The organism is Flavobacterium dankookense, assembly GCF_004362665.1.
Classification (GTDB): Bacteria; Bacteroidota; Bacteroidia; order Flavobacteriales; family Flavobacteriaceae; genus Flavobacterium; species Flavobacterium dankookense.
The window spans coordinates 346,029-403,431 of record NZ_SNXR01000013.1; the positions used below are offsets into that span (position 1 = coordinate 346,029).

A 57,403-nucleotide genomic window follows, 5' to 3' on the forward strand; every position below is an offset into this window, starting at 1 on the left:
TGAGCGTTTGAGGCAATTGAAACCAACAAAATAAATAGTAGTACTTTCTTTTTCATGATATTTTTTTTGATGAGTAAACAAAATAGGTTTATGATTGAATGATAAACTTTCCTTTGGTTTCATCAAAGGTAATCGATTTATCATTGAAAAGCGAATTAAAAATTCCTTTCGAAATCAAGTTACAAGGTTGGTCTTGGATGATATTTTTTTCAGTCATAACAATCATTTCATCCGAAAGTTGGATGGCTAAATCAATATCATGAGTTGAAAAAAGAATGCATTTATTGGTTTCTTTCGATAATTTTTTCAAAAGTTTGAAAACGGCAACTTTATGAAATAAATCCAAATGCGTTGTTGGTTCATCTAAGATAACGATAGAAGTTTCTTGCGCTAATGCTCTTGATATCATTACTTTTTGAAGTTGTCCATCGCTTATTTCAAAATGCTTTTTATTAGCTAAATGTTCTGTTTGTGTAAGTTGCATGATGGCATTTACTTTTTCTAAATCTTCTTCAGAAAGATTGCCTAGCCAATTGGTGTAAGGTTGTCTTCCTAGTGCAACAAGTTCAAAAACAGTCAAATTGCTTGGTGGTAAATTTTCAGTCAAAACCAAGCTTAATTCTTTTGCAAGGCTTAATTTATCAAACGAATTGATATTTTTTTCATTCAAAATAACAGTTCCCGAAAGTGGTTTTTGAATTCCAGTTAAAGTTCGTATTAGGGTTGATTTACCAATTCCGTTGGCGCCAACCAAAGTGATTAACTTTCCAGTTTCTAAATTTAGGTTCAGATTGTCAGCAATAACAATAGTATCCTTTTTGGTTTTGTAGCCAATGGATAAATTATCTGTTGATATGATGGTTTTTTCGTTCAATGTTATTGAATGGTAATTGTGTAATTTTTTGAAACGGTATCATCTCCAAAACAAATTCGGTTGTCATCTTCCCAAAAACCTTGATCTGTATCATAATATTCAGGATAATCGATGGTTACAGTAACTTTAAATGTATAAGTTCCTCCTTGATTTGCAGCACCACTGAAATATAATCTTCTGTTTTGTTCAAAATAAGTCATTCCTGGTGGAAAATTTCCAGAGATTGAAAAATGATAATCATAGTCATCGTCATTCGAGTCGTTTTTTACCGATGCTTCAATAAAATTACTATACGGTTGACCAGTAAAACCAAGAGATAATGATTTTGATTTTAATTCTGGTTTTGTACTAGCTATACAATCAATTAGTTCACTACAGCTGTAAGTTGTAAACAGTATAAATACTATTGAAAATCTAAAAATGGCTTTCATGTTTTATCTAAAATTTTTCTTTTTAACAATTAACCAAATCACAATTGGTGCGCCAACCAATGATGTTATAGCATTGATTGGTAATGTAAAATCGCTCATCGGCATTTGAGAAATAACATCACAAAGTAACATAATTATTGCTCCAATTAATATAGTTGCTCCAAATAATAACTTGTGATTGCTGGTTTGAAAAAGCAGTTTTGCCAAATGTGGTACAGCCAATCCAATGAATGCAATTGGTCCAACAAAAGCGGTGATACTACCCGTCAAAATACTAGTTGAAAAAATGATGAAATATTGTGTTCTTTTGTAATTCAGTCCCATGCTTTTTGCATAATTTTCACCGAGCAGTAGCGTATCCAATGACTTAAGTGTAGCAATGCTCAAAATCACTCCAATAGCAACAGCCATAGTCAAGAAAACAATGTTTTGCCAACTTACATTGCCAATATTTCCCATGGACCAAAACATAAATTTTTGTAGTTGTTCTGCTGTGCTGAAATTGGTTAAAATAGTAACAATAGCACTCGTAAAACTACTAAACATTAAGCCTACAATTAAAATTGACATCACATCTCGTAGATATTTGGAAACTAAAATAATAAGTAGTAAAACCAATAAGCTTCCTAAGCAAGATGCTGTAATTATACCATAGGAAGAAAGAAAAAATTGTGCTGCAATTGATGGTAAAAAACTTGATCCTAATACCACAAAAGCCACACCAAGACTTGAACCCGAACTCAAGCCCAAAACGTAAGGTCCAGCAAGTGGATTTCTGAAAAAAGTTTGCATTAACAATCCGCTAATAGAGAGTGAAACACCAACTAATATTGCTGTGATAGCTTTTGGTAAACGATAATTAATGATGATATATTCCCAAGTTTCTTTGCTTGCCGATGATCCAAAAAGGCTTTTGAAAACTTCTTTCATTGGAATGGCAACTTGTCCAAACGAAATATTAAGTAATAATGCCAATAGCAATAATACCAGCAAGAATCCAAAAAGCGATATGTAGTTTTTATTAGGTTTCAAATCACAAACAATGCGTTCAATAGATTAGTTTTATTTTATTTTTTCAAAAAAGAATGGTTCATATCCAACTAACAATTCAGGATGTAGAATTTTTACCAAATCTTTTAATACAATATCGGGACGATTAGGTGCCAATTCATAATATAATATTCCGCCTTTTTTCCCTTTTTTTCTGGTAAAGGAATAGACATTTTTATTTTTAAATGCATCAAATTGCGCGTAATGTGAATTGGCATCTGTCATTTCTTTCAACGTTGAAAACTGTCCTGAGGTTATCCAAATATCCGCATTTTTAGCTTTTTCAAATACCGTTTCAAACGATAAGGATAAGCTACCTGTACCTGTCGTTTCTTGCCAAAGATAGTTCGCATTGGCTTGTTTGAGCATCAAACTTCCCCAACTTGTTCCTTTGGGTAAATACCATTTGTCTTCAAACATGTCACCAGCAAGAATAGTTGGTTGTTTTGTGGCTAGTTTAGCAATTTCTATTGTCTTTAAATAATCTTTTTCAATTTTTGAAAATAGTTCTTCTGCTTTCTTTTGTTTGCCAAATAAAACACCAAAAAACTTAATCCATTCTGCTTTGCCAAGTGGTGTTTCTTCGTTCCAATCGCCGTTTAGCATCACTTTTAAACCGCTTTTCTGCAAATTATCAAGTGTTGGATTGTTGCCGTCAATTCCATAACCAATGATGACATCAGGTTGTAAATCAATTAGAATTTCGGTATTTAATGACTGATTATTGCCTAATTCTTTAACTTTATTTGCATCAATTAACTCACGAACTTTTTCGGACGAAATATAATCTAAGTTAGGGAAGCCAATCAATTTGTCTTCTACATCCAGCATTTCTAATGATGGAATATGAGTAGTAGAAGTAACCACAATTGTGTTGATAGGAACGTTTATGATTGGATTTTGCTTCAAACTATCTGGGATTATTCCGTTTTTTTCTTTCAGAATATAAGTGTAGGTTTTAGTTGCTTTTGGCCATGGATTTTTTACTGTAACAATACTGTAACCATTGTGATTAACAATCGAAAAACCTTTGGCATATTTTACAGTTTCAACCGAAACTTCGTTGACTTTTGAAATTTCTTCTTTTTTGCATTGAACAAATAGCAAAGAAAAAAGGAGTAAAGACAAAAAAATAGAAACGCTTTTCATTTAATTTTATTTTTTAGCAAAAGTAAACTATTGTTTCTAATAATTTAATTTACCTTTACACCCGAATTAAGGTTGTGATTTTAGTTTATTTCAAAATCACATTAAAAGGGAATTTGGTTAAAATCCAAAACTGTTCCCGCAACTGTAAGCTACAAAGCTTGTTGTTACTACAAAACCATTGTTCGCTATGGCGGATGAGAAGGTAAACAACAAGACGCAAGTCAGGAGACCTGCCTTTTTTCATAACGAATAACGAATCTTCGGGAAAAAAGATTCAGTAAGTATGACTTTAAAAAATAGGTTTCTTTTGTTTTTATTGCTTTTGTGCCAATGTATTATGGCGCAAAACGATACTATTGTTCTAAATGAAGTAATTGTATCAGATACACAACTAAAGAAATTTTCTAACACTAAATATGTTTCAAAACTCAATGATTCGATTATTTCGAGAAGCAATACCTCATTAACATCTTTATTGAATTATAATTCAACTATTTACTTTAAAGAAAATGGGTTAGGAATGGTTTCTTCACCTTCGTTTAGAGGTACAACCGCACAGCAAACAGCTGTAATTTGGAACGGAATCAACATCAACTCACAACTCAACGGATTAACCGACTTTAATACGATTAATAATGGTAATTATAATGAGGTAACTATCAGAGCTGGTGGCGGAAGTGCTATTTATGGCTCGAGTGCTATCGGAGGAAGTATCCATCTTTCTAATGCATTAAAGTTTGAAAAAGAATTTTCTAATGCGCTTCAAATTCGATATGGGAGTTTTAACACGTTGAGTGTAAATTATGCTCTTAATGCCTCTACTGAGCGATTAAGTTCACAGTTTTCGATAGTTAGAAATAACTCTGATAATGATTATAAATACCTCAATACCAATCAGAAAAATCAAAACGGACAGTTTGAAAATACCAGTGCAAATCTTTCATTAGGATATAAAATTAACCCTAAGAATTATTTAAAGTTTTACAGTCAAGTATTTGATGGTTTGCGTCACTTTTCGGGAACGCTGGCTGCAGCTTCTAAAAGCAAATATGAAGATTGGAATACTAGAAGCTTACTTGAATATGCTAACTTTACTAGTAAAACGACCTCTAATATCCGTTTGGCTTTTTTAACAGAAAGTTACAAGTATTTTGAGGATAAAAATGAAGTTTTTTTTAATTATGGAAAATCGGAAACTACTATAGCCAAATATGATTTTTCATATCAAATTACAGATAAAATAACACTTAATTCACTATTTGATTATACCCATACAAAAGGCTTTGGTTCTGATTTAAAAACTACTTCGCGCGATATTTTTTCGGGCATTTTATTGATGAAACACCAACTGACTAGTGATTTTCTGTATGAAATTAATTTACGAAAAGAAATTACTAGCAATTATCAAAGTCCTTATCTATTTTCCTTTGGAACGAATTATTCCCTTGCTAAATACTATAAAATTAAAATGAATGTATCTAAAAACTTTAGAATACCAACTTTTAATGATCTTTATTGGCAACAAGGAGGAAATCCAGATTTAAATCCAGAAAGTGCGCTTCAATTCGATGTAATAAACGAAATAACTACAAAAAATCTGGTTTTTACTCTAACAGGTTTTTATAATAAAATAAAAGACATGATTAGTTGGAAGCCCAATAGTAACGGACTTTGGCAACCAATCAATACCAATAGAGTGAATACATATGGAATAGAAACAAGTTTGGGTTACAATAAACGATTGTTTCATCACCATGTAGTTAAATTAAATCTCAATTACGGATATACTATTTCAGAAAATCAAGACACTGGAAAACAGTTAATTTATGTTCCCCAGCATAAATTAACTTCCAGTGTTGCTTATAACTATAGAAAATTAACTGTCTTTGGTTCCCATTTATTTAATGGAGCCGTGTTTACATCGCTCGATAATTATTATCGTTTAAAAGAATACAATGTGGTTAATTTAGGTATTGAATACCAAATTTTAAAGTACTGTAGAATGGGTTTTCAGGTGCAAAATCTTGCTAATGAAAACTACCAAGCGGTTATTCAAAGACCTCTTCCAGGAAGAAATTATATACTAAATTTTAATTTTAATCTATAAATACAATGAATTTCAAAAAACTATTTTTCGCTGCCATTATTGGTTCATCTTTGTTTACCTCGTGTACTGATGATGATGCTAATGAAACACCTCTTGGTAATTATGATAACGGTGTTCTAATTCTAAACCAAGGAGGTTTTGGATATGGCAATGCTTCGTTGTCTTATTTTTCAAATGATTTAAGTACTTTTCAAAATACTATTTTTTCTTTAGTTAACCCAACTATCACACTTGGCGATACCGCACAAGATATTGGATTTTATACTAATTTAGCCTATATCGTTTTGAATGGCTCGAGCAAAATCGAGATTGTAAACCGTTTTACTTTAGCACATGTTGGTACTATTTCTGAAGGTTTATCTAATCCAAGATACATTCAATTTGCTAGAGGTAAAGCGTATGTAACCAATTGGGGAAATGGAGGAAGTACAACAGATGATTTTGTCGCAGTTATAAATCTTGCCACTAATACTGTTTCATCTACGATTGCTGTAGCAGAAGGTCCAGAGCGTATTATTGAAGAAAATGATAAGTTGTATGTTGCTCACTCTGGAGGATTTGGTTATGGCAACACTATTTCAGTAATCAATGCTGCTACAGATGCGTTGCAAACAACCATTGCTGTTGGTGATGTTCCTAATTCGATAGAAGAAGAAGACGGTTATTTATATGTTATTTGTGGAGGAAAACCATTTTGGACACAAGATGAAACATTGGGGAAATTAGTAAAAATAAGATTGTCAAACAATACAGTCACGAGCACCATTAGTTTTCCAGAAGGACAGCATCCATCCAATTTAGTGATAGAAAATAACAGTCTTTACTATACGGTTGACTCTGGTATTTATAAAAAAACACTATCAGCTAATACTTTGCCAGCTACTGAGTTATTTTCAATTTCGGAACAAAGTGAGTATGACGTATATAGCTTTGCGGTCAAAAACAATAAAATCTTTGTAGGCGATGCTGTAGACTATAGCTCTAACGGAAAAGTATATGTTTACTCACTTGATGGGGATTTACTTGCCAATAAAACAGTTGGTGTCATTCCGGCAGGATTTTATTTTAATTAGCCAGCTAAGCCATAGGATAAAATTATTTTATACTTAAAAAAAAAAACCACGACTATAAAAGAATAGTCGTGGTTTCACAATATAAATCAATTCAACTATTTCATTTTCCCATTTACTAGCGCAACTACTGCACCAACAGCACCACCAATAATGATAGAAATAACCAGGTCAATCATAAAGTTTTGAACATTTATAGGCCTGTTAGAATACATAAAGAAGTTGGTTGAAAGTCCATAAAGAATACCTATTACAACTCCAGCTGTTAAACCTGTCATTGCGTTTGTAATTCCTGCCCATTTTGTAAAGATGTAGGACATTAATAATCCAAAAGTTAAACATCCAAGAAAGATGAATTCTAATTTCATGTCAGGTGTTTCGGGATAGATGTCTTTAAATAACATTCCATAAAATACCCAACCTAGAAGAAAATCTACAATTCCTCCAACAATTCCTGCTACTAAAAAGTTTTTTACATTCATAGTTTATTGTTTTATTGATTAGTTCAATAAAAGTATTAAAATATTGAGAATATAATAATTTAACAACTGTTTAATTGTTAACTTTTTAAAGAATAGAATTGTTAATAAACAAAACAGCACTGAGTAGTGCTCAGGTCAATGTTAGCCGTAGATCTTGTGAAACAAGTTGATGTATTTTTCCATCACAACTTTTCGTTTCAGCTTCATAGTAGGAGTTAAATGTCCGGAAGGAATTGTCCATAAATCTGGCGTTAATTCAAACTTCTTAATTTTTTCCCAATTACCAAACTTCTCGTTTAGTGTGTCAACTTCTTGTTGAATTCGGTCGATAACTTGTTGGTTTGAAATGATTTCTTCATTTGTAGTTCCAATATTGATGTTATGGATTTTCGCCCATTCTTTGATGAAATCAAAACTCGGTTGAATAAAAGCAGCTGGCATTTTTTGTCCATCACCAATTACCATAATTTGCTCAATGAAACGCGATTGTTTCATAGTGTTTTCTAACAACTGAGGCGCAATATATTTGCCTCCAGAGGTTTTGAACATTTCTTTCTTACGGTCAGTTATTCTTAAAAATCCATCAGAATCCACTTCACCAATATCACCTGTGTGAAAATAACCATCAACAATAGCTTCGCTCGTTAGTTTTTCATCTTTATAATAACCCATCATGACATTTGGACCTTTGCAAAGTATTTCGCCATCGGCAGCAATTTTCACTTCTACGTTATCAATTATTCGTCCAGCAGTTCCAATTCTAAACCCACCATTTCGTTGGTCATTAACCGATATTACTGGCGATGTTTCTGATAATCCATATCCTTCCATAACTGGAATTTCGGCAGCAGCAAATATGCGAGCTAAACGTGGTTGCAAAGCTGCACTTCCGTTAACGATTAAATCTAATTTCCCACCAAGACCAGCTTTCCATTTACTGAAGATAAGTTTTCTAGCAATTTTTAGCTTAAAATCATACCACCAGCCATTGGCATGCTCTGGTTCATATTGTAACCCAACTTCCACAGCCCAAAAGAATAGTTTCTTTTTAATTCCTGTGAGTTCAGAACCTTTTGCAATGATTTTTTCATAGACTTTCTCAATAAGTCGAGGCACACCTGTCATTACGTTGGGTTGTACTTCTTTTATATTGTCTGATATTTTTTCTATTGATTCACCAAAATAGATAGCAACGCCATAATATTGATAGATATAAGTCACCATTCGTTCGTAGATATGACAAATAGGCAAGAAGCTCAACGCACGACTTTTCCCTGCGTCAAAAGGAATTCTATTGGCTGAATCTAAAACATTTGAAACAATATTATTGTGCGAAAGCATTACGCCTTTTGGCTTGCCTGTCGTTCCCGAAGTATAGATTATTGTGGCAAGTTCCAATGCTTTTACATTGTTTTTTCTATCTTCAACTACATCTTGATTGCTGGTGTCTTTACCTAATTCTAGTAGTTCTGTCCAATTCTTGCATCCTTCAATTTGATTGAACGAATAGATGTCTTTCAATTTAGGAACATTGTTTTTTATAGCATTCAGTTTGTGAAGTACTTCATCATCGGAAACAAAACAAAAGATAGCTTCCGAGTGGTTTAAAATATACTCATAATCCGCTTCTGAAATGGTTGGATAAATTGGCACTGTTTGCGCTCCAGTTTGCAGCGTTCCTATATCCATAATGTGCCATTCGGTTCTGTTATTAGAAGAAATGATGGCAATTTTATCATTTTTTTGAACTCCTAAACGCAACAATGCTCTTGATATAGTGTTTGCATTATCAATGTATTCTTGCGTTGAGGTTTTAACCCATGTACCATTGTGCTTTGTAACTAAAGCATCTGGGATATTATATTTTTCTAATTGATGATAAGGAAAATCAAAAAGACGTGTTATTGAAGCCATGTAGGATAAATTTTTGATGCAAATTAATGATTATTGTAATTAAACACAATAATAATTTAGAATATGACAAAAATAATGTCGAAATATGTAGTTTTGTATTCCAATAATTAAAAAAGTTCATGCATAAATTTCCACGATTTATAGAATACAAAGCGTTGTTTTTTAGAATATTATTAGCGTATGTGTTTTACTTTTTAGCCCGAGTTTTATTTTTTATTTACAATAGTGATTTGATAAAAGTTGATGGAGTTGTTGACTTTTTTAGATTGTGTTATCACGGTATTGCATTCGATACGACTTCCATACTTTATATCAACAGTTTGTTTATTATTCTTTCTGTTTTTCCCGTTTTGGTGAATGCTAAAAAAGGATACCAAAAGTTTTTGTTTTACTTGTATTTCGTTACTAATTTATTGGCTTACGTTTTCAATTTTGCCGATTTCATCTACTACAGATTTATTTTTGGAAGAAGCACAAAAGCGTCCTTGGAATCGCTGGAAAACGAGAGTAATAAAGGTCTATTGTTTTTGAGTTTCGTAATTGATTATTGGCATGTGTTTTTATTGTTTTTCCTAACGGCTTATGTTTGGATACGACTGTACAAATTAGTTAAAGTCAAAGAACACAGCCAAAAGCCGACACTGAAATACTTTGCAACATCAATAGTCAGTTTCTTATTGATTTTAACGCTTTGTGTTGGTGGAATTCGTGGCGATTTCAGAAAAAGTACACGACCTATAAATCTGTTAGATGCTAGCCGATATGTGACTAATTCTTCCCAAGCTGATTTGGTTTTAAACACGCCTTTTGCCATCATCAGAACTTGGAGTGCCAATATGTTTAAAAAAGAAAACTACCTTCCAAAAGCAACAGTAGATTCATTATTAGTTCCAATAAAACAGTACAAAAACAATCCTTCAACCAAGCCAAACATTGTTGTTTTTATCTTAGAAAGTTTTGGAAGAGAATACAGTGGTGCTTTCAATAAAGACGTGAAAATAGCTGATTATGAAAGTTATACACCTTTTATCGATTCGTTATCGCAAAGTAGTTTGATTTATACTAACGCTTATGCTAATGGATGGAAGTCCATACATGGTGTTTCATCTGTTATTGCAGGAATACCGTCTTTTAAAGTGGCTTTTACTTCGTCACCTTATCCAAAACAAAAAATAGAGTCCTTAGTCTCAACGTTAAAAAGTGATGGTTATGATACTTCGTTTTTTCATGGTGCGCCAAATGGTTCCATGGGATTTCTAGGTTTCGGAAATATATTGGGTTATGATCATTATTATGGTAAAAACGAATTCAATAATGATGCGGAGTTTGATGGTGTTTGGGGAATTTGGGACGAACCTTTCTTTCAATATTTTAATAAAACAATATCGAAAAAGAAACAACCTTTTATGGCAACGATGTTCTCCGTTTCATCACATGCGCCTTATCAAATTCCAGAAAAATATGAAGGTAAGTTTCCAAAAGGAAAAGTAAATATCAATCAATGTATTGGTTATACTGACTTTGCTTTACAGCGTTTCTTTGCCGAAGCCAAAAAACAACCTTGGTACAACAACACCATTTTTGTGATGGTTGCCGATCATGGCAATACAATTGCGTATGAAGAATACCGAAAAGAATTTAACAAACATACCGTTCCAATATTATTTTTTACGCCAAATAAAAAGTATGTTGGTGTCAATAATGATTGGGCACAGCAAATCGATATTTATCCAACGCTTCTTGATATGATTGGCTATCAAAAACCATTCAGAAGTTGGGGCAGAAGTTTAATCAATGATAAGCAAGTTCCACCGTTTGTAATAAAACATTCTGGCAATGTGTATCAATACATGAGTGGTAATTACATCTGTACTTTCGACGGAAAAAAAGCCGTTGGTTTCTATGATAAAAACGACAAAGCGATGGAGCGAAATTTAATCAATCGTCGAAATCCTGAAATGGATTCACTTGAAATGCGATGCAAAGCCTTTATTCAAGATTATATGGAACGAGTAATTGACAAACGATTGACTACGGTAAAGTAATTATTTTAAGTCTTTTGTCATTTCGACGAAGGAGAAATCACATCAAAATTTTAATATAATGAGATTTCTCCTTCGTCGAAATGACAAAAAGTTGAGGAATTACAATTTCCCAATATTATAAGCTTTAAGTTTCAATAAACAATTAAATAAAAAAATAACAGTTTAAAATCGTTTTATTTTATTCGCTGCATTTCAAAGTCGCCGTATATAAATTCTTCAAGAAAATTATCCTCAGAAATTTTTTCTTCATGGATTATTATTTCCCAAGTTCCTGAATATTTTTTCTCATATTCGTCATAATAACCAAGATATTCAACAATTGGATGTGGTAAATCTTTATCGATTTGAATATTTCCATCTTCATCTCTGTAGTAATAACAAGGGTAATTTAAAATAAAACTGATTTTATTATCCTCAATAAATCCTTTAACTATCGTTGGTTCTTCAAAAATGTGTTCAGATTCAGAATCTCTTGATGTGCCAGTAAACGAGTTTTCATTAAAAATTAATTCCATTTTGAAAGTAACTTCTAAATCTTGATCGCTATAATCATCGTCAGATGGATAGGTAAAAAATCCTTCCCATGTTTGTTTATGATCAACAATTTTCATTAGAAGTAAGTTGAGGAATTACAATTTCCCCATATTCTCAGCCAAAGTCTCAATAAACTTCGTGATTGGACCTTTAATCATCATCGCCATCATAGGGTTGAATTCGCCATCAAAAACCAGTTGAACGCTGGTTGTATTTTCAGCAACAGCATCTAAATTAGCCGTTAGTGTGAAAGGTAATTTATCACTAGCCGCAGCAAGATTTACTTTCGAATGTGGCACACCTTCTTTTAATCTCAATTTGATTTCAGGCATACCTTTTAATCCGAAGTTAAAAATATCATCGCCTAATACTTCAAATTTCGCAATGTTTTCAGGCATTAGCTTTTCAAAATTTTTCACATCCGATAAGGCATTGAATAAATATTCTGAAGATTTTTCTACGGTTACTTTTGGGCTTTCTAGGTTCATTTTTTTATTTTTTAGGGATAAGAGAAAAGGGATAAGTTAAAAGTCTATTATCAATTCATCTATTATCTATTCGTCTATTTATTCCAAGTCGACGGATTTTTTCTCCATTCTTGCAATGTTTCTAATTCTTTTTCAGTGATATAATTTTTGGCAACAGCCAAGTGTAACAAATGTTCATAATCGGCAAGCGTATTCAAATCTACATTGGCTTTTTTGAAGTTTTCAGTAGCAATATCAAAACCATAGGTAAAAATAGCAACCATTCCTTTCACATTAGCACCAGCTTCTTTCAGTGCTTCAACAGCTAATAAACTACTGTTTCCTGTACTGATTAAATCTTCAACAACGACCACATTTTGACCACTTTGTAGAAAACCTTCTACTTGATTTTGTCTTCCGTGTTTTTTAGGTTCCGGACGGACATATACAAAAGGCAATCCCATATATTCGGCAACTAGCATACCAATACCAATAGCGCCAGTGGCAACACCAGCAATTACGTCAGGTTTACCATATTGTTTTTCAATATGCTTAGAAAATTCTTCGCGAACAAAATTTCTTATCGCTGGAAATGAGAGGATTAAACGATTGTCACAATAAATTGGTGAGTTCCAGCCCGAAGCCCATGTAAAAGGATTTTTAGGATTCAATTTAATTGCATTTATTTGTAAAAGCAACTCGGCTGTTTTTTCGGCTGTGTCTTTATTAAAAATCATAGTACAAATGTATAAAGTTTTTGTCAACGAGAAAGCTCTTTTTTTAACAAATAAAATTGAAAAGGAAACCAATTTTCAATTGTTTTTGCTTGAGAGTATTGATATTCGAAAATTAGTTATCAATATCTATACCGATAAAGTAGAAAACGCTTACCTCTATTATCCTGACGAGAAAGCCATTCTAACCAAACTAAAAGAAAAAGTTCCTTATCAAAAAGCCGGTGGCGGTTTGGTGTATAACAAAAAAGGCGAAGTTTTGTTTATTTTCAGAAATGGTAAATGGGATTTGCCAAAAGGCGGAAAAGAAAAAGGCGAAGAAATGCATTTGACTGCCATGCGCGAAGTGGAAGAAGAAACAGGCGTTGGCAAATTGAAAATCAAAAGAAAACTGCAAAAAACCTATCATATTTTTAAGCGAAACAAAGTGTATAAACTAAAAATTACTCATTGGTTTGAAATGTACACCGAACACGAAGGCGATTTAGTTCCTCAAATGAATGAAGGAATTGAAAAAGTAGCCTGGCTCAACCCAGAGCAAGTGAAAGAAGCTTTAAAAAACTCCTATGAAAATATTAAGCTTCTGTTTGAGGAAGAGGCGAAGTAGTTGGGAGTAGGTAGTAGTTAGTAGGTAGTTGAGAGTGAAGAATTAGCATTTATTGCTCAACTGTTATTTTTTTACTTATTCTGAAACTATTTTACCACCGTTTGGTATTCTCCTAGAACGGCTTTACCTGATTTTTTTTCAAAATTTTTATCAAAAGTAAACATATCCCAGAACCAAACGCGTTGCGCTATCTTCAATTCTAATTTTCTTTCAGTTACTTTTCCATTTTCTTTTTCGTCAAAACGATAGGTATATTGATCCTTTAAGTACACCGGCAATTGCCCAATGGTCAGCATTGAAGCTGTTAAAGGTTGTCCGCAAACCAAACTTTTTTCCAACGGATACAGTTTTATTTTTAAGTCTGCTGTAGTACTATCGGATACAATTTCAAACAATTCCGAATAGGCTAAAATTTTTAGTTCTTTTTTTAAAGTGTCGTTCTCAATATAGGCGCTGCGTTTTGGTTGTTTGTTCTCTAGTTTTCGATATTGTTTCGGATAGATTTTATACGAATAGCAAGAGCTACAAAGAGTTGCCAAAAGCACTACAAGTAGTAGATGTGTTTTTTTCATGATTATTTATAACATTGTTCGACTTGGCTTCAAAAGCATATTTAAATTTTAGTTAAGTTTTCTGTGCTATAACCACAACTTGGACAATATTTGGCTTTAGGTGTTCTGAATGGTTTTGAACAGTTTGGACAATTCATTCCGAATTGACTTCTTTGATGGTGCAATATTGCGTTTGGGTTTGACTCATATTCTCCTGTTAGTAAACGATACATTTCAAGTAAATACCTAAATTGTTCAAATGTTTCGATTTGGTCTAGCCAAACATACTTCTCAATCTTTCTTTTTTGCAATTCTTCTTCAACTACTTTTTTTCCACCAAACCATGCTTCTCTGCATAAATTGAATTCATAGTCGTTTAGCATTTTAACATTACAATTGCATCGCCAACAAAATTTCTCTTCCATCTAAAAATAAACTTTACTCAATATTTTAATTACCTCCAATTTTACTTCAACACTTCATTCAAATCAAGCACTTCAAAATACGGGTGCATGCTAAACAGGTATTTTAAAAACGGAATGTGGTTGGAGCCATAAATAATCAAATAGCAGTTGTCTTCTTTATAATCAACTTGTCGCAAGATATTGTTGAAGTTTCTAAGGTTTGCACCATACCAAAACGTGCTTACATATTCCATCGAACTCATATCCGATCCGGTTCCCATACTTAAGAAATAGTTCCACTCATAGTAATCTGCTTGTTGGAGTTTTTTTTCAGAGTTGATGTGTAGCAAATACTTATCCAAACTTACTTTTTGCAAAAGCGAGTCCTGTTTCGGGAGTTTGTGTGGATATTTTAAATCATAAAACTTGGCGTTTGTTCGTGTTTCGTCATTAAAAGCACCCAATTCCAAATATAATTTCTGTATGGCTTCATCCACCTTATTTTTTGGTTTATAGGTGCTGTCTGCCAATTCTTCGGGTTGGTAGTTGATGCCGATAACTTTTTTATGGTTCAATACTTTGGCGGTTTTCATTCCCAGTTGGAATATTTCGTTTGCCTTTGTTTTTAGTCGTGCTGGTTCTTTGCCTTGCAGATAGTCATTGTAAATACTATCGTAATAGGCTTGATTTTTTTCGCTGAATTCTAAGAATATTTTGTCTGGTTTTTGATTGGCAAGTTTTGTAACCAGACCTGCTATTTCGCTTTGTCTTTTTGCAGAAAACAAGTTGGAGTGCAGTTTACTCGTACTGTCGATGCTTTGATTAAAATGAAAAGTACCCAGTAGTATTATCTTGATTTTTTTGTGACTGCTCTGTCCATTGATAGAAAATGATAAAAACAAAAGAACAATAGTAGCTACTTTTTTAATCGAATTTTTCATAGTTGAATTGCGTTTTTGGCGTTTAGAGTAACGCGATGCCGAGTTGCGTTAGAAATGGTTTTTTAAAAATTTGCATTAAAGATAAGTAAAATTTCAATTTAGTTTCAACCTGCTTTGCGCTCACCAAATGCAGATGAGGTTAGAACTTCTAAAATCAACTTCAAAAATCAACTTCTAACCTACTAGGGTAACGTTTACTTATAGCTAACATGGCTTATAGTACTTGGTTTACCATAAATAGCATAAAAAGGTCTTTACTTAAGTATAAAGCTAAACTTATATGAGTATAAGGCTATACTAAGTTGAGCATAAGGCTAAACTAAGTTGAGCATAAGGCTATACTAAGTTGAGCATAAGGCTAAACTAAGTTGAGCATAAAGCTATACTAAGTTGAGCATAAGGCTAAACTAAGTTGAGCATAAGGCTATACTAAGTTTAGCATAAGGCTATACTAAGTTGAGCATAAGGCTAAACTAAGTTGAGTATAAAGCTATACTAAGCTATGCTTTATACTATTGTTTGCTATGCCTTATACTATTGTTTACTATGCCTTATACTATTGTTTTTAATTTTTAACACTGAAAATGAAGGAGTTACAAAGCGCTTTTTTTACCTATACAAAACAACGGTTTGCTGGTTTTTCAACTTGTGGGAGTAACTTATAGCCAAAAAAAAACCTTTGCGACCGTTTTACAGGATGGCAAAGGTTAGGGTTTTGTGGTGGTATTTTTTATTGGGTTTTTGCGGGTAGAGATTGTAAATCCGTGTTATCTGAGTGGATTTTTAGTTACAATTCATTTCATAATCTTTTACAAGTTCAATAACTCCGGCTTCACCTTGAATAGTTAATGTTTTATCCTCAACTTTTTGTAAAGTACTTTGACAATCTGGAATTGCCTTAGCAATTTCTTTTTTAGAAATTAGTCTGCTCAATCCTTTTGCTTCCATGTAGATTACTTTACCGTCGGATTTTTTTATAATATAAACATTGAAAGCATTAGTTTTTACTCTGAATAATTTGAGTTTGTTCGAGTACATCTCCAAGGCAAATCCTCTATCTTGAATGTTCTCAAAACGTAAAACTTCATTGTCATATGTAAAGCTAAAAGAACTTACATCTGTTGGCAGTAGCTTAACTTTATCACCTTGTTTATCTAAGTATGTAATTTTTTCTTGTAGTAAGACTTCTAGATTAGATTTAGAAATATGACCCATTTTTAATTCGACATTCTTTATGGTATCATTTTTTTTGGTAATTATTTCCACATTTTGAATTTGGGAAAAGGAATTACAAAATCCAAAAATAACAAGACCTAAGGTTAAAAATTTCATGTATTAGTTTTTTAAATTAATTATTATAAGCTTACCAGCAAACCATCCTTGTATGACATTATTTTGATTGGCAAGTTTGCATACTGCTATAGTTTTTTGGGAATAAAGATAAAATTTATTGCAAAATATAAAGGTGCATTTACTGCAAAATTTGTATTTGATGAAAAAGGCTATTAGTTGCAGTTATCTTGATAGAGATATTAACCACTTATCTAATAGATTTGATAAGTAGTCATTTGGACTATCTCCATTATCTTTAAGTTTTAACATTTCACACAAATTTTCGTCAGATAAAATCATTATTAGTTTACCATGCTCTTTAAGTGATCCTTTTGCGGCTTGAATTGCTCCGTCTGTGCCGCCAAGACGAGAAATAATAAATCCAACAGAACGTAAAGCTTTATTAAACAAATATCGTTCTGTTGTGTAAATTTGATCTTGGCTTATTTTTGCGCAATAATTTTTAAATTCAAATAATATAAAACGAGTATTAAAAGCATTAATTAATGCTTTCCAATAGTCATCGCTAGAAGCAATACGGCATATTAGGTCAAAGCGTGATAGTCCATCATCTGTTCTTGTTTGTTTGTCCCAAAGAGAAAGATCATTCTCAAATAGGAATTCTAAAATCTCTTTACACTTTTTTTCGTAAGCATTCCAGTCATTTTTTCCACATTGAATTTTCTGAAGCTCTTTATAAAGATGCGCTCCTTTGTTTACAGGTATAGTTTTAAAATTGACTTGAGTATTTTTATCCTCACTTTCTTCATTTAATTTCTCCGATTCGAAACCACCAAAAACATAATTTGTATTTGTGCCTTGCTGAGCTTCTAATAGTAACTTTTCAAATTGATCTCTTAAATCACTTGACAATGTTGTAAGAAATGAGTATAATGTATTTCTATCCCAAATCGATATTCCATAGTCATCTATTATTTTATTTTTTAAGGCTATACCGACTAAACTATTTACTATCAAAGTTCCAGAATTACCATTTTGTTGTTTTAAGTTATAGGCTAGTCGATTTGCACTTTCAGTAATAACTGATGCGGGAATATGTGCTGAACGATAAAATTTAATTTCAATATATTTTTTAACATTTTTTCGATTAGCAATAATATCTACACCTTTATCTAATCTAGTCCTTAATTCAATAGAATATCCCATTAACTCTAAAAGTTGTGATATGATTTCTTCAAATTCTTTGTGATGTTGATAGTTCATTGTTTACGATTTAATAATTGCACCTAACTTGGTTATATCTTTCTAAAATTAATTGATTTTATTCCAAAGCATCATGTTATGCGCATCTTTTTTTTCTTTTAATTTTTAATTCAAATTACCTTCTCCACAAAGTCTAACAACTTTAATGCATTTGTACTTTCCAAATATAAAAGTATTTACAATCAATCAACTCCGTATTTATACCTATTTTTTACAAACCTAAAACAAAAAAACAATTCTATTTTACGGGTTTCCGTAATGAAGTGTTTTTTTTAGTATTAAATCTCGGTTTCAGGTCGCTGTAAACGGAACACTGCCACTGCCAACTTATTGCTTACCTTTGCTGCATGAAAAATCAGCACCATTTAAATAACTTACTTTTAAATTTAGGGATTGAAAACCTAAACGACATGCAACTTGCCGCACAAGAAACTATTGTAAACGATAGCAATGTTTTGTTGCTTTCGCCAACGGGTTCGGGTAAAACATTGGCGTTTTTGTTGCCAGTCTTTGCCTTGCTAGAAGAGGAAATTACGGGTGTGCAATGTTTGATTTTAGTGCCATCGAGAGAGTTGGCGTTACAAATTGAGCAGGTTTGGAAAAAAATGGGTACAGCCTATAAAGTAAACGTGTGCTATGGTGGCCATGCCATCGAAACCGAAATCAAGAACTTATCCAATCCGCCAGCGGTTTTAATTGGAACACCTGGACGTATAGCCGATCATATCGATAGAGAAACGTTTAAAGTGGATGGTATTCAAACTTTGATTTTGGATGAATTTGACAAGTCGCTGCAACTCGGTTTTCACGAGCAAATGTCTTTTATTATCAGTAGGTTGACCAAAGTGAACAAAAGGGTTTTGGTTTCGGCTACATCGGGTATTGAAATTCCAAGATATACCCAAGTGGTGCATCCAACGGTTTTGGATTTTATTCCCTCGGAAGAAGAAAAAGTAAATCTTGCTATGAAGTTGGTCGTTTCTAAAGACAAAGATAAAATGGAGACGTTGTTTCAGTTGATTTGTTCGCTGAAATCGCAATCGGCTTTGGTGTTTTGCAATCACAGAGATGCTGCAGAACGCATCAGTGATACGCTCAACGAAAAAGGAATTTATGCTACTTATTATCACGGTGGCATGGAGCAAGACGAACGCGAGCGTGCTTTAATTCAGTTTAGAAACGGCAGTGTGAGTTATTTGGTTACTACGGATTTGGCGGCTAGAGGATTGGATATACCCGAGATGAAACACGTTATTCATTATCATTTGCCTTTTAAAGAAGACGAATTCACCCACCGAAACGGTCGAACAGCTAGAATGTTGGCTTCGGGAACGGCTTATATCATCATTCACGAAAGTGAAAAAAAGCACGATTATATCGATTATGATATGCCAGTTCTAAAGGTGGACACCGCAACAACTTTACCAAAACCACCCGAGTTTCAAACGATTTACATCAGCGGTGGAAAGAAAAACAAATTGAATAAAATAGACATCGTTGGTTTCTTTTCTCAAAAAGGAAAACTAGAAAAAGGCGATTTAGGACTGATTGAGGTGAAAGATTTTATTTCGTTTGCTGCGGTGAAATACAATAAAGTGAACGGCTTACTTTCTAATATTCGCGATGAAAAAATGAAAGGGAAGAAGTTTAAAATTGAAGTAGCACGAAAAGTGATTAAGAAAGAGGAGTAGGTTTTAGTCTCAGTTTACTGTTTGGACTGACTGCTTACTGCGACTGGTAACTATTTCTTCACCAAAACACTATCGGGAACTAAAACCGTGTAATCGCCACCGTTTCTTATCACATCGCGAACAATACTTGAACTGATATATGACGTTTTGGAAGCGGTTAAAAGAAAGACCGTTTCAATCTTCGATAGTTTTCGGTTGGTATGTGCAATGGCTTTTTCAAATTCAAAGTCGGCAGGATTGCGCAATCCACGGAGTATAAATTGTGCGTCTTCTTTTTTACACAAATCGATGGTCAATCCTTCATAGGTGATTACGCTAACTTTTGGCTCATTGGCAAACGCTTCTTCTATAAAACGTTTTCTATCCTCTAGCGAAAACATATATTTTTTATCCGCATTGATGCCAATGGCAACGACCACTTCATCAAAAAGTGAAATACCTCTTTTGATAATATCATAATGTCCCAAAGTGATTGGGTCAAACGAACCTGGGAAAACTGCTTTTCTTTTCATCATAATTACTTGTTTAAAGCCAATTCCAAGGCATTTGTAAATAAATCAGTCAATGAAATTCCTGCGGCTGCCGCTTGTTGAGGGATTAAACTCTCGGTGGTTAAACCCGGAATAGTGTTCATTTCCAGCATGTGTGGTTCATTATCAACAATGATGAATTCACTTCTAGAAAAACCACTCATTTTCAATACTTCGTAGGCTTTTTTGGCTACAGCCGAAACTTTTGCAGTCATTTCAGGAGAAATTCTAGCTGGCGTTATTTCTTGAGATTTTCCTAAATATTTGGCTTCATAATCGAAGAAATCATTTTCGGAAACAATTTCAGTGATAGGTAAAACGGTAATTTCACCTTTGTAGTTAATCACTCCAACCGAAACTTCGGTACCATCAAGGAAACTTTCGATAATGATTTCGTTGTCTTCTTTATAGGCAGTTTCGATAGCAGGAAGAAATTCTTCTTTAGTTTTTACTTTAGAAATTCCAAAACTTGAACCCGATTTGTTGGGTTTAACAAAACAAGGCAAACCAACTGTTTTTAATATTAAATCGGTATTAATGTCATCGCCAAAATTTAAATAATACGACGTTGCCGTTTTTATTCCGTAGGGTTTTAAAACAGACAATAAATCACGCTTGTTGAAGGTTAAAGCTGCTTGATAATAATCGCAGGAACTTTGTGGTATTTCTAATAGTTCAAAATAGGCTTGCATTAATCCATCTTCGCCTGGCGTTCCGTGAATAGCGTTGAACACTACATCAAAGTTGATTTTAGTTCCTTTTACAGTTACAGAAAAATCGTTTTTATCAACAGGGAATTCGGTATCAGTGTCGTCAACATAAACCCATTTTTCTTTGAAAATGTGAATTCTGTAGGCTTCATATTTTGTTTTGTCTAAAAATTGATAAACAACATTTCCACTTTTTAACGATATTTGATATTCGCTTGAATAACCGCCCATGATGATGGCAACTTTTTTCATTTCTGTCTAAGGATTAGTTTATGTATTAGGTTAAACAAAATTATCAATTTTTTTCAAACAAAATGGCTTTAGGTTTTTATATATTTGCCTAAATTAATTTTTTATGAGTTTACGAAAATACTTAACTAGTCGGGTTTTCTTTGGCCAAATTCTTTTTGCCATTGTCTCTGTTGGTATTGTTGCCTTTTTGTTTTTTAATAGTTTGAACTATCTCACCAATCATGGCGAAGAAATAGAAGTGCCGAACTTGAGTAAACTTTCAGTGGAACAAGCTGAGGAAAAACTAAGCGATTTGGATTTGGATTACATCATTCTTGATACGGTTGATTATAGAGCAGAATTTCCAAAACTGACTATAGTAGAACAAGAACCAAAAGCTGGCGCAAAAGTAAAAGGCGGTAGAAAAGTATATTTAAAAATAAACGCATCCACTTTTACTATGGTTGCTGTTCCCGATTTAATTGAAAAAACCTATCGACAAGCCGTTCCAACCTTAAAAGCAATTGGTTTGCAAGAAGGAACCATTACCTATAAACCTTATTTAGGAAAAGACATGGTACTTGAAATGATGATGAATGGACAACGAGTAAAACCAGGTCAGAAAGTATTAAAATCATCAAAAATAGATTTAGTTCTAGGTGATGGAAAAGTAGTTTTTGATGATACTATGTTAGATTCTACGGCTGTTGATTCTACTGAAATACCTCCAATAGATACTGTTGATGGAGAATAATCAAGATTTCGAACTAGAAGAAGAGTTTTTTGAACACCACCGATTTGTTTCTCCAAAAGGACAATCGTTGTTGCGTGTTGATAAATTTTTGATGGGATTTATTGAGTTTGCTACCCGCAATAAAATTCAGCAAGCCGCCGAAAAAGGCAATATCTGGGTAAATGATATTCCTGTAAAATCCAATTATAGAGTAAAACCCTTTGATGTGGTTCGCGTGATGCTTACACATCCACCATTTGAGAACCATATTCTTCCCGAAAATATACCTTTGGATATTGTTTATGAAGACGAAGCTTTGTTGGTAATTAACAAACCACCAGGTTTAGTGGTTCATCCAGGTCATGGAAATTATACAGGAACTTTGGTGAATGCTTTGGCTTTTCATTTTGAAAATTTGCCAATGAATTCTAGTGAACGACCAGGTTTAGTGCATCGAATTGATAAAAATACTTCGGGACTTTTAGTGGTTGCAAAAACAGAAGCAGCCATGACGCATTTAGCCAAACAGTTTGAAGATAAATCGTCAGACCGAGAATATATTGCACTAGTTTGGGGAAATGTAAAAGAAGACGAAGGAACAATCGAAGGACACATTGCTCGACATGTAAAAGACAGAATGCAAATGGCAGTTTATCCTGATGGCGAGCAAGGAAAACATGCTGTGACACACTATAAAGTACTGGAACGCTTTGGTTATGTTACGTTGGTTTCATGTAAATTAGAAACTGGAAGAACGCACCAAATTAGAGTTCATATGAAATATATTGGTCATACTTTATTTAATGATGAGCGATATGGCGGCAATCTTATTCTAAAAGGTACTACGTTTACAAAATACAAACAGTTTATTGATAATTGCTTTAAAACACTACCAAGACAAGCGCTGCATGCCAAAACATTGGGATTTGAACATCCAACTACTAAACAATTTATGAGTTTTGATACTGAAATTCCTAATGATATGAAGGAATGTATTGAAAAATGGCGCAATTATGCCAAATCCAACGCAACCGATTCAGACGAAGAATAGTTTTCTAAATTCTAAATATTCCGCCTAAAGCTACTATTCTTTGGAAAAAGAAAAACTCTTGTGACGCTTTATCTGATGGATTATTTGTAGTTCTGATATCATTCATATTGATATAACCACATTTTAATTCCGTTTGGATAAAGAAATGCTTGAAAAAAGTAAAGTTCAAACCCACTTTTGCCGAAACTCCATAACCAGAAACATGAAAATCATCGTGACGCGTATTGCCAAAAAGCTTGGCATTGGTTTTTGGGTATAATATTCCTGCGCCAAGACCTTCTGTTACATTGATTTGAAATTTATCCGTATTAGGAAGTTTAATCCATTTTGAAATATCATCTACTCTAGAAAACTCTGTATTTATATAGTTTAAACCATCGGTGTGTTCAAAGGTTAGAAAATCTTCTGTTAATAGTATTTGATTGTTTGGTAACACTTCTCCATAACTTCCTTGATTTGGATAGGTTCCAGTGTAATCTACAGTTCTACCTTGATACATTACATATTTCATGTGGTCAACACCAATAGAAATGTTGTAATGGTCATTAATAAAATAACCTATTCTCAAATTGGTTTGCGGAATGGTCATTCTTGCAGGATTTAAATAGTCGCAGTGCCAACCTTTAGGTTTATCGTGAGCCACGACATTATGTAGTGTAAAATCGTATCCATTTCCTTGAAAACGAATATCAGATTCTGAGAAGCTTTCTCTGTTTCCACCCCAAAAAATATAAAATTTTCCTTTGTTATGGGCAGTATATTTCTCTGGAGTAGCTAAATCTTGTGAAAACGAATGTAAAGAACAGAATAAGGCGAGTAAAAAGACTTTTTTCAAAATTTTGAATAAAAAAATATTAAAATGCGTTTATTGTTTTTCTAATTGCAACAAGTCGAGTCATTAAGTTTTCGAAATAATCTAAGTGTAGCATGTTTGCTCCATCACTTTTGGCATTCGCTGGATCGAAATGCGTTTCAATAAAAATTCCATCAACGCCAACGGCAATTCCAGCTTTGGCAATAGTTTCTATCATATCTGGTCTTCCTCCAGTTACACCAGCCATTTGATTGGGTTGTTGAAGTGAATGCGTAACATCTAAAACGGTTGTAGCGTAGTGTTGCATCGTTGGAATTCCTCTAAAATCAACAATCATGTCTTGGTATCCAAACATACTTCCTCTATCCGTTACCATCACATTTTGGTTGTTACAATCCAATACTTTTTGCACTGCATGTTTCATGCTTTCTGGACTCATAAATTGTCCTTTCTTTAGATTTACCGTTTTACCCGTGTTAGCAGCAGCAACTACTAAATCGGTTTGGCGAACTAAAAAGGCAGGTATTTGAAGTACATCAACATATTGAGCTGCTTTGTCAGCATCTTCGTTGGTGTGGATATCGGTAACGGTTGGAATATGAAACGTTTCTGAAACTTTACGAAGAATTTTTAATGCTTTTTCATCTCCAATTCCTGAAAAGCTATCAATTCTAGAACGATTGGCTTTTTTGAAAGAACCTTTGAAAACATAAGGAATTTCTAATTTGTCTGTAATAGTAACCAGTTTTTCTGCAATTCTCATTGCCATTTCTTCTCCTTCAATGGCGCATGGACCAGCTAAAACAAAGAAGTTTCCACTATCAATATTTTTGATTTGTGGAATAGTATTTAGGTTCATAAATTATGTTTTTTTGAAAGTGCAAAAGTAGCAATAATTTGTGTCTTTTTTTTGCTTTTTAACAAACTATTTTTTGGCTGAAAATCCGATTGGAATTAATAAATAACCTCTTTCGTAGATGTTTAAGTACAATTTTAAAGGTTTTTGAAGTCCAACCCAAGTTATTTCATAAACATCTAAAAATCCGGCACCCATTTCTGTTCGTTTACTTGGAAAAGGACAGCAGCTTTCCAATTTTTTATAAAATATTTTTTCGCCTTTTGGACCAGCTAAAGCATTTAGATATCGTTGCGCATTTAGATTTTCATCCTTTGAATTTTTATAAAAAACATTAACAGGATAATCAGGATCGTAACCATATTTTGAGTCTTGGCTGTATTCTGTAATTAGAAATGTATTGTCTTTGGTCAAAGTAGGAAGTGGCGCTTTGTCATCAATATTTTTGATTGTTGACTTCGTACTTACACAAGAAAAAAGGAATAAGCTAGATAAAAGAAGGGTAAAAACGGAACTGATTTTTTTCATGATAATCATTTTTTCATTCGACGTGCAATAATCGTGCTAAAACGGTTGAAGGACTTATTTTTATTTGCGAATATAAAATTATATATTTTAATCAATAAACTGTTATTGAATTTCTATTTTTGTAAAAATAATAAATAGGTATGGATTTAATAACGCACACTTGGCATTGGTCAATCTCTGGTTTTCTTATTGGAATGATAATGCTTAGCTTGATTTATTTTGGAAAACAATTCGGCATGTCGTCTAATCTTCGTTCGCTTTGTTCGATGACTGGAATAGGGAAGAAGGTGGCTTTTTTTGATTGGGATTGGAAATCGCAACGTTGGAATTTAGTGGTTGTACTTGGTGCAATGATTGGCGGATATGTTGCGGTTCATTTCATGAGTGATGCTTCTAATGTCGATTTAAACCCAACTACCATCGAGCAATTAGCCACAATGAATATCGAAGCACCAAATGGAAAATTAGTACCAGAAAGTATTTTTGGCAGCCAAGCATTTTCATCACCAAAAATGATTGGGATTTTGCTCTTGGGTGGTTTGTTAATTGGTTTTGGTTCGCGCTATGCAGGTGGTTGTACATCTGGTCATGCTATTTCTGGATTAAGTAATTTTCAGTTACCTTCTTTAAAAGCGGTTATTGGTTTCTTTATTGGAGGTTTAATCATGTCTCATTTTCTTTTACCCTTAATTTTTTAAACCATGAAATTAGTAAAATATTTAGTAATAGGTTTTGTATTTGGAATTGTATTGACCAAATCAGAAGCAGTTTCATGGTATCGTATTTATGAGATGTTTCAATTTCAGTCCATTCACATGTTTGGCATTATAACAGTTGCTATTATAACTGGTGTTATTGGCATTCAAATTATCAAAAGAAACAATTTAAAAGACATTGATGGCAATCCTATAGTTATTCAAGATAAAGAAAAAGGTAATGCACGTTATTGGATTGGTGGAACGCTTTTTGGTTTAGGTTGGGCAATGGTTGGTTCGTGTCCTGGACCAATATTTATACTTCTTGGCGCAGGTTTTATGAGTATTGGAGTTGTTTTGATTGGAGCAATTTTCGGCACATTTCTTTATGGTGTTTTTAAAGATAAATTACCACATTAAACTACTATATTTGTAATCAACATAAACGAAATCATGATGATAACATTTACCAGAATACTAATTTGCTTTTTATTGATGGTGATGTTTTCAAATCTTCAAGCGCAACAACTTTTTCAATTATCAGATGATTATATTGTAAAAACGTATTCAGAGCGATGGGAATTGGATAGTGTTTATCAACAAGGCACTTTCCGATTGATGTCGTACAAGCCAATTTATCTTGCGCCCGTTAGATGGTCGTCCAAACCAAATGACAAACCCACGAGTGATAATCCAGATTTTTCGTCAACCACTTCCTTTCCTTATAATAATATCGAAGCTAAGTTTCAAGTTAGTTTTAAAACCAAGTTAGTACAAGGTATCTTTTGGGGTAAAGGCGATATTTGGTTGGGATATACTCAAAAAGCGCATTGGCAAGTTTTTAATACAGGCTTGTCTCGGGTTTTTAGAGAGTTGAATTATGAACCTGAAATAGTTTTTAAATATCCCGTTCGTTGGAAATTCTTTGGAGGTCAGTTTCGTTCGGTTGGGCTTTCATTTAATCACCAATCCAATGGTCGTGATTTACCAAATTCAAGAAGTTGGAACCGAATTATCTTTCACATGGGTTATCAAAATGACGATTGGATAATTACACTAAATCCTTGGATACGATTGGAAGATGAAGAAGATGAAAATCCAAATATTGGAAAATACATTGGTAATGCGGAAATTAATGTAGCCTACAACTATCACCGACACCAGTTTTATAGCATCATAACACATCCATTTAACCAAATAAAAGGAGGAAGCATTCAGTTGAATTATGTTTTCCCATTAAAAGGACATCTTCGTGGCCATGTTCAACTCTTTGAAGGCTATGGTGAAACTTTGATTGATTATAACTTTCGCCAAACTACCCTTGGATTTGGAATTTCCTTTGCAGATTGGTAGTTTTTTTTATTATTTAAGTCAATTTTGTTCGTAGCTATTATTTTTTTATCTAAAAAAGAATATGACCTTTTATTAAAATTATTATTTAATACTTGTTAAAAAGTTTTATTTTGATTTGGATATATTTTAATTAGTATTCATATCCTGAACTTTAAACTGTAAGAACTTCCAATTTTGATTATACTCAAAAATTATTAGAATGTTTCCTTGATTTTTTTTGATATTAATCATTAAAATATTGGTTAATCACACTTAGAATTATATATTTGCACGTTTCAAAAAAAGGGAACAATTGGAAAATCATTTCTTTAAGTAGTAATGTATTGAATTTCAATTGCTTGTTTCTTTTGTAACTCTAAACAATAACCAAAAGAATAATTAATTTTTAGTAATAATGCAGAATAAAGGACTAGTTAAATTTTTCGCAATTCTATTTGCATTGGTGAGTATCTACCAACTTTCTTTCACTTTTGTGGCAAACAAAGTAAAAAATGATGCAAAAGCTTTCGCAGGTGGAAATCCTGAAAAGGAAATCAAATATCTTGATTCAATTGGAAAAGAAAAAGTATTCAATTTAGGGTTTACGGATTTTACTTTTGATGAGGTAAAAGATAAACAAATCAACAAAGGTCTTGACCTTGAAGGAGGAATTAACGTTATTCTTCAAATTTCGGTTAAAGACGTGTTGAAAGGATTGTCTAACAATTCTAATAATCCTGTTTTCAATAAAGCTTTAGACGAAGCAACTCGTAACCAAGAAGGAAATCAAAGTTATTTAGATGCATTTTTTGTAGCTTTTGATGCTAATAAAGGAACTACTAAATTAGCTTCTCCAGATATTTTTGCTAACAGAAATTTATCGGATGAAATCAACTTTAATATGACTGATGACCAAGTTAAAAAGGTATTGGTTAAAAAAGTAGATGAATCAGTTGAATCTGCATTTGGAGTATTAAGAAGTCGTATCGATAAATTTGGTGTAACGCAACCTAACATTGCTAAACTTGGTCAAACAGGTAGAATTTTAATCGAATTGCCTGGTGCTAAAGATGTTGACCGTATTAAAAAATTAGTTTCTAGTAAAGCAGAATTAGAGTTTTGGGAAACATACAAAGCAGAAGAATTCATGGGATTCTTAGGTTCAGCTAATGAAGCTTTAAAAGCTACTGTAAAATCAGAAGTTAAAGAAGCAGAAAAACCAGTTGACTCATTAACTAAACTATTAACTGATAAAGAAACAGATACAGCTTCTGCTAAAAAAGGAAATAATCCTTTATTTGATAGATTAGTTGGTCAAGGTGGTGGTCCAATTTTGGCTACTTTCACAACTAAAGATACAGCGGCGATTAATGGTTATTTTAAAAGACCAGAAATTCGTGCTTTGGTTCCAGCAGATAAACAAAACGTAAAATTTGTTTGGGGTAAACCAGTTTCTGTTAAAGATGCAAAAACTAAAAAAGACGTTGAAACGGTTGATTTATATGCTTTAAAAGGTAATAGAGATGATATCGCTCCATTAAGTGGTGGTGTTATTGTTGATGCCAAAGATTCATTTGACCAAATGGGTAAACCATCGGTAACAATGCAAATGAATGGTGCAGGAGCAAGAGCTTGGGAAGAATTAACAGGAAGAGCTTACACTCAAAAAAGCGCTATTGCTATTGCTCTTGATGATGTTGTGTATTCTGCTCCAGGAGTTTCTACAGGACCAATTGCTGGTGGACGTTCTGAAATTTCAGGAAACTTTACAGTTGCTGAGTCAAAAGATTTAGCTAACGTTTTAAGAGCTGGTAAATTACCTGCTGCTGCTGAAATAGTTCAATCAGAAGTGGTTGGACCATCTTTAGGTCAAAAAGCGATTGATGCTGGTACAACTTCATCTATTGCTGGTTTCTTATTAGTATGTTTATGGATGGTATTTTATTATGGTAGAGCAGGTTGGTATGCAAATGCAGCTTTGATAGTAAACTTACTTTTCTTATTTGGAATTTTAGCAAGTTTAGGTGCTGTATTAACATTGCCAGGAATTGCTGGTATCGTATTAACATTAGGTACAGCCGTTGATGCTAACATCATTATTTATGAAAGAGCAAAAGAAGAACTTCGAGAGGGTAAAACATTAGCAGAAGCAGTTAAAGCTTCCTATGGTTGGAAAGGTGCAATGCGTTCAATTATTGATGCAAACGTTACTCACGTGTTAACCGGAGCCATTTTATTTATCTTTGGAACTGGACCAATTCAAGGTTTTGCTACAACATTATTAATAGGTATTTTTACTTCATTGTTTACTTCTATTTTTATTGCTAGAATATTTATTGATAGAGATATAGCTGCAAACAGAAGTTTGATGTTCGCTACACCGACTACAAAGAATTGGTTTACAAACTTCCATTTTGATTTTATTGGAATAAAAAAATGGTCTTATGCTATTTCTACTGTAGTTGTTATAGTAAGTTGTATTTCTTTCTACTTTAATGGTTTAGATGAAGGCGTTGATTTTGTTGGAGGGAGAACTTTCCAAGTAAAATTTGAAAAACCAGTAGAGCCAACTCAAGTATCAGAAGAATTATCAGCTGTATTTGGTGTAACTGTTGAAGCAAAAGTATTTGGTGATGATGATCAATTAAAAATAACAACAAAATACAAAATCAAAGAAGATGGAGTTGGTGTTGATAAAGAAGTAAATGAGAAACTTTATGCTACATTGAAAAAGTACTATAAAGATGGATTAACGTATGAAAACTTCATCAATACTTATGACGGAAAAACAACAGGTGTTTTACAAGCGTCAAAAGTAGGAGCAGCTATTTCTGCTGATATTAAAACTAACTCGTTCTGGGCTGTTATTGGTGCTATGCTTGTAGTTGGTTTATATTTAGTGATTTCGTTCCGTAAATGGCAGTATTCATTGGGAGCTATCGCTGCAGTATTACATGACGTTATTTTTGTTCTTGGATTATATTCATTGTTATACAAATACATGCCTTTCCACATGGAAATGGATCAACATTTCATAGCTGCTATCTTAACAGTAATTGGATATTCTATGAATGATACTGTAATTGTATTTGATAGAGTTAGAGAATTCTTAGCTGGAAATGTAAAAGGTAGTTTCAAAGATGTGGTTAATGCATCTATTAATACAACACTTTCTAGAACCATCAATACATCATTGACAATGGTTTTAGTATTATTGATTATGTTTATTTTCGGTGGTGAATCAATTAGAGGATTTATCTTTGCAATGCTTGTTGGTATTGTTGTTGGAACGTACTCTTCATTGTTTATTGCAACTCCAATATTAGTTGACTCAATCAGTAAGAAAGATATTGAAGAAATTGAAAAAAGACATGCTGAATAAGTAAGTCATCAAATAAAAAAAAGGTTGCTAATTTTAGCAACCTTTTTTTTATGACTTAAATTTTATTTTCGAATAATATTTCTGAGTACGGCTTTATTTGGATAATTTACAACTTCAAGTGTTATTTCTTCATTTTTACTTGTTTTTCCGTAAATGATGTATAATTTTCCTCCATCAACTTTGATATTGCTTTTGTCAAAATCTACATCACCATGAGTTAAAGAATTTTTTATGTCAACACTATCAACCCAATCTTCTGAAAGTCGCCTCGAGGCTTCAATGTCATAATGGAAAGGTTTGTTCCGAAGATCATTTAACACACGAGCATTTGGAAAATAATTACATCGGGTATCTTTTCCACTCCAAATTAGAGCCACAAAAAACATTCCAATAGTAAAACCTACAAGATAATAGGCAAAACGATATTTTAAATTCATAAAATTATTTTTTGCAAAAGTAAAACGAAAAATGTAAACAGTATCTTAAAAGCAAAAAATTATTAGAAGACGATTAAATTTATATCATTATCAGGCAAATTGAACCAATCGCCAATTGCTTTGTTGGTTAAAATACCATGATACAGATAAACACCATTTTTCAAACCTTTATTACATCTAATAGCACTTTCTAAACCACCATCTTCGGCAATTTGTAACAAATAAGGAGTAATGATATTACTAATAGATAGCGATGCAGTTTTAGAATAACGCGATGGAATATTTGGAACACAATAGTGAATAATATTATTTTTTATGAATGTTGGCGACTCATGTGTAGTAACTTCGGATGTTTCAAAACAACCACCTGTATCGATACTAACATCGACAATAACAGCACCTTTTTTCATGTGTTCAACCATTGTTTCAGTTACAACTACTGGACAACGTTCTTTACCGCGCATTGCACCAATGGCAACATCACATCTTCTTAATGCTTTCAATAATGATTTTGGTTGAATGGTTGAGGTAAAAATTCGTTGGTTTAGATTATTTTGAAGTCGTCTTAATTTGGTTATTGAATTATCAAATACTTTAACATGTGCTCCAAGTCCAAGTGCGGTTTTTGCAGCAAATTCGCCTACAGTTCCAGCACCAAGAATAACAACATCAGTTGGCGGAACTCCAGTAATATTTCCTAACAATAATCCCTTTCCAAACTGATTATTAATCATTAGTTCGGCAGCTATAAGAACAGAAGCTGTTCCCGCTATTTCGCTTAATGATTTCACTGCAGGATAAGAACCATCTTCGTCTTTTATATATTCAAAAGCTAAAGCAGTGATTTTTTTCTTTGATAATAGTTCGAAGTATTCTTTTTTTCGAGTTTTTAATTGAATTGCCGAAATTACTATAGCATTGTTTTCGACCATACTAATTTCTTCAATGGTAAGCGGTTCAACTTTTAATATCATTGGACAGCTTAAAACTTTCTTTGTATCGTTAGTGATACTCGCTCCAGCATCGCTATATTCTTTGTCGGTATAACTTGAACTCAAACCAGCACCAGCTTCTATCAAAACTTTGTGTCCATGTGATGTTAACGAATTAACTGCATCTGGTGTCAAACAAATACGACGTTCTTGATAAGAAGTTTCTTTTGGAACACCAATAAACAAGTCACTTTTATGACGATAGATTTCTAGTTTTTCTTCTTGTGGAAGTAATTGCTCTTTGGTAAAAGGTGTCTTAGCCATTGTATTTATTATCAAATAGGGCACAAATTACAAAAAAATATCCAAATCTAAACCAGCGTTACTTTTCTTTTGTTTTCTATCGTTTGACTGATAAATAGTTCTGAAAAAGTATCTGGTAACAAGTTTTGAATTTTTTCTGGCCATTCGATGAAGCACCAATTTCCTGAATATAAATAATCATCAATACCAAAATCTAATGCTTCACTTTCACTTTTTAGGCGATAGACATCAAAATGATAAATTAACTGATTATCAAAGGTTTTGTATTCATTTACTAAAGAAAAAGTTGGGCTGCTAGTAGCATCTTTTACGCCAAGTTCTTTCGCTAAAGCTTTTATTAAAGTGGTTTTTCCTGCGCCCATATTTCCATGAAAAAGAATGACTTTTTTAGGATTTTCAGCAATTATTTTTTTGGCAACTTCGCCAATTTCTTCAATCGAAAATATAATTTCCATGGTTTAAGTAATTAGTAATTAGTGAAAAGTAAATAGTATTACTTTTTGATTGATAGTTTTAATTTACCTTTCACAAATCACTTTTTATTTCGGATTAAAAACTAAAAACGGCACAATCATTTCTTCTAACGAAATTCCTCCATGCTGGTAAGTATTTCTATAATAGCTTACGTAGTGATTGTAGTTATTTACATAAGCCAAAAATAAATCGTTTTTTGCAAAAATGTATGAACTACTCATATTTATTGCAGGTAAGCCTATTTTTTTTGGATCTTTTACAGCATAAACATCTTTGTCTTCATAGCTCAAGCTTCGTCCAGTTTTATAACGTAAGTTCAAACTTGTATTTTTATCTCCAATCACTTTCGACGGATTTTTAACATTTATTGTTCCGTGATCTGTGGTGATAATTAGTTTAAAACCAAGCTTTTGTGCTTGTTGAATAATCTCTAATAAAGGAGAATTTTTAAACCAGCTTAACGTTAACGAACGATAGGCTTTATCATCGGAAGCAAGTTCTTTCACCACATCCATTTCAGTTTTGGCATGTGAAAGCATATCGACAAAATTATAAACAACAGTAACTAAATCGTTGTCTTTTAACCCTTTAAAATTATCTGCAAGTTTTTTTCCGCTAGACAAATTGGTAATTTTAAAATAATCTTGCTTAATATTTAAGCCCAATCGTTTTAAATGTGCGGTTAAAAATTCAGCTTCATATAGGTTTTTTCCTCCATCTTCGACATCATTTTTCCAATATTGAGGAAACTGTTTCTCCATTTCTAATGGTGTTAATCCTGAAAAAATTGAATTTCTCGCGTATTGTGTAGCTGTTGGTAAACTTGCAAAATAAGGAGTTTCTTTTTCTAATTTATAATGATTGGCAATAACACTTTCCATAGCTTTCCATTGATCATAACGTAAATTGTCAATTACTACAAAAAGTACAGGTTTGTCTTTTTTCACCAACTCAGGAACAACTAGTTCTCTAAATAAAGTATGCGATTGTATTGGTTTATCTGCTTTTGGTTCGAACCAGTCTTCGTAATTTCGTTCGATGAATTTTCCAAATTGAAAATTGGCTTCTACTTTTTGGCTTTCCAAAATTTCAAACATGCTTTGGTCATTGATGTTTTCGAGTTCCAATTCCCAAAAAAGTAATTTTTTATACAATTCAACCCAATCTTCATAGGTTCGAACCATTGTCATATCCATCGCAATTTTTCGAAATTCTTTTTGATAATCCAATGTCGTTTTTTCAGAAACCAATCTCGAATGGTCTAAGTTTTTCTTTAAACTCAGTAAAATTTGGTTCGGATTTACTGGCTTTATCAAATAATCTGCAATTTTTGAGCCAATGGCTTCTTCCATGATATATTCTTCTTCACTTTTGGTAATCATTATTACTGGTGTGGAAGATTTTTTTTCTTTCATTTCTTGAAGCGTTTCTAAACCACTCATTCCAGGCATGTTTTCATCTAGAAAAACAATATCAAAATTGCCTTCTTCAAATATTTCAATGGCATCACGACCATTATTACAGGTCGTTACGTTATAGTTTTTCTTTTCTAAAAAAAGTATGTGCGGTTTTAACAAATCAATTTCGTCATCAACCCAAAGAATTTTTATGATATCCATTTTGCTATCTATTTAACGTGCAATTTACTACTTATACAACGCAGAATTATTAAATTTATTATAAATTATTACGAATAAATTAAAGTTATTATTTCTTTACTATCGATAAAAACCCCATATTTGACTATAAATTATTTGTGATGGAATTTAATCAAATACTTGGTTATTTTTTAGCGGTTTTTGTTGGAATAACATTAGGGTTGATTGGCAGTGGTGGTTCAATTCTTTCGGTTCCAATTTTGGTTTATGTTATGAAAGTTGAACCAATTTTAGCTACAGCATATTCTTTGTTTGTAGTTGGATTTTCTGCATTAGTTGGAGGAATTCAAAAAGCAAAACAGCAATTAGTTGATTTTAAAAAAGTACTTCTTTTCGGAGTTCCAACCGTTTTGGCAGTTTTTTTAACTCGAAAATTTATTGTTCCAAATATCCCAGAAATCATCTTTTCCAACCAATCATTTTCTTTACATAAGCCAGTTTTTATCATGATTGTTTTTGCAATTGTAATGATTGTTGCTTCAATCAAAATGATACAGCCAACTAAGGAAGTTGAGATTAATGCCAATGGAAAATTAAATTATTTTGCTATTTTCTCACAAGGATTATTTATTGGATTGATTGCTGGTTTTGTTGGTGCTGGAGGTGGATTTTTACTTATTCCTGCTTTGCTTTTTTTGGCAAAAACACCAATGAAAATGGCCGTTGGAACATCATTATTTATAATCGCTATACAATCTTTAATAGGTTTTTTAGCCGACATTACAACGCAAGTTTTAGACTGGGAATTAATGCTGACTTTTACCTTTTGTTCATTAGTTGGCGTTTTTATCGGAAGCTTTCTTTCTAAAAAAGTTTCAGGCGAAAAACTAAAAAAAGGTTTTGGTTATTTTGTTTTGTTTATGGGAACTTACATAATTGCAAAAGAGTTATTTTTTTCTTAAAAAAGAGTAAAAACTGTTATTTATCATCTTTTGTCAATTTGAATTCCGTTAACTTTGTTATAAAATAGAAAAATTTATGAAAATTGAACAAATATATACGGGTTGTTTAGCACAAGGCGCATACTATATTGAGAGTAATGGAGAAGTTGCCATTATCGATCCATTGCGAGAAGTGCAACAGTATATTGATAAAGCAACCGCAAATAATGCTAAAATCAAGTACATTTTCGAAACTCATTTTCATGCAGATTTTGTTTCTGGACATGTAACTTTAGCAGAGAAAACAGGAGCAAAGATTATTTATGGTCCAAATGCCAACCCAACTTTTGATGCACATATAGCTCAAGATAATGAAGTTTTTCATCTGGGAGAAATTACTTTGACTTGCCTTCACACGCCAGGTCACACCATGGAAAGTTCGTGTTATTTATTGAAAGATAAAAATGGTAAAGATTACGCTCTTTTTAGTGGTGACACACTATTTTTAGGCGATGTTGGTCGTCCAGATTTAGCTCAAAAAGCGGCTGATATGACGCAAGAAGATTTAGCTGGAATTTTATTTGACAGTTTGCGAACAAAAGTTATGTCTCTCGCTGACGATGTTATTGTTTATCCAGCGCATGGTGCAGGAAGTGCTTGTGGTAAAAATTTAAGTAAAGAAACTGTCGGAAGTATTGGCGACCAAAAAGCAACAAATTATGCGCTTCGTGCGGATATGACTAAAGAAGAATTTATTAAAGAAGTTACCGATGGATTATTGCCACCGCCAGCATATTTTCCAATGAATGTGAAGTTCAATAAAGAAGGTTATCAAAATGTAGAAACTATTATCTCTGAGGCAAAAGCTTTTGATGCTAAAACATTTGAAATTGTTGCTAATGAAACTGATGCGTTGATTTTAGATGTTCGTCATCAAGATGATTTTGAAAAAGGACATATTCCAAAATCAATTTTTATTGGAATTGATGGTCAATTTGCTCCTTGGGTTGGTGCTTTGATTTTAGATTATAAGCAACCAATACTTTTGGTAACTCCAGTTGGAAGAGAAAATGAAACCATCACGAGATTAGCTAGAGTAGGATATGACGCAACTCTTGGTTATTTATCAGGAGGTTTTGAAACTTGGAAAAAAGCAGGTTTAGATTATGATACTGTTACTTCTGTTTCCGCTGAAACTCTTGAAGATGTATTGAAACAAGCTCAGAACGACACTAAAGAACTAGCTGTATTTGACGTCAGAAAACCAGGAGAATATGAAGCGGAACACATTGTAGATGTGCCTTCAACACCGTTAGATTTTTTAAATAATCATTTAGCAGAATTTCCAAAAGAAAACGATTTTTATTTGCATTGTGCTGGAGGTTATCGTTCAATGATTGCTGCATCTATTGTAAAAGCTAGAGGTTATCATAATGTAATTAATGTTTTAGGTGGGTTTTCCGCGATTAAGAAAACAGGAATAAAAACCACAAACTTTGTTTGCCCATCAACATTAAAATAATTTAAGCCGAAATTAATGTTAAAAATGGATGACTATTCAAAATAAAACATAAATTTGATTAACTAAACAAATGATTATTAATATTTAAATTATAAAAGATGAAAAAAATCATATCAATGTTTGCTATTGCAGCATTTTTATTTTCAGTAAATGCAAATGCTACTGAACCTACAAAAGATAAAAAGAAAAAAGCAAAAACTGAAAAATTAGCCACTACAGAAGATAAAAAAGAATGTAGTAAAGAAAAAAAAGCGGGTTGTTGTTCAGCTAAAAAAGCAGAAGAGAAAAAAGCATAATTATATTTTTTGTAATTTTTTTTAATAAGCGTTCAATTTTGAACGCTTTTTTTGTTGCAAAAATTTAAAATTGTAGTAACATAATAGTTACTTTTACTACTAATTTTCAAATTAGTCTCACTAAACCAATCATAATGATGAAAATAAACCAATTACCTTTTATAGCTTTAATTTTAGCTTTAACACTTTCTAGTTGCAATCAAAAAGAAACGGATTTTATAGATCCTTTATTAACGAATAGAGATACTACTGTCAATCCTGCTGATGATTTTTTCATGTATGCAAATGGAGGTTGGTTCAAGAGAAATCCTATTCCTGCTAGTGAAAGAAGCAACGGGATTTTTAGAACAATAGGCGATACAATCAATTCTCAAATTAAACAAATATGTGAAAAATCAGCTGCTTTAACCAATTCAACAAAAGGCAGTAACGAACAAAAAATTGGTGACTTCTATGCTTCTGGAATGGATACTTTGACTATTGAAAAATTAGGTTTATCACCATTAAAATCAGATATCAACCGAATAAAATCGATAAAAGATGTGCCTTCTCTTTTGAATACAATTTCATATTTACATACAATTGGTGCAAATCCAGCTTTTTCTGCTTATGTTGGACAAGATGATAAAAACAGTGCTAAATATGCCGTTTTTTTAAGTCAAGGTGGTTTAGGAATGGGAAATCGCGATTATTATTTTAATACTGATAAAGAAACAGTTGCAATCAGAAGCGAATATGTGAAACACCTTCAAGCAATATCACAGTTGATCGGTTATTCAGCCACTGACGCAAAAGCAAATGCAGCCTCAATCATGAAGATGGAAACGGAGTTAGCTAAAAATTCAAGAAAGTTAGAAGCGCTTCGTGATCCGATTTTAAATTATAATAAAATGAGTATTGCTCAGTTGAATGCAGCAACACCAAATATGGATTGGAAAGCAATTACAGCAACAATAGGAATAAAAAATGTAGATACTTTAATTGTTGGTCAGCCAGAATTTTACAAGGCTTTAGACCAAATGATAAAAAGTTATTCTATCGAAAACTGGAAAACGTATTTGGAATGGGATTTAGTGAATTCGTATGCATCTTATCTTAACAACGCAATAGAGAAACAGAATTTCTATTTTTATTCTACCGTAATGAGTGGAGTGAAAGAGCAAAAACCACGTTGGAAACGAATTGTTGAACAAACTGATGGTTCTTTAGGTGAATTGATTGGTCAAGTTTATGTAAAAGAATATTTGCCGGAAGGTTCAAAGGAAAAGCTTTTAGAAATCGGAAATAACATCAGAACTGTATATGCAGAACGTATCAAAAAGTTAGATTGGATGAGCGAAGAAACTAAGAAAAAAGCATTGCACAAACTTAGTAAAATTGTAATGAAAGTTGGTTATCCTGACAAGTGGAAAGACATGAGCAGTGTCGAAATCAGTAGAAAAACATACTTGGAAAACGTAATGGCTACTAACAAATGGGCTATTAATGATATGATTTCTAAATATGGAAAACCTGTTGATAGAACAGAATGGGGAATGTTTCCACAAACCTATAACGCTTATTACAATCCAAGTAATAATGAAATTTGTGTTCCAGCTTGTAATATTTTAGTTCCAGGATTTGAAGGTAGAATGCCAGATGATGCAGTTTTGTATGGAATTATTGGTGGTTCTACTTTTGGTCACGAAATCACACATGGATTTGATGATCAAGGAAGTCAGTATGATGAGAAAGGAAATTTAAATAATTGGTGGACAGCTGAGGATTTGAAAAAATTCAAAGAAAAAACCAAATTGATTGTAGAGCAATTTAATAAATACGAAGCATTACCAGGAAAATTTGTAAACGGCGACGCTACTCAAGGTGAAAACATTGCCGATTTAGGTGGAGTGGTTATGGGATTTGAGGCATTTAAGAAATCATCACAGTATAAAAATAAAGAGAAAATCAGTGGATTAACTCCAGAACAACGTTTCTTTTTGGCTTATGGATACGCTTGGATGGTAAATATTAAACCGGAATCACTTGCCAATCAATTATTAACGGATGTTCATGCACCAGCGAAATACAGAATTAATGGACCATTAGAAAATAATCCAGATTTTCATAAAGCATTCAATATAAAGAATGGTAGTAAAATGAAACGACCTGATAATTTGAAAATTACTATTTGGTAAAAACAAAAAATCCCTAATTGAAAGATTAGGGATTTTTTATTTATGATTTCTTTGCTATCGCTTCTTCATAACGTTCGCCAACTTTTTTCCAGTTAATTACTTTAAAAAAAGCTTCAATATAGCGTTTACGTTTGTACTGATAATCTAGATAATAAGCATGTTCCCAAACATCCAAACATAAAATTGGCGTTCCAGGAACTGTTTGTTTTGGCATCAACGGATTGTCTTGATTCGGTGTGCTAGTTACTTGTAATTTTCCTGTTTTATCAACAACTAACCATGCCCAACCTGAACCAAATTGTTTTTCGGCAGCATCTGAAAATAGTGTTTTGAAGTTTTCAAAATCTCCAAAATCTTTTGTAATTGCTGCTGCTAAAGTGTCTTTTGGTTGTCCGCCAGCTTTTGGAGCCATACTTTCAAAAAACAACCCATGATTATAAAAACCACCGGCATTATTTCGTAAATCAGCATTGTTTAAATCTAGTTTTTTCAGTATATCTTCAATAGCTAAATCGGTTAGCGTTGCATCTGCAGTAACCAATTTGTTTAGGTTGTTAGTATAGGTTAAATAATGTTTAGAATAATGCATTTCCATTGCTAAAATGCTTATACTTGGTGCTAACTCATTGTATTTGTATGGTAATTTTATCAAATCAAATGGTCCATCTTCAGCATTTACATCGTCAGGTTGTCCAATAGTAATTTTTTCTTCGGCTGACGGTAAAGGAACTTCAACAACTTCGGTTAGCTTTTTTCGGTTACATGATGGTAAAGTAAAACACAGCGAAAGTGAAACTACCACTAGAAAAATCTTTTTCATTTAAAGGAAATTTTAAATTATTTTTTTGATAACGATAGTATGGCTTCGATATATAATTCTTTTGCTTCCTCAACGGATAAATGGCTGATTTGCATCCAAGCGTTAGTTTTAAAAGCATTTCTTAAATCGAAACTTGAAGAGTTATTTGGTTCAATTGTTCCGAATGTAGCTTGTTTGTAATAGGCATACAATCGCAATTGAACATCTTGTGGCAAAGACGCTTGTGTCATTTTTGAAGCTATTTCGACAGCTTCCTGAAATCGAGTTTCTAAATCTTTCTCTGCCATGAGTTATATTGTTAAGCTAATCTGACCGTTTCTTTATTTAAAAAAATATCCTAAAGATAAGCTAATACAAGAATTTTTGTAATCTCTATCTTCAAATAGTTCTGTTAACCCATAACCATATCTACCTTGAATGAAAATTCCTTTTTCAAATTCATATGATAATCCAGCATTTAAACTCATGTCAAAACTGGGAACATCATCTATTTCAAAAGTTTCACCGTTAAGTTTTGCTTTTTGTTCTAACAAAAATCCAAATTCTGGTCCCAATTCAAAATTGAATTTTCGTGTGATATGAACTTTAAGTAAAATAGGTAAATTAATATATGTAAGTTTAATTTCGGGATTGTTTGGAGTTAAAGGAAAAAGATAAGTTCCACCTTTAGAGTTTAAATTGAATTCACCTTGTAATCCAAATGTTTTATTCAAATCCATTTTAGCAATACCACCAATATTTAAACCTAAAAAATCTGAGTTTGTTCCATTATCGGTTCTAAAACCAGTAAAATTTAAACCAGCTTTTATACCATAAGTTAAGTTATTCTGTGAAAATACTGAATATGAAACAAACAAAAATGTGATTAGTAGAGAGATCTTTTTCATTTTTTATAATGTTAAATAGCTACCGTTATATTGTCCAGAAATAGTTTGTCCGTTAGTTTTTGTAAATGAAAAACTGAAGTTTACAGTTGTTGTGGTTATACTATTAATGGTAATATTTATGTTGGTTGCTTGTAATTCTATATTATTATCTGATAAAATTTCAATTCCACCATCAATATTTCCATTAATTCTGTTTGCATTTATTGTTGCATTATAATCTAAAATATTAGTATAAGTTGTCTCCTCAACATTAACAGCATTAAAATCAAAATAAAGTGAAGCAATGTTACTCAAATCATTTTCGCTACTTATTTCTGAAACAGTTTTGTTGACTAAACTAAAACTAATATCACTAGGATTATTATCAGCGGTGTTTTCATCAATAATAAAAACGGTTTTTACTTCATAAAACGTTCCATTAAAAGTAAAACCATTTTGATTTGAATTTCCAGAATTTTCGTCTGAACTACACGATAAAATTAAAGTTGAAAATAATAGAAATACAATTTTTTTCATAAAGTTTGGTTTAAAAATTATTTTACTCTTTTATTGCAATAATGGTTTTTCCACCAACTGCTTTGTCATTCAATTTTACAGCTATTTTTGTTCCAAGTGGCAAATATAAATCAACTCTTGAACCAAATTTTATAAATCCAGCGTCTTCTCCTTGAATTACTTGCGTTCCTTCTTCGGCATAGTTGATAATTCTTTTGGCTAATGCACCTGCTATTTGTCGGTATAAAATTTCCCCAAAAGTTTTATTTTCAACAACAATGGTAGTTCTTTCATTTTCAGTACTTGCTTTTGGATGCCAAGCAACTAAATATTTTCCAGGATGGTATTTGCTAAAATTTATTTTTCCGCTGATGGCATAACGTGTAACATGCACATTGATTGGCGACATAAATATTGATACTTGTAAACGTTTGTCTTTGAAATATTCTGCTTCAAAAACTTCTTCAATCACTACAACTTTACCGTCAACTGGAGCAATAATATGATTTTCATTCAAGGAAACTATCCTTTTTGGATTTCTGAAAAATTGCAAAATCATTACAAAAAAGAAAAGAACAACTAATTGCAAAGCCATTTTTAGCCAAGAAATATCGATGAATTTATCGATTAAAATTATAGCAGCTATGAAACTTACTAACGAAATGAAAATGATTTTATAACCTTCTTTATGAAACATAAAATAAAATTTGGTAAAACAAATATACAATTGGTGCTACAAATATAATACTATCTAATCTATCTAAAACACCTCCATGACCTGGCATTATATTTCCACTGTCTTTTACATTGGCAATTCGCTTGAATTTAGATTCTACTAAATCACCTAATGTTCCGAAAACAGAAGCTAGAATGGCTATAGAAACCCAATGAAAATAAGATTGCAGCATTAAATATTTTGCTAAAATAAATCCTGTAATTATTGAAAAAATAAATCCGCCAATAAATCCTTCAATTGTTTTTTTCGGCGAAACTTTTTCAAATAATTTATGCTTTCCAAATGTTTTTCCAACAAGAAAAGCAAACGTATCATTAACCCAAATTAAAATGAAAACACATATAATTATTTTTGGATTGTAATTATTTTCTACAAATGGTAATTTAGTAATTAGAATAAAAGGAAGTGCAATATAACCAATTAAATAAACGTATTTTGAAAGCGAGTCAATCGGTCTGTTTTTTTTGTCAAAAAGAAAAACAACAGCTTTTAATGTTACTAATAAAGTTGCCAATAAAACCAAAATATCATTGGTTTTATTGGTATAGGATAAATTAAAAAGAATAAAAAGTACAACAGAGAAAATTAATGGGATTGTACTTTTTAATGAAACAAGTTTGCAAAATTCAATGACTGCTAGAAGTAATAGTAGTCCAAAAAACAGCAAAAAACTGTTAGATGAGTACATTGTTGCTGAAACTAACAGTAAAATATATACTGCTCCCGAAATAGCTCTTGTGAGAGTTGAATTCATGCTATAAATCTTCTAAAAGCAATAAGTACAAGTTCTTAGCTGAACTTCCATACTGAAGAAAATCTTCTTCTTTTGCTTTTTCGAAATATTTTATGGTAGTAATATTTGTTGGATATTCTTTGTCATATTTCTTTTTGATAACTCTAAGACCATCGCTTTTGTTTTCAAGAATTTGACTTGTAGTAGCAAGAATAATAATATTGTTTGGTAAATCGTTTGGCTTGTGTTGTTTTATTTGATTGGATGAAAATAAAACTGAACCTTCATCAGCAATAAGATTTTCACAACTTGCAAATAAAAATTTTGGATCGGTCGGATTATCAAAATTTAATTTATTTTCTTCCAACATCGAAAATAATTTTTTCTCAAAACACATTGCATCACACTCAAACCAGTCGTTTTCTTCTAAAATATTCAAAAATTGTTCTTTAACCTCATTTAAGTTTTCACAATAGATGAATTTTCCACCATTTTTTTTAAAATTATAGGTAAACTTCTCATCTACAGGAAGTAGTGAGAAACTAGATGGAGTATTATTGAACTCACTCTGATTTTCTTCATTTGAGGCATCATTGCTGTTGCCAAATATTTTTCTAAAAAGACTCATAGGTAGTGTTAAATCTTGCAATAGTTTTTGGAATCCATCAAAGATAAAAAAATCTTAATTCAAAAGCTGTTTTTGAATTAAGATTTTAATAAAATGTTAAATTTTTATTTTGCTATTCTCTTACGACTTCATCTTCTGATACATCAAAAGGTCTTTTTCCGAAAATAGTTTCTAAATCGTCTCTAAAGATAACTTCTTTTTCTATCAGAATATCAGCAAGTTGTGTTAACTTGTCTTTGTTATCAGTCAGTATTTGTATGGCTCTTTGGTATTCTGTCTCAATTAAGTTATTAATTTCCTGATCGATAACTTGAGCTGTTTCTTCTGAATATGGTTTTGAAAAATTATATTCACTTTGACCTGAAGAGTCATAATAAGTGATATTTCCAAGTTTTTCGTTTAGTCCATAAATGGTAACCATCGCACGAGCTTGTTTGGTTACTTTTTCTAAATCGCTTAAAGCGCCAGTAGAAATTTTATTGAAAACTACTTTTTCTGCAGCTCTTCCGCCCATTGTAGCACACATTTCGTCCAACATTTGTTCTGGACGAACAATTAGTCGTTCTTCTGGCAAATACCATGCAGCACCAAGACTTTGACCTCTTGGAACTATAGTAACTTTTACTAACGGTGCAGCGTGTTCTAGCATCCAACTTACGGTTGCATGTCCAGCTTCGTGAACAGCAATCGCTCGCTTTTCATCTGGAGTTACAATTTTATTTTTCTTTTCTAAACCACCAACAATTCTGTCAACGGCATCTAAAAAGTCTTGTTTGTCAACCGCTTTTTTGTTATTTCTAGCCGCGATTAAAGCAGCTTCATTACAAACATTAGCAATGTCAGCTCCCGAAAAACCTGGAGTTTGTTTTGCCAAGAAATCAACGTCTAAACCGTCAACTTTTTTCAATGGTTTTAAGTGAACTTCGAATATTTCTTTACGTTCTTTGATGTCTGGTAAATCAACATAAATTTGTCTATCAAAACGACCTGCACGCATCAATGCTTTATCTAAAACATCTGCTCTGTTGGTTGCTGCTAAAACAATTACATGTGTGTCAGTTCCGAAACCGTCCATTTCGGTTAATAATTGATTTAAAGTATTTTCACGTTCATCGTTACCGCCTGAAAAATTATTTTTTCCTCTTGCACGACCAACAGCATCAATTTCATCAATAAAAATAATTGCTGGAGATTTGTCTTTGGCTTGTTTGAACAAATCGCGAACTCTTGAAGCTCCAACACCTACGAACATTTCAACAAAATCAGAACCGGATAATGAGAAAAATGGAACTTTAGCTTCGCCTGCAACAGCTTTGGCTAACAAAGTTTTTCCTGTTCCTGGTGGACCAACGAGTAATGCGCCTTTTGGAATTTTACCTCCTAAAACAGTATATTTTTCTGGATTTTTAAGAAATTCTACAATTTCTTGTACTTCTTCTTTTGCGCCTTCAAGACCAGCTACGTCTTTAAAAGTTGTTTTTACTTCTGATTTTTCGTCAAAAAGTTTTGCTTTTGATTTTCCAATATTGAACAATTGTCCACCGCCACCGCCAGCTCCGCCACCAGACATTCTTCTCATAATGAATATCCAAAGCCCAATGATGACAATGATTGGCAATAAACTAAAGAATATTTCGGACCAATTGCTTTTTGGTTTGAAGTCAAAATCTTTTAACTTTTTGTCAGCAACTGCTTGTTCTAGTTTCTTTTGAAAAATTTCATCATTTCCAATATCAAAACTATAATGCGGACCTTTATTCACTCTTCCTAATAAATCCACAGCAATGGTTTTGTGTGATTTGTCTTTGAGTGCTTTTGCAGTTAGATAAACTTCGGCTTCCGTTTTATTAAAGATTACTACTTTTTCAACTTGACCTTTTTCTAAGTATTCATTAAATTTTGAAGAAGAAAGTTTACCTACTTCTTGAAAATTTGAACCACTGAAAACATTCAGCAGTAGGAATATCACAATTAATATCCCATAAATCCAATATGGACTTAATTTAAAATTATTTGGTTTCTTTTCGCTAGCCATTTTTTGCTTTCGTATTTTTTAATAATTGGTTTGTATGGTTGTAATTTTGGCATCACCCCAAAGTCCTTCAATATTGTAAAATTCACGAATTTGTTTCTGAAAAACATGAACAACAATGTTCACATAATCCATTAAAACCCATTCGCCGTTGTCAGTTCCTTCAACATGCCAAGGTTTATCTTTTAATTCTTTTGAAACTAATTTTTGGATGGAGTTAACAATCGCGTTAACTTGAGTATTTGAATTTCCGTTGCAGATGATAAAATAATCACAAACTGCTGTATCTATTTCTCTTAAGTCTAAGATTTCAATATCGTTTCCTTTAACTTCTTCTATTCCTTTAATGATGTTTGCCAATAGCACATCTGTTTGAGCCGCTTTCTTCGCCATGTATAAAATTTCTATGTTTTGCAAAGGTATTATATTTTGTACTTATTTTTGCCTAAGCAAGTACTAAAATTATACTAATTTATACCTTAATTACATTGCAAATAATCAAACTCAGTGCCATAGATTCTACAAACGACTATTTGAAGCAGTTGTCAAGAGAAAAAAAGCTCGATAATTTTACTATTGTTGTTGCTAATGAGCAAACAAAAGGTCGCGGACAAATGGGTTCGAAATGGATGAGTGAAGCTGGTAAAAACTTGACATTTAGTGCATTGGTTAAAAATGTAATGATATCCAATGAAAGACTATTTGACTGGAATATTGTCGTAGCATTAGCAGTTTTAGAAGTTTTAGAAATGCATGAAATTCAAAAGGTTTCCATCAAATGGCCTAACGACATTATGGCAGATTCTAAAAAAGTTGGTGGCATATTAATTGAAAATGTGCTAAAAAACGGCGAAAGCTTCGATTCAGTTGTTGGAATTGGGTTAAACCTAAATCAAACCAATTTTGAGCATTTACCAAAAGCGACTTCTTTGAAAAGTTTGACAGGCAAAGAGTATGATATTTTTGAAACTGCAGAAGAAATTGCTAAAAAAATTCAAGAAAAATTCCAGCAGTTGGATGAGTTAATGCCAGTCTTTAGGAACAAATACCACGAAAAACTATTTAAAAAAGACAAACCTTTAGCTTTTGAAGACAGTAAAAACAATCGTTTTATGGGAATTATTCAAGGCGTTACTCATGATGGAAAGTTGCAAGTAATGCTTGAAGACGATTCAATTAGTTTTTTTAACATCAAAGAAATTCAAATGTTGTTTTAAGTAAATAACCCTTTCAATGGTAGATTAGTAATGCCAATTTGATTTGGATTAAATTGCATTTTATTTTGCAATAGCGTAGCATAAACAGAACGAAAATCAATATTATATTTCAAATCACCATTGTCTAAATCGCTCAGATTTGGATTTTCGCCCAAAACTTTTCCATCATTCATTCCACCAATAATAAAAAGTGGTGCAGCAGTTCCGTGATCGGTTCCATTGCCATTGTCTTTAACTCTTCTTCCAAATTCTGAAAAGACAACGATGGTAACGTTTTGCAACAAATTCGCTTTTTTTAAATCGGAATAAAAACTAAAAACAGCATCGTTCAGTTCAGTTAAATTTCGCTGGTGAATAGCAAGTTGATTATCATGAGTATCATAACCATTTTGAGATGTGTAATATACTTTTGAATTCAAATTTCCTTTAATCAGTCTAGCAATCCATTCTAAATTGGCAGCTAATTTGGTTTTCGGGTAATTAATTTCGGAGGTAGATTTTGTCAAAGCTTTTTGAATTTCTTCTGAACCTTCCGTAACTGAATTGGCTATTTTTCGAACAAAATCTAATTGCGGATTGGAAGAAAGAGCAACTTCATCGTCGCCATTCTTTCTTATTTTAAATCGATTTGGATCTTTTACAGTAATGGCATTGGGTTCATTTCCTTTTAATGCCAAGTTGTCAATAGCGTCAAGATTAATTCCAGCTGTGGGTTGATTTTCATTGCATTGAATGTCTAAATAACGTCCAAGCCAACCTTCATTGAGGTATTCATTGCTTTTCGAACCCGTTTGCCATATTTCTTGACTGCGAAAATGCGAGCGATTGGGTTCTGGATAACCAACATTTTGAATGATGCTCAAATCGCCATTTTGTTGCATAGTGGCAAAATCTTTCAAAGCAGGATGAAATCCCATACCATTATTTTTGGACACAATTTCATTTTTTGACAAGGCTATTTTTGAACGAAAATCATAATACAAAGGATTGTCATAAGGAATAAAAGTGTTCAAGCCATCATTGCCACCATTTAATTGAATGAAAACCAAACATTGTTCACCGATAACCAAATTGGATTGGGTTCCAAAAGCATGAAGAAAACTAGGAAGCAATAAAGTTCCACCTGTAAATGTTCCTGTTAAGGTTAAAAAATTACGTCTATTCATAACTATATCAATTGAAATTCAGGTGTTTTTGTAATGGTGTTAAATAGTCGAAGTACTGCGTTTTTGGCACTTTCTGTCTTTGGATTAAAATCGTATTTCAAGAGCGTTTCTAATTCTTTTTGTAAGTTTTCATCTGTTTGAAACAGCAATCGATTAGTCAATTCAGCAATGATGGTTTTATTATTTCCGTTGGAATTAAAATCAATATTTACATTTATTAATGCGTTTTTATTTTCGGTAATCATTTCATTTTCATTGAATTGATTTCGTCTATTTAAACTTTTACCATTGCACAATAAATCGGCTACATTATTTCGTTGCAAATAAATTTGAGAAGTCAACCATTCTTTTCCACCATTCCATCCTTTTACATTAGGTTGATTAAATAAATCCATTCCTTGTTGCTTTAAGAAGAAAACAATGAGTCTTGGTTTGACATCTCTAATTTGCAACTCATCTAATAGTTGAAGAATATAAACTAGCGGATCTTTGATTTTACTTCCGGCGCTTTCTTTTGCATATTCTTCCGTAAAAATTTTTGTCAATAACGGTTTTATTTCAAAATTCACTTTCCGGAAACAGTCGCCATAATACTTTACTATCTCTTCTGATGGCGTATCATAAATAAACCATTTTAAAATCTTTCGAGTGATTAAATAGGGAACAGCTTTTTGTTCAAAAATGATATCGACTAATTCATCAGCTTTAAAATTTCCTGTTTTCCCGAAGTAAGTGATAGTGTCATTATTTTCAAAAAAACGTCTGTAAATGGCTTGGTCTTCACCAAGATGTAATCCTGCTAAACCTTTTGCGCCATTTTTAATATCATCTTCGGTATAATTTCCAATGCCAAGAGTGAAAAGTTCTAACAATTCTCGGCTTAAATTTTCATTGATTTTATCTCTACGGTTATCTACATTATCCAAATAACGAACCATAGCATTAGTTTGTATCGTTTTTTTAGTCAATGTTTTGAAGTTGCCAAAAGCTTCTTCTCGCAGCAATTTATTGTGTTGAAAAACCCAATGGTTTACTTTAACTTTTTGATAAGTTGAAACGAAATGATTGTGCCAAAAACAAGTCATTTTTTCTCGCAAAGGAAAGTCATCATTCATCATTTTTTCCAACCACCAATCTTTCATTTCATTCGAAACTTGAATTTCTTTTTTTAGTAATTCTTTCGTTTGGTCTGAGGTATTGTTTTTAATCTCTTTGCGTCTCGATTGCAATTCGGCTAAGCTTTTTGGACTATTATCAAGAAAATTGGGAATGTTTTTATCGACTTTTGTCATGAAAGATTTTTCCAAAAAGGCATTCAAACCTATTTTTTGAATGGTTTGACTTTGTTTTCCTGAAAATCCTAAGCGTAGCGACCAAAGCGTGTTTTTATCCATTTTTCTATTGGGTTGAATGTGTATTTGACTTTAAATAGTAGAAAAGGTTTAAAATCCTTTTTTACGAAAACGATTTAATTCAAAAAAATGTATCTTTGAGCACTATATTTTTTTACTATGTTAGCTACTGCAAACGATACAACACTAGAACTTTACTTTGAGCAATTCAGGAAAAATATCATCGGAATTAATCAAGAATTTCAATCACCTTTTGGAAACCAAAAAATAATCTACACCGATTGGACAGCCAGCGGAAGATTATACCGTCCAATTGAGGAAAAAATGATGAACGTTTTTGGACCATTTGTTGCCAACACTCATACGGAAACTACCATTTCTGGAACTGCAATGACAATGGCGTATCACGAAGCGAGAAAAATTATCAAACGACATGTAAATGCCAACGATGATGATGTTTTAATTACAGATGGAACTGGAATGACTGGAGTTGTCAACAAATTCCAACGAATTTTAGGACTTCGAATTCCTGAAAATCTAAAAGAATTTACCACTATTCCAAAAGAATTGCGACCAATTGTTCTAATTTCTCACATGGAACATCATTCTAATCAAACGTCTTGGCTAGAAACTATTGCCGATGTTGAAGTAATTCCGTGTGACGAAGAAGGATTATTTTGTTTAGAGAAATTTAAAATTACGTTAGAAAAATACAAAGACAGAAGTTTTAAAATTGCTTCCATCACTTCGTGCTCCAATGTAACTGGAATTCAAACACCATATCACGAAGTGGCAAAAATAATGCACGAAAACAACGGTGTATGCTTTGTTGACTTTGCTTGTTCTGGACCATATGTTGCTATTGATATGCATCCGGATGATGAAAGATATTTGGACGCTATTTTCTTTTCGCCACACAAATTTCTTGGCGGACCAGGAACTACAGGCGTTTTACTTTTTAATAAAAATTTATACAAAAATAATGTTCCCGATTGTCCAGGTGGCGGAACCGTGAGTTGGACCAATCCTTGGGGCGAACACAAATACATCGACAATATTGAAGATAGAGAAGATGGTGGAACACCAGGTTTTCTTCAAGTGATAAAAACGGCTTTGGCTATTCAATTGAAAGAAGAAATGGGCGTGGAAAATATTCAAAACCGCGAACACGAAATTGTTGACTATGTCTTCTCTAGATTGGAAAATATTTCAAATATCAAGATTTTAGCCAATCAACATAAAGATAGGCTAGGAGTAATCTCTTTTTACATTGATGATTTGCATTATAATCTTGGAGTAAAGATGTTGAACGACCGTTTTGGAATTCAAACTCGTGGCGGATGCAGTTGTGCTGGAACCTACGGACATTTTCTTTTGCATGTTGATCAAGAAACTTCCCATGATTTAGTGTGCCAAATTACTTCTGGTGATTTGATGAAAAAGCCAGGATGGATTAGAATGTCGATACATCCAACGACTACTAATGAAGAGATTGAATACGTTTGTAACAACATCATCGCTTTAGCAGAAAATCATAAAAATTGGGCTTCGGAGTATATTTATGATGGTAAAACCAATAATTTCCATCACAAAAACGATGCCTTATCAGAAAAAGAAATGGTTAAATCTTGGTTCAAATAATTTATGGAAAATACTATTATGCTTGCTGTAATCCTTGCTAATGTACTGATTAGTATCAAAGGATTTAATGATGAAATGTTTTTTAGAAAATACCAATTTCATGTAGGTAGTATTCGTTCAGGTGAACAAATTAGAATGTTAACTTCGGGTTTTCTTCATGCCGATTTACCTCATTTGGCGTTTAACATGATTACGCTTTATTTCTTTGCGCCAATTGTTATTCAAACATTAGGTAGTTTTTCATTTATTCTCATCTATCTAGGAAGTTTAGTTTTTGGAAGTTTATTGACAATGGTTTTTCATGGGAATGACTATAGTTACCGTGCCGTTGGTGCTTCAGGTGCAGTGACAGGAGTTTTATATTCTGCTATATTGATGTATCCCGATATGACTATTGGTATATTTGGAATAATCCCAATGCCAGCTTATATTTTCGGAATTCTATATCTTCTATATTCTATATATGGAATGAAATCCAGAACGGATAATATTGGTCATGCCGCTCATTTTGGTGGAGCCATTGGTGGCTATGTTATTACTTTGTTAAAAATGCCTTCGCTTTTACAGGATAATTTATTGATGGTGATTTTGTTAGCAGTTCCAATCATTATTTTGTTTGTAATGGCAAAAGCAGGCAAATTATAATTGGCACAACTTTTGAAAAGTAATAGTTAAATCAATAAAACATTTAGTATGAAAAAGACAGTATTAATTTTAGTAACATTATTTTCTATCATGACACAAGCACAAGAAAATAAACCACAAGTGCCACAAATTTCTGTAACTGGAGAAGGAAAAATTAAAGTTGTTCCAGACAGAGCTACTATTTCCGTTGGGGTTTTGAATACTGGTAAAGATTCCAAAGAAGTAAAAACGCTAAACGACGAAACCGTAGATAAAGTAATCAAGTTTTTAAAGAAAAGTGGCATTGCTGCTACCGATTATAAAACGGATAATGTAAGTCTTTATAAAAACTATGACTATGAAAAAAAGAAATACAACTTTCAAGCGAGCCAAAACATCAGCATTACATTGAAAGATATATCAAAATATGATGAAATCATGATGGGATTAAACGATGTTGGTGTAAATTCAATTCAAGGTGTGGAATTTAAATCGTCAAAAATGGAAGAGCATGAAAGAGAAGCGCGTAAAAAAGCAATGTTAAACGCAAAACAAAAAGCCGAGGATTATGTTTCTGTTTTAGGACAAAAAGTTGGCAAAGCACTTTTAATAACTGATAGCTCTCAAGTCTATTTTCCACAACCAATGTATAAAGGTGCAATGATGGCAATGGCTTCCGATGCAGAAAGCGCTCCAAGAGAAACATTAGCTATTGGCGAAATTGAAATCAATGCTACTGTAACTGTTAGCTTTGTTTTAGATTAAAAAACAAAACTAGTTTAAAATAAAAAGTCTCCAAATTGGAGACTTTTTTATTGTTATATTATTTTGCAGTTTCAGGTGTGCTAGCTGCAGGAGTAACAGGTGTTCCACATACGTGTCCTGGTTGTCCATGTGGAGGATTTGTTCCAGCAGTAGTAGGATTTAATAAAGCTGGTGTTCCTGCAGTAGTTGTAGCTGTTCCAGCAGATTTTGCTTGTTGAGCAGCATTAGGTATAACTGTTTTTGTAAATGCAGGTTGACTTGGAGTAGCCGTTGCATTTGGTTTAGAATTTAATGGCGCTCCAACGGCAATATCACAACGATGACCTGCTTGACCATGTGGTGGATTCATTCCTGGTTTTGTAACTACTTGTTTTTGGTTGGCAACTTGCTGACCTGGTGTTATTGTTTGTGCAGGTTGCTGTTGGGTAACCGTTTGTGGGTTATTAGGTTGCACATAAGTAGATGTTGCAGGAATTGGCGCAACTCTTGGCAAAATGATTTGTTTGTTTGGATCTAAAGTTTTCGTTTCTTCTTCCTCTTTTTTACATGAGGTTAGTAAGGTCAAACTAATAAGTAGGAGTGAACCATATAAAGCATTAATTTTCATAGTTATCATTTTTAAAAAATCAAATATAACTTTATTAAATAAAAAAAGCACAGATTAACTGTGCTTTTTTTGTGGGGAGAGCAGGATTCGAACCTGCGAAGACGTAGTCAGCGGATTTACAGTCCGCCCTCGTTGGCCGCTTGAGTATCTCCCCAACGCTGTTGCGGTTGCAAATATAAAAACTGTTTTCTTATCAGCAAGAAAAATTACTTTTTATTTAATAGTTATTTTTTAATATTCTGAAAACGAATTATATAAAAAATCTCCTGAAAAGGAGATTTTGTTTTGTAAGTAATATAGAGAATATTATTTTGAGTTCAATAATTCTAATACCTTAGATTTTAGTTCTTTGCCTCTCAAATCTTTAGCAACAATTGTTCCTTTTGAGTCTAGGATATAAGTTGTTGGTATTTGTGTTATACCATATTGTTTAGCAATTGGATCATTGAACTCTTTTAAGTTTGATATTTGTGTCCAAGTTAAACCATCCTTAGCGATAGCTTCTTTCCATTTTGCAGCATCTTTATCAAGTGAAACTCCTATGATGTTTAATCCTTTAGTATGTAATTCGTTGTATAATGCAACAACATTTGGGTTTTCTGCTCTACATGGTCCACACCATGATGCCCAAAAATCAATTATAGTAACTTTACCTAAACTTGATTTTAGTGAAACTATTTTTCCTTGGGGATTTTTCGCGGAGAAATCTGGAGCTACTGCACCAACATTTATTCCAGAAGTTGTTGGAATAGCTTTGCTTGCATTTTTGATTTCTTTAATTTTTTCTGCTATTTTTTTTCCTACTTTGGTTTCTTTAAGTTTTTTATCTAAAGCATTAAATTTAATTTCTACATCTTCTATTTTGTGTTCTGGATTTCCAATCATTGATTGAATGATAAGCATACTGATATAAGATTTAGGGTGATCTTTAGGATAACCAAAAAGAAAATCAGTCATATTTTTTTGCAGTCCTTTATATTCTTTTCTCAATGAATTGATAGCTACAGTATCATTTTTCTCTTGAGCTTCTTTCATTTTTGCCATGTTTTTCATTTGAAAATCCATGATTTTTTTCTGAGATGATTTTTGAATTTCATTAGATTTTTGGTTGAAACTATAAAATTCATCATTACTGTATGTACCTCCAATTTTTGATTTAAAAATACTATCTTTATCCACCTCTACAGATATTTCACCCTCTTCAAGAATAAAAGCAACTTTACCATTTACTTTTTCAACTTGTAAAAAATACATTTCAGGCTCTGTTGAATTTCCTTTTATTTCAAATTTCCCATCGATTATTTTAACAGTGTCCACAGCTTTGGCTGACATTCCGTTTTCATCGGGTTTTTCTAAATATACTATACCGTTAGGTAATCCTTTTATAGTTCCTGTTATACTATATTCTCCCTCAGAAAGTGAGTTGCAGGAAACCGCAATTAATGTGATTGCTAATAATAAAATAATTTTTTTCATTTTTTTTAAATCGTTATTTTTTTCGTCTGCAAATGTATTTAATTTATACTGAAACAAAAGTGAAATTAAGGAAAGTTTATAGTATATTAAAAATAACAGTCTTTTTTAATTTAATTTTTTCTAACATAAAAAAATTACGTTTTTTCTTTACAAATGAACTATAAATGTGATTTTTAAGTTAATAAATGGCAAATATTCTTTTTATTCATTGCTAATAAATAAATTTGTTTACCAACTCAAACTACAATGTTAAAAAACACTATTTTCTTAGTGGCAATGTTAGCTACTTTTTTCTGCCAATCTCAAATTTTTATCAATGAATTAGACTCAGATACGCCATCTGTTGATGATAAGGAATTTATAGAATTAAAATCGATAACTCCAAATTTCCCCCTTGATGGCTATGTTTTAGTTTTATTTAATGGAACAGGTTCTCAAGCAAATTTAAGTTATTATGTAATTGATTTAGATGGGTTTGTTACAGATGTCAATGGGTTGTTTCTAATTGGAAATAGTTTTGTTTCTCCTGTTCCTGAAAAATTATTGCCTGAAAGTATTTTTCAAAATGGTTCAGATGGAGTTGGCTTATATCTAGGTTCTTCTTCGGATTTTCCAAATAATTCTTTAGCTACAATCACTAATTTAATTGACGCCATAGTTTATGGGACAAATGATCCAGATGCCACAGAATTAATGGCTTTGCTTGGAGTAACAATTCAACTAGATGAAAGTGCAAGTGGCGCAAGCACTGCCAATTCTATACAAAGAAAAAATGACGGAACATATGAGGCAAAAACTCCAACGCCAGGAGCAAATAACGATGGTAGCGGATTCATTTTTAATGGAATAACAATTTCTACATCAGCTTTCCAAGTTACAGAAGGCAATAATCTTCAAATTACCTTCACAGCTCAAACTCCCGTTGTAAGTGATGTCTTATTTACTTTTTCACTCAGTTCAGGATCGTTAGAAAATGCCGATTTTACGGGTTCGACAAATGTTATAATTCCTTCTGGTACAACTACTTTTTCAACAACTATAACTTTTGTTGATGATGTGTTAGACGAAGGTGATGAAGTCGCTATAATTAAATTTGGACTTTTGCCATCAGGATTTATCCGATTGAATGATTTTATCGAGATTAGAGTTGTTGATAATGATTTTACACAAGCAACATTTGGAACACCTTTAAATCCTACTTATGATTTTGTAGAAAGTACATCGCCAAATGGCTATTATTCTTCCCTTGAAGGTTTAGCAGGTGATGCTTTGAAGCAAGAACTCCAAAATATAATTGCCAATCCAGCCGTTGTTCGCGCTCATAATTATGGAGATATTGTTGATATTCTCAAAGTTGCCGATCAAAATCCTTTAAATAGTAACGAAGTTTGGTTAATGTATGTTGAAATTCCGAGGTCAAAATTAGATTATCAAACAGGAAGTATTGGAACTGGAAAATGGAACAGAGAACATATATATCCACAATCTCGTGGTGGTTTTGCTAATGCCACTGAGGAAACTCCAGATGGTATTAATGTTTGGTTACCAACAAGTGCTGATGATATTGCTGCAGGTCATGCCGATGCACATCATTTAAGAGCTGAGGATGGACCAGAAAATACCAACAGAAGCAACAAAGATTATGGTTTGACGGGTTATAATGGTAGAAATGGTAACCAAAGTTCTTGGAAAGGTGATGTTGCTAGAGCGATTTTCTATATGGCAGTTCGATATAATGGATTGGAAGTTGTCAATGGCGATTTACCCGATACGACTGTTGGACAAATAGGAGATTTAGCAACGTTACTTCAATGGAATCAAACCGATCCTTCTGACGATTTTGAAATGAATAGAAATAACTACATCTACACTTGGCAGTATAACAGGAATCCTTTTATTGATTATCCAAATTTAGCCGATTACATTTGGGGAAATAATGCAGGTCAGGCTTGGTCTTCATCACTTAGTACAAATCAAAATAATATTGATAAAATTGCTTTGCATCCAAATCCTTCGAATGGTAATTTTACAATTTCAGGAGTAAAATCGGATGCAGTAGTTACAATTTATAACATGCTTGGAGCCGAAGTATTTAAAACATCTTTTGATGGAACTTCTGAAATTGAAACTAATCTAACATCAGGAATTTATTTAGCAAAAATTACTTCGGAAGGAAATTCTGTTTCAAGAAAAATAATTATAAAATAAATTATTTATCACCATCAAACATAGCATCTGTCATAGTTTTTATCCCTTTGAATGCAAAATAAACGGATGTTATGCAAATTGTTATTCCAATACCTAAAACCAAGTAATGCCAATTGGTATGTTGGTTCATAAACGCGTTATAAATCACACTTGGACCAATAAACATTAGGGGTAAAGAACCCGCAAGAAATTTAACGCCTTTAGCTAGCTTGTCTTTATTGGTTGCCATTTTTTGATGTTTTATTTCTATGGTACAAAGCAAAGATAAAGCCTAAAGTCGTATGTATTCCAATTACAAACAAAAAAGAAAATATTTTTCTTAATCCGTAAGGATCATTGTTAAAATAACTAAGATTTGAACAAAAAATAATTGATGAATATATTCCACTTACAACTAAGTTGCTCAAAAAATATACAAACAAAAACTTCCATTTTCTTAAAAAATATATACTTGTTATCCATAAAATTGGTACAGAAATCAGTAATATGAAGAAAATAATGACTCCCATTAGTTATTATAACTCTCAACTGCTTTTCTAACGCTTCCAAATTCTTTCAACAATTCAGCCGCTTTTTCATAATCTACCGAAATTTCACTCATAATCATTTTCACACCACGATCGACTAATTTGTCGTTACTCAATTGCATATCGACCATTTTGTTGCCTTTTACTTTGCCAAGTTGTATCATCGTTGCAGTAGAAATCATATTCAAGACTAATTTTTGAGCGGTTCCAGCTTTCATTCGTGAACTTCCTGTAACGAATTCTGGACCAACAACAACGACTATTGGGAATTTTGCAGTCAAAGCCAATGGACTTCCTTCATTGCAAGTAATACAACCTG

The 57,403-nt window shown here is 32.5% G+C and carries 59 protein-coding genes, 1 tRNA gene and 1 riboswitch (2 of these 61 only partly in view); of the genes, 20 read left to right on the forward strand and 40 right to left on the reverse strand.

Annotated elements, in window-relative coordinates; genetic code table 11:
* The 5 genes from BC748_RS08100 to BC748_RS08120 form a co-directional block, all read right to left on the reverse strand.
* Positions 1–56, reverse strand: partial view of a dienelactone hydrolase family protein gene (locus tag BC748_RS08100; protein ID WP_133532974.1) — the 5' end (the start) only. The gene continues 700 nt to the left of window position 1, outside the view; only the first 56 of its 756 coding nucleotides appear in the window; its start codon is at positions 54–56; its stop codon lies beyond the left edge, outside the window.
* 32 nt (positions 57–88) lie between these two features.
* On the reverse strand, positions 89–874 hold the full coding sequence (locus BC748_RS08105; protein WP_133532975.1) for an ABC transporter ATP-binding protein: 786 nt from the start codon (positions 872–874) through the stop codon (positions 89–91).
* Positions 875–876: 2 nt separating this feature from the next.
* Positions 877–1,305, reverse strand: a complete 429-nt coding sequence (locus BC748_RS08110; protein ID WP_133532976.1) for a putative Ig domain-containing protein — start codon at positions 1,303–1,305, stop codon at positions 877–879.
* A 3-nt stretch (positions 1,306–1,308) separates the two neighbouring features.
* Positions 1,309–2,280, reverse strand: coding sequence for an iron chelate uptake ABC transporter family permease subunit (locus BC748_RS08115; protein WP_281275074.1), 972 nt, complete (start codon positions 2,278–2,280; stop codon positions 1,309–1,311).
* 87 nt (positions 2,281–2,367) lie between these two features.
* Positions 2,368–3,504: an ABC transporter substrate-binding protein gene (locus BC748_RS08120; protein WP_133532978.1), complete on the reverse strand. Its 1,137-nt coding sequence runs from the start codon at positions 3,502–3,504 to the stop codon at positions 2,368–2,370.
* A gap of 52 nt (positions 3,505–3,556) precedes the next feature.
* A riboswitch (cobalamin riboswitch) is annotated at positions 3,557–3,756 on the forward strand.
* Positions 3,757–3,841: 85 nt separating this feature from the next.
* Here BC748_RS08120 and BC748_RS08125 point away from each other — a divergent pair.
* The gene (locus BC748_RS08125; RefSeq protein WP_246014023.1) at positions 3,842–5,611 is read left to right on the forward strand and encodes a TonB-dependent receptor plug domain-containing protein; all 1,770 of its coding nucleotides are present in this window, start codon (positions 3,842–3,844) and stop codon (positions 5,609–5,611) included.
* Between the two features lie 5 nt (positions 5,612–5,616).
* Positions 5,617–6,684, forward strand: a complete 1,068-nt coding sequence (locus BC748_RS08130; RefSeq protein WP_133532980.1) for a YncE family protein — start codon at positions 5,617–5,619, stop codon at positions 6,682–6,684.
* A gap of 95 nt (positions 6,685–6,779) precedes the next feature.
* On the opposite strand, the gene BC748_RS08135 is transcribed toward BC748_RS08130, so the two are convergent.
* Together BC748_RS08135 and BC748_RS08140 are read right to left on the reverse strand one after the other, a co-directional pair.
* Complete coding sequence (locus tag BC748_RS08135) at positions 6,780–7,163, reverse strand: hypothetical protein (protein ID WP_133532981.1); 384 nt, start codon at positions 7,161–7,163, stop codon at positions 6,780–6,782.
* A 141-nt stretch (positions 7,164–7,304) separates the two neighbouring features.
* Complete coding sequence (locus BC748_RS08140; RefSeq protein ID WP_133532982.1) at positions 7,305–9,077, reverse strand: AMP-dependent synthetase/ligase; 1,773 nt, start codon at positions 9,075–9,077, stop codon at positions 7,305–7,307.
* 119 nt (positions 9,078–9,196) lie between these two features.
* Here BC748_RS08140 and BC748_RS08145 point away from each other — a divergent pair, with 119 nt between their 5' ends.
* Positions 9,197–11,122: an LTA synthase family protein gene (locus tag BC748_RS08145; RefSeq protein WP_133532983.1), complete on the forward strand. Its 1,926-nt coding sequence runs from the start codon at positions 9,197–9,199 to the stop codon at positions 11,120–11,122.
* Positions 11,123–11,295: 173 nt separating this feature from the next.
* Here BC748_RS08145 and BC748_RS08150 read toward each other — a convergent pair whose 3' ends face one another.
* From BC748_RS08150 to pyrE, 3 genes are all read right to left on the reverse strand, one after another.
* On the reverse strand, positions 11,296–11,733 hold the full coding sequence (locus BC748_RS08150; RefSeq protein ID WP_133532984.1) for a hypothetical protein: 438 nt from the start codon (positions 11,731–11,733) through the stop codon (positions 11,296–11,298).
* Between the two features lie 18 nt (positions 11,734–11,751).
* Positions 11,752–12,144 carry an SRPBCC family protein gene (locus BC748_RS08155; protein ID WP_133532985.1) on the reverse strand — a complete coding sequence of 131 codons (393 nt, stop codon included), beginning with the start codon at positions 12,142–12,144 and terminating at the stop codon, positions 11,752–11,754.
* Positions 12,145–12,218: 74 nt separating this feature from the next.
* On the reverse strand, positions 12,219–12,860 hold the full coding sequence (gene pyrE, locus BC748_RS08160; protein WP_133532986.1) for an orotate phosphoribosyltransferase: 642 nt from the start codon (positions 12,858–12,860) through the stop codon (positions 12,219–12,221).
* Positions 12,861–12,867: 7 nt separating this feature from the next.
* Here pyrE and BC748_RS08165 point away from each other — a divergent pair, with 7 nt between their 5' ends.
* On the forward strand, positions 12,868–13,464 hold the full coding sequence (locus tag BC748_RS08165; protein ID WP_133532987.1) for an NUDIX hydrolase: 597 nt from the start codon (positions 12,868–12,870) through the stop codon (positions 13,462–13,464).
* Positions 13,465–13,550: 86 nt separating this feature from the next.
* Here BC748_RS08165 and BC748_RS08170 read toward each other — a convergent pair whose 3' ends face one another.
* From BC748_RS08170 to BC748_RS08190, 5 genes are all read right to left on the reverse strand, one after another.
* On the reverse strand, positions 13,551–14,036 hold the full coding sequence (locus BC748_RS08170) for a hypothetical protein (protein ID WP_133532988.1): 486 nt from the start codon (positions 14,034–14,036) through the stop codon (positions 13,551–13,553).
* Positions 14,037–14,077: 41 nt separating this feature from the next.
* The gene (locus tag BC748_RS08175; protein WP_133532989.1) at positions 14,078–14,440 is read right to left on the reverse strand and encodes a hypothetical protein; all 363 of its coding nucleotides are present in this window, start codon (positions 14,438–14,440) and stop codon (positions 14,078–14,080) included.
* Between the two features lie 41 nt (positions 14,441–14,481).
* Positions 14,482–15,360 carry a DUF5694 domain-containing protein gene (locus tag BC748_RS08180; RefSeq protein WP_133532990.1) on the reverse strand — a complete coding sequence of 293 codons (879 nt, stop codon included), beginning with the start codon at positions 15,358–15,360 and terminating at the stop codon, positions 14,482–14,484.
* Between the two features lie 783 nt (positions 15,361–16,143).
* Complete coding sequence (locus tag BC748_RS08185; RefSeq protein WP_133532991.1) at positions 16,144–16,692, reverse strand: hypothetical protein; 549 nt, start codon at positions 16,690–16,692, stop codon at positions 16,144–16,146.
* A gap of 183 nt (positions 16,693–16,875) precedes the next feature.
* Positions 16,876–17,916: a restriction endonuclease gene (locus BC748_RS08190; protein WP_133532992.1), complete on the reverse strand. Its 1,041-nt coding sequence runs from the start codon at positions 17,914–17,916 to the stop codon at positions 16,876–16,878.
* 347 nt (positions 17,917–18,263) lie between these two features.
* Here BC748_RS08190 and BC748_RS08195 point away from each other — a divergent pair, with 347 nt between their 5' ends.
* Positions 18,264–19,607, forward strand: coding sequence for a DEAD/DEAH box helicase (locus BC748_RS08195; protein WP_133532993.1), 1,344 nt, complete (start codon positions 18,264–18,266; stop codon positions 19,605–19,607).
* Positions 19,608–19,657: 50 nt separating this feature from the next.
* Here BC748_RS08195 and coaD read toward each other — a convergent pair whose 3' ends face one another.
* Positions 19,658–20,122: a pantetheine-phosphate adenylyltransferase gene (gene coaD, locus BC748_RS08200; protein ID WP_425459550.1), complete on the reverse strand. Its 465-nt coding sequence runs from the start codon at positions 20,120–20,122 to the stop codon at positions 19,658–19,660.
* A 2-nt stretch (positions 20,123–20,124) separates the two neighbouring features.
* Positions 20,125–21,099, reverse strand: coding sequence for a D-alanine--D-alanine ligase (locus BC748_RS08205; protein ID WP_133532994.1), 975 nt, complete (start codon positions 21,097–21,099; stop codon positions 20,125–20,127).
* 103 nt (positions 21,100–21,202) lie between these two features.
* On the opposite strand from BC748_RS08205, the gene BC748_RS08210 reads away from it, so the two are divergent.
* Both BC748_RS08210 and BC748_RS08215 read left to right on the forward strand, forming a co-directional pair.
* The gene (locus BC748_RS08210) at positions 21,203–21,832 is read left to right on the forward strand and encodes a PASTA domain-containing protein (RefSeq protein WP_133532995.1); all 630 of its coding nucleotides are present in this window, start codon (positions 21,203–21,205) and stop codon (positions 21,830–21,832) included.
* A complete protein-coding gene (locus BC748_RS08215) occupies positions 21,822–22,862 on the forward strand; it encodes an RluA family pseudouridine synthase (RefSeq protein WP_133532996.1) in 1,041 nt (346 codons plus the stop codon). The genes BC748_RS08210 and BC748_RS08215 overlap by 11 nt, the downstream gene beginning before the upstream one ends.
* A gap of 4 nt (positions 22,863–22,866) precedes the next feature.
* Here the strand turns inward: BC748_RS08215 and BC748_RS08220 are convergent, their stop codons facing one another.
* From BC748_RS08220 to BC748_RS08230, 3 genes are all read right to left on the reverse strand, one after another.
* A complete protein-coding gene (locus BC748_RS08220; RefSeq protein WP_133532997.1) occupies positions 22,867–23,697 on the reverse strand; it encodes a hypothetical protein in 831 nt (276 codons plus the stop codon).
* A 19-nt stretch (positions 23,698–23,716) separates the two neighbouring features.
* Complete coding sequence (kdsA, locus tag BC748_RS08225; RefSeq protein WP_133532998.1) at positions 23,717–24,535, reverse strand: 3-deoxy-8-phosphooctulonate synthase; 819 nt, start codon at positions 24,533–24,535, stop codon at positions 23,717–23,719.
* Positions 24,536–24,601: 66 nt separating this feature from the next.
* The gene (locus BC748_RS08230) at positions 24,602–25,060 is read right to left on the reverse strand and encodes a 2-dehydro-3-deoxyphosphooctonate aldolase (protein WP_133532999.1); all 459 of its coding nucleotides are present in this window, start codon (positions 25,058–25,060) and stop codon (positions 24,602–24,604) included.
* 140 nt (positions 25,061–25,200) lie between these two features.
* Here BC748_RS08230 and BC748_RS08235 point away from each other — a divergent pair, with 140 nt between their 5' ends.
* From BC748_RS08235 to secDF, 4 genes are all read left to right on the forward strand, one after another.
* A complete protein-coding gene (locus tag BC748_RS08235; protein WP_133533000.1) occupies positions 25,201–25,758 on the forward strand; it encodes a YeeE/YedE family protein in 558 nt (185 codons plus the stop codon).
* Between the two features lie 3 nt (positions 25,759–25,761).
* On the forward strand, positions 25,762–26,175 hold the full coding sequence (locus BC748_RS08240) for a DUF6691 family protein (protein ID WP_133533001.1): 414 nt from the start codon (positions 25,762–25,764) through the stop codon (positions 26,173–26,175).
* 36 nt (positions 26,176–26,211) lie between these two features.
* A complete protein-coding gene (locus tag BC748_RS08245; protein ID WP_133533002.1) occupies positions 26,212–27,108 on the forward strand; it encodes a phospholipase A in 897 nt (298 codons plus the stop codon).
* 394 nt (positions 27,109–27,502) lie between these two features.
* Positions 27,503–30,469 carry a protein translocase subunit SecDF gene (secDF, locus tag BC748_RS08250; protein ID WP_133533003.1) on the forward strand — a complete coding sequence of 989 codons (2,967 nt, stop codon included), beginning with the start codon at positions 27,503–27,505 and terminating at the stop codon, positions 30,467–30,469.
* 62 nt (positions 30,470–30,531) lie between these two features.
* Here secDF and BC748_RS08255 read toward each other — a convergent pair whose 3' ends face one another.
* The 4 genes from BC748_RS08255 to porX all read right to left on the reverse strand — a co-directional run bounded on the left by BC748_RS08255 (position 30,532) and on the right by porX (position 34,255).
* Complete coding sequence (locus BC748_RS08255; RefSeq protein WP_133533004.1) at positions 30,532–30,906, reverse strand: DUF4258 domain-containing protein; 375 nt, start codon at positions 30,904–30,906, stop codon at positions 30,532–30,534.
* 62 nt (positions 30,907–30,968) lie between these two features.
* Positions 30,969–32,162 (reverse strand): alanine dehydrogenase, encoded by a 1,194-nt coding sequence (locus BC748_RS08260; protein WP_133533005.1) that lies wholly within the window; start codon positions 32,160–32,162, stop codon positions 30,969–30,971.
* 47 nt (positions 32,163–32,209) lie between these two features.
* Positions 32,210–32,617: a tRNA (adenosine(37)-N6)-threonylcarbamoyltransferase complex ATPase subunit type 1 TsaE gene (gene tsaE / locus BC748_RS08265; protein ID WP_133533006.1), complete on the reverse strand. Its 408-nt coding sequence runs from the start codon at positions 32,615–32,617 to the stop codon at positions 32,210–32,212.
* A gap of 84 nt (positions 32,618–32,701) precedes the next feature.
* Positions 32,702–34,255, reverse strand: a complete 1,554-nt coding sequence (gene porX, locus BC748_RS08270; protein WP_133533007.1) for a T9SS response regulator signal transducer PorX — start codon at positions 34,253–34,255, stop codon at positions 32,702–32,704.
* 140 nt (positions 34,256–34,395) lie between these two features.
* On the opposite strand from porX, the gene BC748_RS08275 reads away from it, so the two are divergent.
* From BC748_RS08275 to BC748_RS08290, 4 genes are all read left to right on the forward strand, one after another.
* On the forward strand, positions 34,396–35,196 hold the full coding sequence (locus tag BC748_RS08275; RefSeq protein WP_133533008.1) for a sulfite exporter TauE/SafE family protein: 801 nt from the start codon (positions 34,396–34,398) through the stop codon (positions 35,194–35,196).
* A 76-nt stretch (positions 35,197–35,272) separates the two neighbouring features.
* The gene (locus tag BC748_RS08280) at positions 35,273–36,697 is read left to right on the forward strand and encodes an MBL fold metallo-hydrolase (RefSeq protein WP_133533009.1); all 1,425 of its coding nucleotides are present in this window, start codon (positions 35,273–35,275) and stop codon (positions 36,695–36,697) included.
* Between the two features lie 98 nt (positions 36,698–36,795).
* The gene (locus BC748_RS08285; RefSeq protein ID WP_133533010.1) at positions 36,796–36,993 is read left to right on the forward strand and encodes a hypothetical protein; all 198 of its coding nucleotides are present in this window, start codon (positions 36,796–36,798) and stop codon (positions 36,991–36,993) included.
* 134 nt (positions 36,994–37,127) lie between these two features.
* Positions 37,128–39,170: a M13 family metallopeptidase gene (locus BC748_RS08290; protein WP_133533011.1), complete on the forward strand. Its 2,043-nt coding sequence runs from the start codon at positions 37,128–37,130 to the stop codon at positions 39,168–39,170.
* A gap of 40 nt (positions 39,171–39,210) precedes the next feature.
* Here the strand turns inward: BC748_RS08290 and BC748_RS08295 are convergent, their stop codons facing one another.
* From BC748_RS08295 to rsfS, 9 genes are all read right to left on the reverse strand, one after another.
* Entirely contained in the window at positions 39,211–39,990 is a 780-nt protein-coding gene (locus tag BC748_RS08295; RefSeq protein ID WP_133533012.1) for a superoxide dismutase, read from the reverse strand.
* Between the two features lie 17 nt (positions 39,991–40,007).
* The gene (locus BC748_RS08300; protein ID WP_133533013.1) at positions 40,008–40,277 is read right to left on the reverse strand and encodes an acyl-CoA-binding protein; all 270 of its coding nucleotides are present in this window, start codon (positions 40,275–40,277) and stop codon (positions 40,008–40,010) included.
* 33 nt (positions 40,278–40,310) lie between these two features.
* Positions 40,311–40,877 (reverse strand): porin family protein, encoded by a 567-nt coding sequence (locus BC748_RS08305; RefSeq protein ID WP_133533014.1) that lies wholly within the window; start codon positions 40,875–40,877, stop codon positions 40,311–40,313.
* A gap of 3 nt (positions 40,878–40,880) precedes the next feature.
* Positions 40,881–41,393, reverse strand: a complete 513-nt coding sequence (locus BC748_RS08310; protein ID WP_133533015.1) for a hypothetical protein — start codon at positions 41,391–41,393, stop codon at positions 40,881–40,883.
* A gap of 22 nt (positions 41,394–41,415) precedes the next feature.
* Positions 41,416–42,069, reverse strand: a complete 654-nt coding sequence (locus BC748_RS08315) for a phosphatidylserine decarboxylase family protein (RefSeq protein ID WP_133533016.1) — start codon at positions 42,067–42,069, stop codon at positions 41,416–41,418.
* Complete coding sequence (locus BC748_RS08320; RefSeq protein WP_133533017.1) at positions 42,059–42,862, reverse strand: phosphatidate cytidylyltransferase; 804 nt, start codon at positions 42,860–42,862, stop codon at positions 42,059–42,061. Before BC748_RS08320 ends, BC748_RS08315 begins: the two co-directional genes overlap by 11 nt.
* 1 nt (position 42,863) lies before the next feature.
* On the reverse strand, positions 42,864–43,469 hold the full coding sequence (locus BC748_RS08325) for an LUD domain-containing protein (protein WP_133533018.1): 606 nt from the start codon (positions 43,467–43,469) through the stop codon (positions 42,864–42,866).
* A gap of 112 nt (positions 43,470–43,581) precedes the next feature.
* Positions 43,582–45,504, reverse strand: a complete 1,923-nt coding sequence (gene ftsH, locus BC748_RS08330) for an ATP-dependent zinc metalloprotease FtsH (protein ID WP_133533019.1) — start codon at positions 45,502–45,504, stop codon at positions 43,582–43,584.
* 18 nt (positions 45,505–45,522) lie between these two features.
* Entirely contained in the window at positions 45,523–45,894 is a 372-nt protein-coding gene (gene rsfS, locus BC748_RS08335; protein ID WP_133533072.1) for a ribosome silencing factor, read from the reverse strand.
* Between the two features lie 95 nt (positions 45,895–45,989).
* Between rsfS and BC748_RS08340 the strand changes: the two genes are divergently transcribed.
* On the forward strand, positions 45,990–46,718 hold the full coding sequence (locus tag BC748_RS08340) for a biotin--[acetyl-CoA-carboxylase] ligase (protein ID WP_133533020.1): 729 nt from the start codon (positions 45,990–45,992) through the stop codon (positions 46,716–46,718).
* Here the strand turns inward: BC748_RS08340 and BC748_RS08345 are convergent.
* Complete coding sequence (locus tag BC748_RS08345; RefSeq protein WP_133533021.1) at positions 46,715–47,884, reverse strand: DUF1501 domain-containing protein; 1,170 nt, start codon at positions 47,882–47,884, stop codon at positions 46,715–46,717. The genes BC748_RS08340 and BC748_RS08345 overlap by 4 nt on opposite strands.
* 2 nt (positions 47,885–47,886) lie before the next feature.
* Entirely contained in the window at positions 47,887–49,278 is a 1,392-nt protein-coding gene (locus tag BC748_RS08350) for a DUF1800 domain-containing protein (RefSeq protein WP_133533022.1), read from the reverse strand.
* Between the two features lie 117 nt (positions 49,279–49,395).
* On the opposite strand from BC748_RS08350, the gene BC748_RS08355 reads away from it, so the two are divergent.
* Genes BC748_RS08355 through BC748_RS08365 form a run of 3 tightly spaced genes read left to right on the forward strand, consistent with a single transcriptional unit; the run spans position 49,396 to position 52,266 of the window.
* Positions 49,396–50,877 carry an aminotransferase class V-fold PLP-dependent enzyme gene (locus BC748_RS08355; RefSeq protein ID WP_133533023.1) on the forward strand — a complete coding sequence of 494 codons (1,482 nt, stop codon included), beginning with the start codon at positions 49,396–49,398 and terminating at the stop codon, positions 50,875–50,877.
* Positions 50,878–50,880: 3 nt separating this feature from the next.
* Positions 50,881–51,522, forward strand: coding sequence for a rhomboid family intramembrane serine protease (locus BC748_RS08360; protein ID WP_133533024.1), 642 nt, complete (start codon positions 50,881–50,883; stop codon positions 51,520–51,522).
* A gap of 48 nt (positions 51,523–51,570) precedes the next feature.
* Positions 51,571–52,266, forward strand: coding sequence for an SIMPL domain-containing protein (locus tag BC748_RS08365; RefSeq protein ID WP_133533025.1), 696 nt, complete (start codon positions 51,571–51,573; stop codon positions 52,264–52,266).
* A gap of 58 nt (positions 52,267–52,324) precedes the next feature.
* Here BC748_RS08365 and BC748_RS08370 read toward each other — a convergent pair whose 3' ends face one another.
* The 3 genes from BC748_RS08370 to BC748_RS08380 form a co-directional block, all read right to left on the reverse strand.
* Positions 52,325–52,873 (reverse strand): hypothetical protein, encoded by a 549-nt coding sequence (locus BC748_RS08370; protein WP_133533026.1) that lies wholly within the window; start codon positions 52,871–52,873, stop codon positions 52,325–52,327.
* 72 nt (positions 52,874–52,945) lie between these two features.
* Positions 52,946–53,027 (reverse strand) — tRNA-Tyr (locus tag BC748_RS08375).
* 152 nt (positions 53,028–53,179) lie between these two features.
* On the reverse strand, positions 53,180–54,349 hold the full coding sequence (locus BC748_RS08380) for a TlpA disulfide reductase family protein (RefSeq protein ID WP_133533027.1): 1,170 nt from the start codon (positions 54,347–54,349) through the stop codon (positions 53,180–53,182).
* A 246-nt stretch (positions 54,350–54,595) separates the two neighbouring features.
* Here BC748_RS08380 and BC748_RS08385 point away from each other — a divergent pair, with 246 nt between their 5' ends.
* Complete coding sequence (locus BC748_RS08385) at positions 54,596–56,557, forward strand: endonuclease (protein WP_133533028.1); 1,962 nt, start codon at positions 54,596–54,598, stop codon at positions 56,555–56,557.
* A gap of 1 nt (position 56,558) precedes the next feature.
* Here the strand turns inward: BC748_RS08385 and BC748_RS08390 are convergent, their stop codons facing one another.
* Both BC748_RS08390 and murQ read right to left on the reverse strand, forming a co-directional pair.
* Positions 56,559–56,786, reverse strand: a complete 228-nt coding sequence (locus BC748_RS08390) for a DUF6095 family protein (RefSeq protein ID WP_133533029.1) — start codon at positions 56,784–56,786, stop codon at positions 56,559–56,561.
* A gap of 279 nt (positions 56,787–57,065) precedes the next feature.
* Positions 57,066–57,403, reverse strand: the end of a protein-coding gene (gene murQ, locus BC748_RS08395; protein WP_133533030.1) for an N-acetylmuramic acid 6-phosphate etherase. Its footprint extends 475 nt past the window's final position; only the last 338 of its 813 coding nucleotides appear in the window; its start codon lies beyond the right edge, outside the window — the gene reads right to left on this strand; its stop codon occupies positions 57,066–57,068.

Excerpts from the sequence above, each read along its gene's own strand:
- BC748_RS08310 (WP_133533015.1), bottom strand. The coding sequence starts at position 41,393 with ATGAAAAAAATTGTATTTCTATTATTTTCAACTTTAATTTTATCGTGT.
- BC748_RS08130 (WP_133532980.1), top strand. The coding sequence starts at position 5,617 with ATGAATTTCAAAAAACTATTTTTCGCTGCCATTATTGGTTCATCTTTG.
- BC748_RS08165 (WP_133532987.1), top strand. The coding sequence starts at position 12,868 with ATGTATAAAGTTTTTGTCAACGAGAAAGCTCTTTTTTTAACAAATAAA.
- BC748_RS08285 (WP_133533010.1), top strand. The coding sequence starts at position 36,796 with ATGAAAAAAATCATATCAATGTTTGCTATTGCAGCATTTTTATTTTCA.
- BC748_RS08300 (WP_133533013.1), bottom strand. The coding sequence starts at position 40,277 with ATGGCAGAGAAAGATTTAGAAACTCGATTTCAGGAAGCTGTCGAAATA.
- BC748_RS08215 (WP_133532996.1), top strand. The coding sequence starts at position 21,822 with ATGGAGAATAATCAAGATTTCGAACTAGAAGAAGAGTTTTTTGAACAC.
- BC748_RS08240 (WP_133533001.1), top strand. The coding sequence starts at position 25,762 with ATGAAATTAGTAAAATATTTAGTAATAGGTTTTGTATTTGGAATTGTA.
- tsaE (WP_133533006.1), bottom strand. The coding sequence starts at position 32,617 with ATGGAAATTATATTTTCGATTGAAGAAATTGGCGAAGTTGCCAAAAAA.
- BC748_RS08320 (WP_133533017.1), bottom strand. The coding sequence starts at position 42,862 with ATGAATTCAACTCTCACAAGAGCTATTTCGGGAGCAGTATATATTTTA.
- BC748_RS08325 (WP_133533018.1), bottom strand. The coding sequence starts at position 43,469 with ATGAGTCTTTTTAGAAAAATATTTGGCAACAGCAATGATGCCTCAAAT.
- BC748_RS08295 (WP_133533012.1), bottom strand. The coding sequence starts at position 39,990 with ATGAAAAAGATTTTTCTAGTGGTAGTTTCACTTTCGCTGTGTTTTACT.
- BC748_RS08230 (WP_133532999.1), bottom strand. The coding sequence starts at position 25,060 with ATGAAAAAAATCAGTTCCGTTTTTACCCTTCTTTTATCTAGCTTATTC.
- BC748_RS08185 (WP_133532991.1), bottom strand. The coding sequence starts at position 16,692 with ATGAAATTTTTAACCTTAGGTCTTGTTATTTTTGGATTTTGTAATTCC.
- BC748_RS08350 (WP_133533022.1), bottom strand. The coding sequence starts at position 49,278 with ATGGATAAAAACACGCTTTGGTCGCTACGCTTAGGATTTTCAGGAAAA.
- BC748_RS08140 (WP_133532982.1), bottom strand. The coding sequence starts at position 9,077 with ATGGCTTCAATAACACGTCTTTTTGATTTTCCTTATCATCAATTAGAA.
- BC748_RS08235 (WP_133533000.1), top strand. The coding sequence starts at position 25,201 with ATGGATTTAATAACGCACACTTGGCATTGGTCAATCTCTGGTTTTCTT.
- BC748_RS08365 (WP_133533025.1), top strand. The coding sequence starts at position 51,571 with ATGAAAAAGACAGTATTAATTTTAGTAACATTATTTTCTATCATGACA.
- BC748_RS08205 (WP_133532994.1), bottom strand. The coding sequence starts at position 21,099 with ATGAAAAAAGTTGCCATCATCATGGGCGGTTATTCAAGCGAATATCAA.
- BC748_RS08290 (WP_133533011.1), top strand. The coding sequence starts at position 37,128 with ATGATGAAAATAAACCAATTACCTTTTATAGCTTTAATTTTAGCTTTA.
- BC748_RS08260 (WP_133533005.1), bottom strand. The coding sequence starts at position 32,162 with ATGGCTAAGACACCTTTTACCAAAGAGCAATTACTTCCACAAGAAGAA.
- BC748_RS08170 (WP_133532988.1), bottom strand. The coding sequence starts at position 14,036 with ATGAAAAAAACACATCTACTACTTGTAGTGCTTTTGGCAACTCTTTGT.
- BC748_RS08305 (WP_133533014.1), bottom strand. The coding sequence starts at position 40,877 with ATGAAAAAGATCTCTCTACTAATCACATTTTTGTTTGTTTCATATTCA.
- BC748_RS08125 (WP_246014023.1), top strand. The coding sequence starts at position 3,842 with ATGGCGCAAAACGATACTATTGTTCTAAATGAAGTAATTGTATCAGAT.
- BC748_RS08385 (WP_133533028.1), top strand. The coding sequence starts at position 54,596 with ATGTTAAAAAACACTATTTTCTTAGTGGCAATGTTAGCTACTTTTTTC.
- BC748_RS08135 (WP_133532981.1), bottom strand. The coding sequence starts at position 7,163 with ATGAATGTAAAAAACTTTTTAGTAGCAGGAATTGTTGGAGGAATTGTA.
- coaD (WP_425459550.1), bottom strand. The coding sequence starts at position 20,122 with ATGATGAAAAGAAAAGCAGTTTTCCCAGGTTCGTTTGACCCAATCACT.
- BC748_RS08390 (WP_133533029.1), bottom strand. The coding sequence starts at position 56,786 with ATGGCAACCAATAAAGACAAGCTAGCTAAAGGCGTTAAATTTCTTGCG.
- BC748_RS08275 (WP_133533008.1), top strand. The coding sequence starts at position 34,396 with ATGGAATTTAATCAAATACTTGGTTATTTTTTAGCGGTTTTTGTTGGA.
- BC748_RS08120 (WP_133532978.1), bottom strand. The coding sequence starts at position 3,504 with ATGAAAAGCGTTTCTATTTTTTTGTCTTTACTCCTTTTTTCTTTGCTA.
- ftsH (WP_133533019.1), bottom strand. The coding sequence starts at position 45,504 with ATGGCTAGCGAAAAGAAACCAAATAATTTTAAATTAAGTCCATATTGG.
- BC748_RS08360 (WP_133533024.1), top strand. The coding sequence starts at position 50,881 with ATGGAAAATACTATTATGCTTGCTGTAATCCTTGCTAATGTACTGATT.
- BC748_RS08315 (WP_133533016.1), bottom strand. The coding sequence starts at position 42,069 with ATGTTTCATAAAGAAGGTTATAAAATCATTTTCATTTCGTTAGTAAGT.
- secDF (WP_133533003.1), top strand. The coding sequence starts at position 27,503 with ATGCAGAATAAAGGACTAGTTAAATTTTTCGCAATTCTATTTGCATTG.
- BC748_RS08175 (WP_133532989.1), bottom strand. The coding sequence starts at position 14,440 with ATGGAAGAGAAATTTTGTTGGCGATGCAATTGTAATGTTAAAATGCTA.
- BC748_RS08155 (WP_133532985.1), bottom strand. The coding sequence starts at position 12,144 with ATGAACCTAGAAAGCCCAAAAGTAACCGTAGAAAAATCTTCAGAATAT.
- BC748_RS08280 (WP_133533009.1), top strand. The coding sequence starts at position 35,273 with ATGAAAATTGAACAAATATATACGGGTTGTTTAGCACAAGGCGCATAC.
- BC748_RS08380 (WP_133533027.1), bottom strand. The coding sequence starts at position 54,349 with ATGAAAAAAATTATTTTATTATTAGCAATCACATTAATTGCGGTTTCC.
- BC748_RS08145 (WP_133532983.1), top strand. The coding sequence starts at position 9,197 with ATGCATAAATTTCCACGATTTATAGAATACAAAGCGTTGTTTTTTAGA.
- BC748_RS08195 (WP_133532993.1), top strand. The coding sequence starts at position 18,264 with ATGAAAAATCAGCACCATTTAAATAACTTACTTTTAAATTTAGGGATT.
- BC748_RS08345 (WP_133533021.1), bottom strand. The coding sequence starts at position 47,884 with ATGAATAGACGTAATTTTTTAACCTTAACAGGAACATTTACAGGTGGA.
- BC748_RS08180 (WP_133532990.1), bottom strand. The coding sequence starts at position 15,360 with ATGAAAAATTCGATTAAAAAAGTAGCTACTATTGTTCTTTTGTTTTTA.
- pyrE (WP_133532986.1), bottom strand. The coding sequence starts at position 12,860 with ATGATTTTTAATAAAGACACAGCCGAAAAAACAGCCGAGTTGCTTTTA.
- BC748_RS08245 (WP_133533002.1), top strand. The coding sequence starts at position 26,212 with ATGATAACATTTACCAGAATACTAATTTGCTTTTTATTGATGGTGATG.
- BC748_RS08110 (WP_133532976.1), bottom strand. The coding sequence starts at position 1,305 with ATGAAAGCCATTTTTAGATTTTCAATAGTATTTATACTGTTTACAACT.
- rsfS (WP_133533072.1), bottom strand. The coding sequence starts at position 45,894 with ATGGCGAAGAAAGCGGCTCAAACAGATGTGCTATTGGCAAACATCATT.
- BC748_RS08255 (WP_133533004.1), bottom strand. The coding sequence starts at position 30,906 with ATGAATTTAAAATATCGTTTTGCCTATTATCTTGTAGGTTTTACTATT.
- porX (WP_133533007.1), bottom strand. The coding sequence starts at position 34,255 with ATGGATATCATAAAAATTCTTTGGGTTGATGACGAAATTGATTTGTTA.
- BC748_RS08355 (WP_133533023.1), top strand. The coding sequence starts at position 49,396 with ATGTTAGCTACTGCAAACGATACAACACTAGAACTTTACTTTGAGCAA.
- BC748_RS08370 (WP_133533026.1), bottom strand. The coding sequence starts at position 52,873 with ATGAAAATTAATGCTTTATATGGTTCACTCCTACTTATTAGTTTGACC.
- BC748_RS08190 (WP_133532992.1), bottom strand. The coding sequence starts at position 17,916 with ATGAACTATCAACATCACAAAGAATTTGAAGAAATCATATCACAACTT.
- kdsA (WP_133532998.1), bottom strand. The coding sequence starts at position 24,535 with ATGAACCTAAATACTATTCCACAAATCAAAAATATTGATAGTGGAAAC.
- BC748_RS08210 (WP_133532995.1), top strand. The coding sequence starts at position 21,203 with ATGAGTTTACGAAAATACTTAACTAGTCGGGTTTTCTTTGGCCAAATT.
- BC748_RS08150 (WP_133532984.1), bottom strand. The coding sequence starts at position 11,733 with ATGAAAATTGTTGATCATAAACAAACATGGGAAGGATTTTTTACCTAT.